Here is a 45,823-nt window from a genome sequence, read left to right on the forward strand (position 1 = left end):
ACGGGCGCAATAGCCGCCCATATATCCGGGCGCGTAAGACCGATCCAGAGCGTACCGCCGCCGCCCATCGACAGGCCAGTCAGATAAGTGCGGTCTTCATCGATTTTAAAGCGCTTTTTCACATCTGCCAGCACGTCGTAAACATCCTGTTCAGGAATTCCCTGATAACCGGCCGTTCCGCGTGCGTAGGGTGATGCCACAATGTATTCGACATTCTCCCATTTCGGGAAGTAGCGCGTGGCTTCCACGTCGGTTTCACCTTCTGCATTGCTTTTCCCAAACACGCGGCGCAATGCCAGGCGATGATTGGACCCGGCGCCGTGCAACATGATCACGAGCGGATACTTTTTGTTTTCGTCGAAATTTGCAGGGAGATAAAGGCCGTAGGGCTGCTCGGTATCGTCGGCGTCGGAGAAAAATGTGAGGACCTGAGGGCCAGAAGGTAATTTTTGTGCAGAAACGTCGGCATTAATGGCTGCAAGACTGAGCGTTAGGCCCAGCACAGCGTTTTTCCAGTTAGGTCCCATTAGTTATACGAATTTTCGATGGCTAAATATAAATAAAACAATTATGAATTGGGGGAATTCACCCACGCGCATGAAAGTCGTTTTAATTAGAGACCAATCTATTAAACGACATGGCAGTAGTAGAATTCCCCCAGCTCATAGCCCGAGGTTGTGGCCTGGATGTACACAAAGATACAGTAGTTGCTTCAATCAAAGGGACTGGAATCCAGGAAGAAACCCGGACCTTCGCCACCTTCACCAGAGATCTGGAAGATTTGGCGCATTGGCTTGAAGGCCATCAGATTACCCACATAGCTATGGAGAGTACGGGAGTTTATTGGCGACCGGTATATTATGTTTTGGAAGGCCGCTTCGAGATCATCCTGGTCAATGCCCGTCATATCAAGAATGTCCCCGGCCACAAAACCGATAAAAAGGATTCGGAATGGATCGCTAAACTGCTTTTAAGTGGGCTTCTCAGACATAGTTTTGTTCCCGAAGGCTGGGTGCGAGAATTAAGAACATTGCTGCGGCACCGTAAAAAACTGGTCAATGAGCGCAGCAGGGAAAAGAACCGGTTACAAAATATCTTAGAGTCGGACCGCCGATGCGGATGCCAACATCAAGCTGGGTAGCGTAGTCAGCGACGTTTTTTCTAAAACCGGTCAGGGGATTATAGATTTGTTATTGGACGGCGTTACCGATCCTGTTGTGTTATCAAACCAGGCCAGAGGTTCGCTGGTAAACAAAAAGCAGGTTTTACAACAGGCCCTTTACGGTCGGTTCTGTGAACGTCACCGCTTTATGTTGAAGTTGCTCACAGAGACGATGGACGCCTTGGACAAGCTAATCGACCAACTCGACCAGCAGATTGAACTTTGTCTGGCCGGTAAGCAGGATGAGCTCGCATTATTGCAAACCATTCCAGGTGTATCCAGGCAATCTGCCATTGGCATCGTTTCAGAAATCGGTCTGGATATGTCCCAATTTACTTCCGACAAACACCTTGCCTCCTGGGCCGGCGTCTGCCCCGGTAACAACGAAAGTGCAGGGAAAATAAGGTCGGCAAGAACAACGCATGGCAATACCTACTTGAAAACAACATTAATCGAAGCGTCCTGGGCGGCAAGCCATACGATGAATACCTACCTGTCATTCAAGTACCACAAACTCACCCAGAGACGGGGAAAGAAGAAAGCGGCAATGGCGATTGCACACCACATACTGACAGCATCATACCATATCCTCCGGGATAAATTACCTTACAAGGAACCAGCGCTGAGAGCGGAAATCCTAATTGAAAGAAGGAAAGCGGAAATCCAGCGGCTGGAAAACCGGGTAAGAAAATTGAAAATATTAGCGTCCCAATAGAAAGGTCGAGGCTTTTTTTGGTGGACTATACCCCGTAAATAAAACTGATAACAGACGCTAAGCACCCACAGCTGTTGCCAAGAGCACGTAGAAAAAATTTTTCTCTAAAAGGAAAATCGCTTAGATCGATCTGTGATCATGGGATTGCTGTGTGTATACGGGTTCACATGAGACTTTCAGAAAAAAAGGCAGGTCTTCCGACCTGCCTTTTAAGCTACTTGTGCTTTCGGAGCATTACAAATCTAGTTTGCGAGCTCTTCTTCCTTCTTGCGAACACTAATAACGAGTTGTTCACTCTTCTCTTCATGATCGGCTACCAGTACATCGCCTTCGCGCAGGTCGCCTTTCAGTATTTCTTCCGCTACGGGATCTTCCAGGTATTTCTGGATTGCCCGGTTCAAAGGACGAGCCCCGTATTGTGGATCGTAACCTTTATCGGACAGGAAGTCTTTCGCAGCGATAGTCAATTCGATTTCGTAGCCCAGACCTTTCACACGGCTGAACAGTTTGCCCAATGAAATGTCGATAATGCGGTGCAAATCTTCGCGTTGCAGCGAGTTGAACACGATCACATCGTCGAGACGGTTCAGGAACTCCGGAGAAAATGCTTTACGCAATGCGCTCTGGATGGTACCTTTCATAATGTCATCCTGGTTCTCGGCTCTTGCTTTGGTAGAGAAACCGATTCCTGTTCCGAAATCTTTCAAATCACGCGCCCCGATATTCGAAGTCATGATGATGATCGTGTTACGGAAATCGACTCTTCTGCCCAAACCGTCCGTCAGAATACCGTCGTCGAGTACTTGCAGCAGGATATTGAACACATCCGGGTGCGCTTTTTCGATCTCGTCGAGCAATACGACGCTGTATGGTTTGCGGCGGATCTTCTCGGTTAGCTGGCCACCTTCTTCGTACCCCACATATCCCGGAGGCGCTCCTACCAGACGCGATACGCTGAATTTCTCCATGTATTCGCTCATATCGATACGCACCAGCGAGTCATCTTTGTCAAACAGGTAAGTCGACAATACTTTCGCGAGCTCGGTTTTACCTACACCGGTTGGTCCAAGGAAAATGAATGAACCGATTGGTTTCTTAGGATCTTTCAAGCCCACACGTGTACGCTGAATCGCTTTCACGAGTTTCTCGATCGGCGGGTCCTGGCCGATCACTTTCGATTTCAGTTCGTCGGCCATATTTAGCAATTTCTTGCCTTCGTCCATCGATACGTTCGTCACAGGAATACCCGTCATCATCGCCACTACCTCAGCCACATTCTGTTCTGTGACGGTATAGCGTTTCTGCTTGGTTTCTTCTTCCCATGCCAGTTTAGCTCTTTCCAGCTGATCGATCAGTTTTTTCTCACGATCTCTCAATTGAGCAGCTTCTTCGTATTTCTGACTTTTTACTACCCGGTTTTTCTCCTGTTTGATATTCTCGATTTGCTCTTCAAGCATCAAAATATCCTCAGGAACCGTGATGTTGCTGATATGCACACGAGCACCTACTTCATCGAGCACGTCGATGGCCTTGTCCGGCAGGAAGCGATCGGTAATATATCTTTCCGACAGTTTCACCGCCGTGCTAATCGCCTCAGGCGTGTAGTTTACGTGGTGGTGATCTTCGTATTTGTCCTTGATGTTGGTCAGGATCTGGATCGTTTCTTCGATCGAAGTCGCGTCCACCATTACCATCTGGAAACGACGAGCTAATGCGCCGTCTTTCTCGATGTACTGGCGGTACTCGTCCAGCGTGGTAGCTCCGATACATTGGATTTCCCCGCGTGACAACGCCGGCTTGAACATGTTCGAAGCGTCCAGCGAGCCTGATGCACCGCCTGCGCCCACAATCGTGTGAAGCTCATCGATGAATAGGATCACATCCGGTGATTTTTCCAGCTCGTTCATGACCGCCTTCATTCTTTCTTCAAACTGGCCGCGGTATTTGGTACCAGCCACAAGCGAAGCAAGGTCAAGCGTCACGACGCGCTTGCCGAAAAGCACACGGGATACTTTTTTCTGAACAATCCGCAATGCGAGGCCCTCTGCGATGGCTGTTTTACCAACACCAGGCTCGCCGATCAGGATCGGGTTATTCTTTTTACGGCGGCTGAGGATCTGCGCCACACGCTCGATCTCTTTCTCACGTCCCACGATTGGGTCGAGCTTGCCTACTTCCGCCATTTTGGTTAAATCCCTTCCAAAGTTATCCAGGACAGGTGTACGGGACTTTTCAGCACCTTTGGATTCTTTACCGGAAGAAGAGCCACTACCACCTCCAAACATTCCGCCTCTGGCTTCATCATCCCCGTCTTCGGTCTCCGGCCCCATATGAGGTCTGGATCCGGATGATTGATATTCTAACATTTCCTTGATGACTTCGTAGTTAACATTGAACTTATGCAATATCTGGGTACCTACATTGTCTTCGTCACGCAATATCGAAAGAAGCAAATGCTCGGTGCCGATGAGCGTGCTTTTGAAAATCTTAGCTTCCAGATATGTAATCTTCAACACCTTCTCCGACTGCCTCGTCAGAGGGATATTTTGTAAATTTTTAACGTTGTTTGTGGCTGCACCTTTGGTTGCCTGCTCGATCGTCTGGCGGACGTCGTCCAGCGACACCCCGAGTTTTTTAAGCAACCCTATGGCTACACCATCACCCTCACGGATCATTCCTAATAACAAGTGTTCTGCACCAATGTAATCGTGACCCAGGCGGAGGGCTTCTTCCCGGCTCATTGAGATTACCTCTTTCACTCTATTCGAAAATTTTGCTTCCATTGTGTAGCAATAAAAAGTGTTTATGTATTCTAAACGCTACTTGATCTCCGTTTGTTCAAAGTAGCTTTTATTGAGACTTACAGGATCTTAACAAAACACTTTTTGCTTCCGGCCCCATATTAAACAGTAAATCAACAATACTTAAATTCCCCACAAAATCATTCCCGAAGGTCTGGTAATAAGGCGCAGGGTGGTAATATTTATGCAAATCAGGCTGTTTTCGGTTGTTAATGAGTGAAATAGCGTTTACAACCGCATTTTCATCCATTTTAACTCCTGACAAATTGTACTGAATGTCCTTTTTTACACCAGTCAATCTAAGACAAATTGTCAACAATTCATAGTTCAGATCGACGAGATATGCCAGCTTCCTTTCGTAAACACGCTTGAACTCGTGGGCGTAATACTCGTAAAAAGGAGACTTTCCGTAGGCTGACTGCAGGCAACCCAGATGGCGCCGTGTCCAATCCTGGTTATAGTCGATCAAAATATCTTTCGTGGAGCTCGCTGCCTTATATCCTTTCACAGGAATCGTCAGCGTATCTATTTTATTGGTAGTGAGTACATTGCAGCGATTTCTGTAAGTCTGCTTCACATACCTCTCCTCAACGTCAATGTAGACCCGGTCGTACTGTAATATACAAGTAAAATACTCTAAACAAGGCAGATACTGCAATTCAATCCGTACTTCCGTGGACTGATCCTCTTTAACTAAAAAATCCGACACTATCAAATATGGTAAAGGCTTATGATATTATCAAAAAATTTATAATAATTATTTTGCACAGTCAACAATGTTCAACAGCAACTTAAATCATTACAATTTTTGATCTCAAAGGAAGATACTTACGTCACCCAGGCCTTCCCGAATGATCTCAAAATCATCGCCATCCGCCTTCACAATGGTAGACGCCACGTTACCCCCGTACCCCCCATCGACCACCATATCTACCTGGTGCTGGAACTTCTCGAAAATCAGTTCGGGATCGGTCGAATACTCGATGATCTCGTCGTCGTCTCGGATGGAAGTCGTCACGATCGGGTTCCCTAACTCCTTTACTATCAAACGGGGAATAAGGTTGTCTGGCACCCTTATTCCGACCGTTTTTTTATTCGTATTCAAAAGCTTAGGGACATTGCTCGTCGCTTCGAGGATGAATGTGTACGGCCCGGGGAGCACCCTTTTCATGGTTTTGAAGGCAGTATTGCCCACTTTCGCAAAGTCGGAAATGTGGCTCAGGTCGTAGCAGATAAATGAAAAGTCGTTTTTCTGTGGCTTGATGCCTTTGATACGCGCTATTTTCTCGACTGCGCGGGTGTTGTAAATATCGCAGCCGAGTCCGTACACCGTATCGGTCGGGTAAATCACCAAACCTCCGTCACGAAGACAGTCCACTACCTGACGGATTCGACGCTCGTCAGGGTTTTGGGGATAAATTTTAACAAACTCAGCAGGCATAAGGGAAATTTTTACTTTTTGACCTAACAAAATCAAAATGCAAATCCTTCCTGCGGCGTCATTTTTTTTAAATTTTCGATGTAGAATCTGTAAGCGAAATTCACCGGCAAATGCAGCCTGCACATTAGTACGATCAGCTCTGTCTGCAAGCCCGGGTTCTCAATATAGTTCAATAACCGGCGAAAACGTACAGCGAGTTCAAACTCTTGCGCGTACAGACATTTACGGATAAATGTACGTATGCGCGCGGCTAAAAGATCGAACTCTTTCTGGTCGCGGTTCAGATCATATGCTTTGTTGCAAACCGCATAGTACGACTGCAGCATTCCACTTCCTTTTTTGTAAACACCAGTTGAAAGCGAAGTTTTGAGCACCCGCTTTTTGGTCAGGATTTCGTCGAGGTAGAAGTATTTAAAACGGACCGATGACCGCACCCAGAAATCGAAGTCCTCAAATGCCAGCGTTTCGTCATAGCCACCCAGGAGCTGCAATGTGGCTGTCCGCATCATCATCGTGGGCGTGCAAATGAAATACCGTTCCAGAATATTCTTGTAAACATCGCCCGACGGCACCTTGCAGGCCGCCTTCCCCCGGTTATCGGTTTCATAATGGTAATGCAGCTGCTGCCCGGACTTTCCGATGTACCGTGCGTTGGTAAACACGACGGCATAGTCCTCTGAAAGCGCTTCGAAAGTTTCCACCTGTTTTTCGATCCGGTCGGCGATCATTACGTCGTCCCCGGAGAGATCAATCACATATTTGCCTTGCGCGATGGTTAAGCCCTGGTTGAATGCCCTGCAAAGGCCCAGGTTATGGCGATTGCGGATTACCTGAAAGGCGGGCGCCTTCCCTTTGAAACTTTCGATCACACCCAGCGTATTGTCTTTGCTTGCATTGTCGATGACGATCAGCTGAATGTACGGATAAGTCTGGTAGAAAACGGAAGTCAAAGCTTCCTCAATGTACTTCTCCTGATTATAGGTCGTCAGGATAACTGTAACGAGTGGTTTTTCCAAGTTTGTCATGTCGTGCGCTCCAAGCGGTCCCTTCATTTACGGTGTGTATTCGGAGGGGATAAGGGCACCGCACCACAAAATTACCAACAACAAACCGGAGATGCCGATAATGTTATTATCCGGCAAATCACCGCTTTACCACGCGCTTGGAAGTCAGCCGACCGCGCGCCCGGTTAATACTCGCATTGATTTCAAAACCCAGAATAATCACAAATGCAAGCAGGTAAATCCAAATCATCAGCGCGATCATGGTGCCAATCGAACCATAGAGCTTGTTGTAGGAGCTGAAACGTGAAAGATAGAAGGAAAATCCATAGGTAGCCGCGAGGATAAGAACGGACGCAATCACCGAACCTGCGTTCACGAACGTAAACTGGCGCCCGTGCGAGGGCGCGAACCGGTAGATAATCGAAATCGTCAGCATCAGCGAGCCAAAGCTGATCAAATAACGCAGAATATTAAGCAAGGCAATGAGCCAGTTATCACGGATAATGTGCCAGTCGCCTATGATGTTCATCACGGCATCTCCCACGATCAGCAAAACCACCGAAAGAAAAAGCACCGCGATAAGCAGTAGCGTAAGCATCATAGCAATGGCACGAATGGCAAGAAAGCCGCGCGTTTCTGTATCATCATACACCATATCGAACGCCCGCATGAGCGACATCATGCCATTGGTGGAGGCGATCATCGCAAAGATGAAACCGAGCGAGAGTACACCGGACCGCGGCCGGCTCACAATGTCCAGGATCGTCTGATCAGCGGCTTCAAACGTGCCACGCGGCATATTGTCGCGAAGCAATGCGAAAATCATTTGATCAAAGTTCTTGATCGGGATGTAGGGAATGAGCGTAAAGAGGAAGATTATTCCCGGAAATGCAGCCAATGTGAGGCTATAAGCCACCGCCGAAGCACGCTGATCGATCTCGTGCTTCCTATTGCTGTTGATCAGGTTCAGGAGAATATCATACAACGACACTGTTCCCCGGAAGAGCGTCGTTTGCTGCAACCAGGTAATAATGCGCTTGATGTGGCGGTTTATCAGCAGTTTTTCAAGCATAACCGGCCGCGTGTTATCCCTTTGGTTCAAAATAGGGTTTCAGTTTTTCCAGCAGTTTATCGGGCGCCGGGCATAGTTTGCCGGTGTCCATTCGCTGGAAAACCAATGTGGTATCCCCGGTATTGAGCAAAACACGTTCCTGATTGCGGATTTCATAGGCGAACCGAATACGCACACCGGGCAATTCCTCAATTTTAACCAGAATATTCAGCTCGTCGTCATAGCGGGCTGGTTTCAGGTATTTGTAATGGCATTCATAAACCGGCATCATCACACCCGAATCTTCCATCGCCTTATAATGGAAATCCAGGCTGCGCAATGCCTCTACCCTGCCGATCTCATAATACCGGGCGTAATTTCCGTAATACACATATCCCATCTGGTCGGTGTCGGCGTACCGCACCCTGATGCCCTTAACTTCGTGAACAAACATCCTACTTCATGATTTTCAACCGGTTCAACTCAGCCTGATAAAGACGCGCATTGTTGAGGTGGTCAGCGTAATTCGTGGCAAAAGCGTGGTACCCCGAGAGGTCGGCCTTGGCACACATATAAGTGTAATCGTGCTTTTCGTAATTCAGAACCGCATCCAGCGAATTGAAATCCGCAACGCGGATCGGGCCCGGAGGCAGGCCCGTATTAATGTAGGTATTGTAAGGCGATTTGATCATCAACTGCTGATTGAGAATCCGCTTGATCGCAAAATCCTGCAATGCAAATTTGATGGTAGGATCAGCTTGTAATGGCATGTTGGCATGCAGACGATTGATATACAACCCAGCCACGCGCGCCCGCTCGTCTACTTTGCGCGCCTGCTCTTCCTCCACAATGGAAGCCAGAATCGAAACCTGAACGGGTGTCAATCCAATTTCTTTGGCTTTCGCGATCTTCTCGTCGGTCCAGAACTTCTTGTATTCGCTGTGCATACGATCGAGGAACTTCTCAGTACCGGTAGTCCAGTATATTTCGTAAGTGTTAGGCAGGAACATCGAAACGATCGTCAGGGTATCGAGGCCATATTTATTGCAAACCGCCGGGTCGTTCAGTGCTTTGCGGAAGTTGTCCTCTCCAAACTCGAACCGGGAACCGATGCGTTTGATCAAATCTTCTTTCAGACGGATATTGTTGAATGTCAGCTTCACCGCATCCTGGCTCCCTGACGAGAGTTTTTTGATTACCTCATAGTTGTTGCTCTCCGGCTTGATCACGTACCGGCCAGGCTTCACTTTCTCGGTGTATTTCAAAAATTTAGCCAGAAACTGGAAAGAAATATGGTCATTAATTACCTCATGACGATTCAATGAGTCCAGCACCGTTTTGTAAGTAGCATTTTGAGGGACGAGCAACACGAAGCTCGATTTTTTATCGACCTGCAAATTCGGCGTCCGGAAGATCTGCCAGAAATAGAAAGAGAAGGTGGTGACGAGGATCGCGATTGTAATGAACAACCCTATTCTAAAATTGCGCGACATATGTTTTAGCTGTCGGCCTTCGGCAGTCGGCCGTCGGCTTTTGTTTTTTCTTGTTTACAAATTGATTTCAAATGGTATGCCGAAGCGCTTCGCCAGCTCATCAAGTGACAAAACTACCGGTTCGAGCAGTTTGATACCGTTCACACTACGTTCAGCTTCCATTTCTCTTTCCGGATCACCGGGAATAAGCACCTTTTCGCCATCGACGGCCCGCGCATTACGGAATGCACCGATCCAATTGTCCATATCCGCTTTAAACTCGTCAGCCGGACGAAATCCGTCCACACGCATTGCGCCGAGAAAATGCCCGGTACCAAGCCCGACGCTCTGCTGCACGCCCATGAAACCTGCAGTAGCGAACGGCGGCACCCACGGCCCAAAGTTAGCACCTGAAAGCACTCCGGAAAAAATATCCACTATCGCACCCAGTCCGTAACCTTTGTGGCTGCCATGCTCGCGGTCGGAACCTAGCGGAAGCAAACCACCGCCGCTTTTTACGGCATTGGAATCGGTGGTAGGGTTACCATCCGCGTCCTGAGCCCAGCCTAGCGGCGCCGGAAGGCCTTTTCTTTGTAATATTTCAAATTTGCCGTAAGCCACGGCTGTCGACGCGAAGTCTGCCACAAAGGCAGGTTCTGTCAATGCGGGCACTGCTACCGCAATGGGATTTGTACCTAATAACTTATCCAATGAAAAGGTTGGAGTAACGAGCGGTGCCGCATTCGTCATGGTCCAGCCGATCATATCCTTTTGTAATGCAAGCATGGCGTGATAGCCCGCAATGCCGAAATGGTTTGAGTTTCTAACAGACACCCAACCGGAGCCCACTTTCTCTGCCTTTTCCATTGCAATTTCCATCGCTTGCGGCGCTACTACCAATCCCAATCCGCGATCCCCGTCCACCACAGCCGTGCTGGGAGTTTCATAAGCGATGGTGACATTTGGTTTCGGGTTCAAACGCCCGTGGTCGTAAAGTCTTACATACCCTGCCAAACGGGCGATCCCATGGGAATCCACGCCGCGCAAGTCCGCGCTGACCAATACTTCGGAGGCCAGCCGGGCCTCGTCCTGGGGACATCCTATTGCCAGAAAAACCTGCTCGGTAAAATGTTTTAAATAACTGGCCTGATACATATACGTCAAATAATGAACTTCTTGCTAATTTTGCCCTACCGCCAACCAGCGCACCTTGCGTGCCGCAACTAGCCGTTCGCAACTAGCCGTTCGCAACTAGCCGCCCGCAACTGGTCGTCCACGCCCGGCGTGCAAATATGGAAATTAAAAACGCATTCCTCAAACGCATCATCAGCTACTTCATCCGGGGGCTTGTGCTGGTGGCGCCACTCTACGCGACCGTCCTCATTATCTGGTCGGGCGTCGAATATCTTGACAATATCCTCCCCATTGAAATCCCGATCTCAAACCAGCAGATGGTATACCTGCCAGGCCTGGGCGTGCTGATCATCATTTTCGGCATTATCCTGCTCGGTTTCCTGTTCTCCACGATCGTCCCGCAGTCGTTTTTCAAGTTCACCGAAAGCATTATGCGCCGCATTCCGCTGGTGAGTTTGATATACTACTCTATCAAGGACCTCATTCTTGCATTTGTAGGAGATAAAAAGAAGTTCAACCAGCCTGTGCTGGTGACGATGTATAGGGATACTGATATTAAAAAGATCGGTTTCATCACCCAAACCGACCTCAGCCACCTCAAAATCGCTGACCATGTGGCGGTATACATGCCGCTCTCCTACTCGCTTTCAGGCGAACTTTTTATTGTGCCCACCGAGCATGTAACGCCCGTTGACGCCAAAGCGACGGATGTGATGAAGATGCTTGTATCCGGTGGTGTATCTGTAAAGGTTTCAAAGGAAGAAACGGCTGAGGACGATTAGTTTAACCCGTTTTTAATGAGCAACAATGCAACAGTTGTGCCCGTTTAAGAGAATGATTCCCTATATTTGAACCATTCTTTTAGTACTATGAGACAACTCCTTCCCATTGTCGTTTTGCTGTTCCTGGGGAATATCAAAGCATGGTCGCAAGACCATTATGACCCTAAAAAAACCCTTTCCAGTGAAGAACTCTTTCTGAAACAGGGCAGCAGCAGCCGGGTAATCGCCACGCCGGGACAAAAATATCTGGTACTCGACGCTTCACCTGTCATCGGCGGCTTTCACCGATACCGGTTCTTTCCGGGAGACAATATCAAATTCCGGATGAAGAACGAAACCATCCGCTTCAACGAAACGATCGCTTCGGTAGACGATTCCGCTTTCACGATCGGCGTAGTGAACGAGGCCGTGGGCCGGATGGACTATCAGCGCATATTGCTCGAAGACATTCGCCTGTTGAAGGTTTCCCGGAGAATACCCTTCGTTTCACAGGCCGCCCCATTGCTTCCGCTGGCCGGTTTGATCTTTATCGGAGCCGATTTCTTCAACAAAGGCGTCGACAACAAACGCTATACAACCGACACCTCCACGCTCGTCATCGGCGGTTCGCTCATGGCTGCGGGGTATATTTGTTATAAATTCACGTTCGCTTCCCTGAAAATCAATTCCAGGAATAAGCTGAAAGTGCTTGAAACCTATTAATTGCGAAACACCATATCTGAAAAGTGAAATCCATTCTCGTTCATCCCCCCCAACAACCCATACGTGCTGAAATACAGCTTGCCGCATCCAAAAGTGAATGTAACCGCGCTCTGATCATCAATGCGCTCACCGGTTTCCAGTCCGAGCTCACCAACATTTCCGAAGCCCGCGACTCGCAAACCATGCTCCGCCTGCTCAATTCAAACGACGCCGTGGCGGACGTGATCGACGCAGGTACCACCATGCGCTTTCTGACGGCCTATTTTTCGGTTACAGGCCAAAAGAAAACCATGACCGGCACGCCACGTATGTGCGAGCGCCCGATCGGGATACTGGTGGATGCGCTGCGCAAGCTCGGGGCGGATATTACGTATGAAAAAGTGGAAGGCTACCCGCCGCTACAATTGAATGGTTTCAATTACTCGGGAAACAATGAACTGACCATGCGCGGCGACGTGAGCAGCCAATACATTTCGGCATTGCTGATGATCGCGCCGCAATTACCTGCCGGTTTGAAAATCAAACTCGAAGGCGAGGTAGGTTCAAGACCGTACATTGAAATGACTTTGAACCAAATGGCGCATTTCGGTATCGAATACATCGCCGACTGGGAACATAATACCCTGACTATCCCGCCATTCAAATACCAGCCCAAACCTTATGCAATCGAATCCGACTGGTCGGGTGCGAGCTACTGGTACAGCATTGTGGCATTAGCTGAAGATGCGGAAGTGGAATTGCTGGGATTGAAGAAAAACTCGCTGCAAGGCGATAGCGCCATTGTCGACATTATGCGCCACCTGGGTGTGGAAAGCGTGTTCACCGACCGCGGTGTGCTTTTGACCAAAATTCCCGCGAAAGCATCGCTGGGCTGGGATTTCACCAACTGTCCTGACTTGGCCCAGACCGTAGCCGTCGTGTGCGCGATCAAAAAGATACGTCTGTCGCTAACCGGCGTAGAAAGCCTTAAAATCAAAGAAACCGACCGCATTTTTGCATTACAGCAAGAACTTAAAAAGCTGGGCGCAGAACTGAATGAGGTTGAAAAAGACTATTTATACGAGGTAACGACCCTTTCCGACATCCCAACCGATCCGGTACCGTCCATTCACACCTACGACGACCACCGTATGGCAATGGCGTTCGCGCCCGTAGGCATGGTGAGCGAAATCCTTATCGAGGAACCGGGCGTGGTCGTAAAGTCCTACCCCGGTTACTGGAAAGACCTCGCAAAGGTTACCACCTGGGAAGAAGTTTAGAATTTTACCATTTGGAATTGTTTATGGAAACTGTCTGGTCGTTCCTGGCATCGGTGCCTGTCTGGCTTTATATTATCCTGGCCATCGCCATTATTATCGCCCTCAGGGATGTGTTACAGAAAAGGCATACCATTCAGCATAACTTTCCATTGGTAGGGCATTTCCGGTATATGATCGAGACGATCGGGCCGGAGCTGCGCCAATATATTGTAGCCAACAACCGGGAGGAGCTGCCGTTCAATCGCAGGCAGCGCTCCTGGATTTATGCTTCTTCTAAAAAAGAAAACAACTACCAGGGTTTCGGCACCGACCAGAATATGCAGGAAGCGGGTTATGTGCTCATTAAGCCCGCCATGCTTCCTTTCCGTGTGGATTCCACCCACAGCCACCACGTCAAAAACGGCAACGATCCGCACCATTACACCATTCCGAGTGCCAAAGTCATTGGCGCGTACCACCAACGCAAGCGCCCGTACCGCCCGCGTTCGGTTGTGAACGTGAGCGCTATGAGCTACGGCTCGCTTTCTGCCCGTGCGATTGAATCTTTAAATAAAGGTTCTTTCAAATTCGGCAACTACCATAATACCGGCGAAGGCGGACTTTCCCCTTATCACAAATATGGCGCGGATGTGGTTTTCAATATGGGGACCTCGTATTTCGGCGTGCGCGACGATGACGGTAACTTTGTAATGGAGAAGCTCGTGAAGCTGATGCAGAACAACCCGAGTGTGCGGATGATCGAGCTGAAACTATCGCAAGGCGCCAAGCCGGGCAAGGGTGGCGTGCTGCCGGCAAGCAAAATCACGGCCGAAATCGCTGAAATCCGCGGGGTACCGATCGGAAAGGACGTTGTTTCGCCTCCCTACCACAGCGCATTCTCGAATGTGCGTGAAATGATCGACTTCATCGAAGCGATGGCCGCTCAAACCGGCTTACCCGTCGGTATTAAATCCGCCGTGGGCAAAACGGAAATGTGGGAAGAGCTGGCCGACCTTATGGTCGAAACTGGTAAAGGACCCGACTTCATTACCATCGATGGCGGCGAAGGAGGTACCGGAGCAGCACCTCCGTCATTTGCAGACCACGTGTCGCTGCCGCTCGTGTTCGCATTCAGCACGGTTTACAAAATTTTCCAGAAACATAACCTGAACGATAAGATCACCTTCATCGCCTCGGGCAAACTTGGCTTGCCTGCGCAAGCCGTAATGGCATTCGCTATGGGGGCCGATATTATCAATGTGGCGCGCGAGGCCATGCTTTCCATCGGCTGCATTCAGGCGCAGAGCTGCCATACCAACCGCTGTCCTACCGGCATTGCTACCAACAACAAATGGTTGGAATCGGGCATCGACCCGGCATTGAAAAGCGAGCGGTTCAACAACTACATGAAAACCCTGGCGAAGGAGATCATCGAAATCACCCACGCTTCGGGCTACGAGCATCCCTGCCAGTTCGGGATGGCCGATATCGACATTTCGATGGGCGATAACAACCGCACCATTACATTGGCCGATAATTATGGTTATCTCAAAACCGTCGTACCTTTCCCCGGCATCAAAGCATTGCTCGAATGCGACCACCTCGGCGGTCGCGATATACCGGGCGAAAAAGTAGCCTAGCCACAGGATAACCGCCACAATTTTGCCTTTGGAGAAGTATATGGAAACAGGAGCGGCGAACGTTGCTTTCAAAAAAACGCGTCCATGAAAAAAACTTTACTGCTTACCGCATTCTCATTACTGCTTGCCCAAGCCACTGCTTTCGCTCAGAGCAATCCGAGATATCTCGTGCTATTTAAGGACAAAGCCAATAGCACCTATTCCGTCGATAAGCCAACTGAATTTCTATCCCAAAGATCCGTCGATCGCCGTAAAAAACAGAACATCGCCATTACTGCAAACGATCTTCCCGTCAATCCAGGCTACCTGACGGCCATCCGGCAAACAGGGGCGAAGGTCATTTACCCTACCCGCTGGTTCAATGGTGCATTGGTGGAAGCTTCCGACGCGCAGCTTACGCAAATCAAGGCGTTGGCATTCTACAAAGGTATTGAGCTGAACCTGCCCGTTGCCAATATTACTTCCAAATCACCCGGCATTGCCCGTACCGCAGCAACGCACCAAAAACTAGGTACAACCGCCGATATCGATTACGGCAAAATGAATACGCAGCTTGCCCTCATGGAAGTGGCTGACATGCACAAAAAAGGTTTCCAGGGTGAAAACATGCTTATTGCTATTCTCGACAACGGCTTTGCCAAGGGTGACGAAGTGCCTTATTTTAAACAGGTGCGCGATGAAAACCGCATTATCGACACCCATGATTTCGTGGCCCGCGACGGCAATATCTATAACGACGGCTTCCATGGGCTGAGTGTGATGTCGACCATCGCAGGTTACCTGCCCGGCACATTGGTAGGAACCGCCTTTAAAGCCTCTTTTGCATTGTATGTGACAGAAAACAATGCAGGCGAATCTCCTTACGAAGAAATCACCTGGCTTATGGCGGCCGAGCGTGCCGACAGCCTCGGCGTGGACGTGATCAATTCTTCGCTCGGCTACACGACATTCGAGGACGAGTTCGACTCCCCCGCCTACAACCACACCTATAAGGATATGGACGGTAAAACGACGATCGTGAGCCGCGCCGCACGTTACGCCACGCGCAAGGGTATCCTGGTTGTGAATTCGGCAGGTAATGATGGAAACAACAGTTGGCATTACATAGGTGCACCCGCCGATGTGGATTCGGTACTGACCGTCGGGGCGACGAACGCCGATCGCAGCTACGCCTCGTTAAGTTCGACAGGGCCCAATTCCGCAGGCGTTCAGAAACCCGACGTTTCGGCCGTCGGCGCCGGCGCCACTATCGGAGACCTGACAGGCGGCGCCTCCAGCGGTTACGGCACTTCATTTTCAGCTCCGCAAATTGCCGGTGTCGCCGCGATTTTCTGGCAGGCATTTCCAAACCTGACAGCGCAGCAGGTTATTTATGTATTAAAGAAATCGGGGCACCTGGCCGCAACACCAAACAATATGCTGGGTTATGGCGTCCCCAACCTGATTAAAGCACAAGAAATCGCCCAAAACGAATTTTTCCCGCTAGGTACCGAAAGCGAGCTTCTGAGCTCCGTCATTCTTTCACCCAATCCGGCACAGGATGAAGTGACGCTGACCATTCCGCAAACGTTGATCGGTAAAACGGCGAATGTGAGCGTGTATGCAGCAAGCGGAGCAACCATGCTTGCAGCCGCCACGCGCCTGACCGGCAAACACACCATTGCCACCGCCCGGTTCGCATCCGGCCTCTACCTGGTCCGGCTCAAAGTCGACAACCAGGAAAGAACATTGAAATTTATAAAGCGCTAGTCTTCCTTACCATCCGCATAATCGACTCGGAGTCGTTGGAATGCTGTACTTGTGAAACAGGTACCCATTGCACGTCTTTGGATTCGCTATTCAATACTATTTCCTGCCCTGCGGCTGCCTTGAATGCGAAACGGATATCGTAGTGGTAATGCTCCGGGACGTCTTTATTGGCAGGAATTAAATGCACATCGACGTCGAAAATCCCGTCTTTCAATGCTTGGAGGTCGGTGATACCGGTTTCTTCCATTACCTCTTTCATAGCCACCTCCCTTACATCGGGGTCGCCGTCACAATGGCCTCCGGGCTGGAACCAGCGGTCGAGCTTGCGGTGGTGCATCAGCAACACCGCATCCTTTCCCGGCGAAAGCACCCAGCCGGAAGCCGTAATGTGCCCGATCAGCAGACTGCGGTCGAAACATTCGGGATGTTGTTTCACAAAATCAACCGTATCACTGTGCATTTCAGCCTCTAAGCCCGGCTCCGGTTCGTACGATGCAAGCAATGCGAGCAAACTGTCCCTGTTCATTTAGACTATCTGGGTTTTTCGTTCTAATTTCACCACAAGTTTAACAACTGAAAGCAATAAACCACCTTATTCAAAAATGAAAAAGTATCTATTATCCATGTCCCTCGCTGCCCTCATGGCGACCAGCGTAATGGCGCAGCGTGTGCCTGCCCCCAGCCCCGCAGCCACAGTAATGCAAACCGTAGGTGTAACCGATTTCACTGTCAAATATTCGCGTCCGTTCATTAAAGGCCGCAAAGTATTCGCCGATGGCTCTGCGCTTGCTCCGTATGATCAGATCTGGCGCACAGGTGCCAACATGGCGACGACCTTCGAATCCAGCACCGAGTTTACATTCGGCGACAAGAAGGTACCTGCGGGGAAATATGCATTGTTTTCAATCCCTAATGGTACAGCCTGGACGGTTATTCTGAATAAAAACTATGAGCAGGGCGGTACCGACAACTATAAAGAATCGGAGGACGTTGCACGTATCATGGTCGTGCCTACCTCAAATGAATACAACGAAGCATTCAAAATCGAAATCGAGCCGGTAACCGACAGCACGGCGTTCCTGAACCTGTCGTGGTCATCTGTAAATATCCCTGTTCCCCTAGCTGTAAATACCGAGTCTCTGACCATGACTGCGCTGAACAAAGCCGTAGCAGAGAAGCCTGAAGACGTAGCCACGTTGCAGAGTACCGCCGCTTATATGCTTTCAAAAGGCAAAGATTTGCAGGTTGCACTGTCACTAGCCGATAAAGCGATTGGTTTGAAAGAATCATTCGGTGCGTTGTGGACCAAAGCGCAGATTTTGAACAAACTGGGCAAGACCACCGAGGCAATTCCCGTAGCGCAAAAAGCATTGACGGTGGGCGCAGCCGCTCCGGATGGCGCTTACAACTTCTACAAGCCGCAAGTTGAAAAAGCGATCGCCGAAATGCAGGCCAAGGCCGCGCCCGTGAAAGAAGCTGTTTCCACGGTTAAAAAGAAGAAGAAATAATATGTCATGTCACGCTGAGCGCAGTCGAAGCGCGGTATAGTGCCTCGCTTCGAATGCGCTCAGCGTGACATTTAACTACATCTGACACTCCATTTTCTATCATCTGAAAAAGCGGGGGACGCTCCATCCATTGCGTACCGCCAGGATGCGTAGCACGATGATTACAAGTGCCGAAACGATGAATGTCGTGTTCCGCTCTATGCCCAGCCCATCGAGGATCAGGTACACGCACGCGCCGGTAAAACAAGCCGTAGCGTAGACTTCCTTCCGGTAAATGATCGGGATTTCGTTTGTCATCATGTCGCGGATCACCCCACCCATAGTGGCGGTGAAGACGCCCATAATCACGGCTATCTCCGGCCGTACGCCCAAATGCAAGGCTTTTTCAGTCCCTACCAAGGTAAACAGCGCAATCCCGAAAGTATCGAACAAGAACAGCGTTTTCCTGAGCCTGAGCAGGAATTTGTAAAAAATGAATGTGACGAGAATGCCCAGCATAATGGCGTGGATGATCGTGATATCGCTGATCCACACCAGCGGGTAACTGTCCAGCAGCACGTCGCGCAGGGTACCACCGCCGATGGAAGAAATAAAGGCTGTGAAGCTCGCACCAAACCAATCCTGGTGCTTCTGATCCTTCACAGCCAATGCGCCGGAAATCGCGAATGCGAATGTTCCGACGATCTCTAATATGTATTGAATGCTCATTCCGCGACGACTATTACACCGCTACCGGGGCCTTGATACCCGGCCACGGGTTGTAGTTCCGCAGTTCGAAATCCTCGAAACGGAAATCCAGCACATTCTTCACTTCCGGATTCAGTATCATTTGAGGCAGTTCGCGCGGTTCGCGGCTCAGCTGCGTTTCTACCTGTTCCAAATGGTTGAGGTAAATGTGCGTATCGCCGCCGGTCCACACGAAATCGCCCAGGTCGAGGTCACATTCGCGGGCGATCATCATCGTAAGCAATGCATAGCTCGCGATGTTGAATGGCACGCCGAGGAACACATCCGCGCTGCGCTGGTACAACTGACACGAGAGCTTGCCTTTCGTTTCACCGGCCTCGGTATCGGGCGGCGCCACGTAAAACTGGAACAATGCATGGCACGGATGCAGCTTCATTTGCGGCAACTCGGCCGGGTTCCAGGCCGAAACGATAATGCGCCGTGAGTCGGGCGAGTTTTTGAGTTGTTTCAATACCTCCTGCAACTGGTCCACTGATTTCCCGTTCGGACCTTCCCAGCTCCGCCATTGCTTGCCGTAAACTGGGCCGAGATCGCCGTTTTCGTCGGCCCACTCGTCCCATATCGACACGCCGTGCTCTTTCAGGTAACCGATATTGGTATCGCCCTGTAAAAACCACAACAGCTCGTGGATGATCGATTTGGTATGCACCTTCTTGGTCGTCACCAGCGGAAAACCTTTTTTAAGGTCAAAACGCATCTGGTAGCCGAACACGCTGATCGTGCCCGTGCCGGTCCGGTCGGTTTTTCTAACGCCCTCTTTCAGAATATGGCGCAGCAGGTCGTGGTATTGTTGCATGTTTATTTAAGCTGAGGCGATTTCAACGTCATAAGTAATGGTCGCCAGCGCTTCCAGCTGAGCGGTTGCGGAGCAATATTTCTCCATCGAAAGTCCGATCGCACGCTGGATCTTGGCCTCATCGAGGTTAACGCCCGCGAATTTGAATGTCAAATGGATTTTCCGGAACGGTTTGCGCTGGGTATCTGGCTCCTGCTCGCGATCGCCATCGGCTACAATGCGAAAATCGGTGATTTCCTGACGCTGCTTTTTGAGGATCAGCACCACGTCGATAGCGCTGCAACTCGCGAGCCCCATCAGCAATAACTCCATCGGCCTCACGCCGAGGTTCTGGCCGCCGATTTCAGGCGAGCCGTCGGTATGTACTTTTACTTCGGAGGAACCGGTGCCTTCGAAATGGAAGGCGTCATCTACGCGGACTAGTTCTACTTTCATAATGTTTGCCTGCTGTTTCGCTGGCTGTCGTTAATTAATCAATATGGCGCGAAGCTCCTGCCTCGTGCCGACTATTCGGAGGCCTCTGGCCGACATGCCCACCGGCACGTATAATCTCTAAAGCTTTTAACCGGGGTCAAAGTTCAAATATACTCGATCGGTCTTGAAAGGGCTAAGCCAGCGTGTAATTTCACGAAGAATAGCCTTATATTCGGGTGCAGAAATCCAGCCTGCCGTCGGCAATGCGGCAAGCCCTGGCATAAGTATTTTGGCAAGACCAACTCAACAAAACACCGAAAACCATGTGGCAGGAAGAAGATAACAAACTCAAAAAGAGCTTTTCATTCAAGGATTTCCGGGCGGCTTTCGCCTTTATGAACAAAGTGGCCGATGTTGTCAACGAAATGGACCATCATCCCTACTGGACGAATATGTACAACAAGGTCCATATTGAACTGAATACCCACGATGCCGGTGACACCGTAACCGAAAAAGACCACAAGCTTGCTGCGGCGATCGACCGGATTTATAACGCATGAAACTTTACATAGTACCCACGCCGATCGGCAACCTCGAAGACATTACATTAAGGGCTATCAACGTACTGAAAAGCGTTGACGCGGTCCTGGCCGAAGATACCCGTACATCCGGGAACCTGCTCAAACACCTGGGCATTTCGAAGCCTTTACAAAGCTATCACATTCATAACGAACACCAGACCGTCGCTCGCGTCGTGGAGCGTATCCGCAAGGGCGAGACGCTTGCGCTCGTATCCGACGCCGGTACACCCGCCGTTTCAGACCCGGGCTTCCTGCTCGTGCGCGCTTGCATCCGTGAGGGCCTGCCTGTGGAATGCCTGCCCGGGCCTACCGCATTCGTGCCGGCGCTGGTTAATTCCGGCCTGCCAAGCGACCGGTTTACGTTCGAGGGTTTCCTTCCTCATAAAAAAGGAAGGCAAACCCGGCTGCAAAACCTAGCCAATGAAGAGCGCACAATGATTTTCTACGAATCGCCCCACCGGCTCGTAAAAGCATTGCAGCAGTTTGCCGAGCATTTCGGTACCGACAGGCAGGTTTGTGTTTCGAGGGAATTAAGTAAAATGTTTGAAGAAAACGTGCGCGGGACCGTAACAGAGGTCATCGCGCATTTTGGCGACAAACCGGTAAAAGGCGAAATCGTGATTGTAGTGGCTGGCAAAGCCGATGAAAAGAGAAAATCGAACGACGAAGATGAGGATTAAAAATTTAAGATTAGCCCTATTAATCTGCCTTGTCTGGCTTGCCATGCCGGTTGTCTCCCGGGCGCAGTTTGGCATTTTGAGTCCTTCGGCCAAAATCAGCCTGGTTACGGTGGCCCCGGGCCAGGAGCTCTACTCCGGCTTCGGGCATAGTGTGCTTTGGGTATACGACCCTATGACGGGCGTCGACCGCGCATTCAACTATGGTACATTCAGTTTTCAGGAAGGTAATTTTTATATCAAATTCCTGAGGGGAACATTGCCTTACAGCCTTTCTGTTTCGCCGCTCTCCTATCAGATCGCACATTATCAGGAAGAAAACCGCTCCATTTCAGAGCAGGTGTTAAATCTCTCAATTCCCCAAAAACAAAGGCTTTATAACTTTCTCGAAAACAATTACCTGCCCGAGAATCGCGAGTATCAGTACAAGTTCTTTTACGACAACTGCGCCACCCGCATGACTGTCGCATTGAAGGCAGCCGTGGGCGATAGCCTGATTTACAACGGCTATACCAAAGAAAAACGGAGCTTCCGCCAGTGGATCGATCTGTACGCATTCAAACAAAATCCCTGGGCTGATTTCGGGATGGATCTGGCCATTGGTGCCCCTTCGGACGAAATCGCGACACCCGAGCAAGCCACTTTCCTGCCCGATAATCTAGCCGCAGCTTTTGCGGATGCGAAGGTGAAAACCGCTACCGGCACGGCACCATTGGTTTCGGAAACACGGGAGATTTTCAAAGCAGCGCCATTCCCGCCCCCTGGCCCACTTACGCCTACCGTCGTTTTCTGGTCGCTCGCAATCCTGACGCTCGCATTTACCTATTGGCAAATCCGCACCGAGCGGGTCAATTTTGTGTTCGACAAAGTGCTTTTCGGCATTGCGGGCCTTGCTGGATGGATTCTTTTATTGCTTTGGTTCGGGACAAACCACGGTGTTACCAGCTGGAATTACGATGTGTTATGGGCATTTCCACTGTGGATGCCGCTCATTTTTTCGCTTTCAAAAAAGCATAAACCGGGGTGGTTTCAATTTCTGTTGATTTTTTATGCATTCCTCTTACTTTGCGCAACGGGTAACCTCGCAAAGCATAATCTGGTGTTAATTCCCATCCTGGCGATGCTGATCATCAGGGTTTATTATATTAACAATTCACTCTCTAAAATTCCTCAAAAGGAAATTGCGTATGGATCTGGAGTTGCTGACACAAAAAACCATTGAAATAGTAAGGCAGGCGTCCTCATTTATTCAGCAGGAAGCTGCCCTTTTTTCTCGTGACAAAATCGAGTACAAAGACCTCAACAACCTCGTTTCCTATGTCGACAAGGAGGCAGAAAAGCTACTTGTGGCCGGTTTGAAAGAAGTTCTGCCGGAAGCCAGTTTCATTACCGAGGAAGGCACTACGGGCCTGGAACCTGACCCGGACGCATTGAACTGGATCATCGACCCGCTCGACGGCACCACCAACTTCATCCACGGCATTCCCGTGTATTGCGTGAGCGTGGGCCTCGCACGCGGAAAGGAACTGCTGATCGGTGTAATCCACGAACCGGGCCTGAACGAGATGTTCTATGGCTGGCAAGGTGGAGGCGCATGGCTCAACGGAAAAAGCCTCAAAATATCGACCGTGCCGCAACTGGCCGATGCGCTCATCGCGACCGGCTTCCCCTACTACCGATTCGAGAAACAAAAACGCTACATGTACATTCTCGAATTGCTCATGCAAAGAACGCACGGCATCCGCAGAATGGGTGCGGCGGCGGTAGATCTGGCCTATGTCGCAGCTGGCCGTTTCGATGGCTTTTACGAATACAACCTGAACTCCTGGGACATGGCCGCAGGAACGCTGCTCATTAAGGAAGCAGGTGGCATTGTAACGGATTTCAGTGGTGGCGACAACTACCTTTTCGGAGGAGACATCATCGCAGCCGCGCCCGGCGCCCATCCGGAACTCGTTCAAGTCATCAGCGAAAATTTCTGAACGATCAAAAGTCAGGAAGTCAAGAATTGTCATTTATAGTCATTTGTAGTCATGATTAGTATTCAAATTGAAACCCAAACCCGACTATAAATGACTACCTCTGACCATAAATGACTACACTGACTATAAATACCCTACCAATCATTCACTCATCGCACCGGCGACCCGGTCATAATTAATACCGCACCATGGACTTACACGAACTTAAATACCCCATCGGCGAATTTCAATCACAGGAAAGCTACACACCTTCCGAGATCAAATCCAATATTCAGATTATCAGCGCATTGCCTTCTAAGTTTATCAACCTACTGGGCAATTGGGACGATCATCGCCTGGATACCCCCTACCGCCCCGACGGCTGGACCGTGCGCCAGTTGATCCACCACGTGGCCGATAGCCATATCAATGCCTACACCCGCTGCAGGCTGGCATTGACGGAGGACAATCCGACGATCAAACCCTATGAGGAACACTTGTGGGCCGAGCTGCCGGATGCCAAAACAGCGCAGGTCGAATTATCGCTGCAACTGCTGCGTTACGTACATTTGCGTTGGGTACTGCTCCTGAATTCGCTGGATGAAAACGACCTGGCCCGGACCTATTTCCATCCAGGTTCGCAAAAGTCGTTCCGCCTTGACGAGGTGATTGCAAACTACGCGTGGCACAGCGAGCATCATTATCAGCATGCATTCAGGCTGGCACAGCGGAACAATTGGCCGTGATTTTAGGTTAACAAACTATGGAGCAGCAAATCATTATTTGGGCATTATTCCTGATCGCGGCGGGCTACATGAGCTGGCGGATCTGGAAGTCATTCGACCGGCGCAACAGCGGCGGTTGTGCCAAAGGTTGTGGCTGCGCTGCCGATAAAGTGAGTTCGGTTAAAATCAAATAGATTCTCGTTCAGAGAAAATGCAAAAGGCCCCGATCGGGGCCTTTTGACTTATATGTACATCCAAATCTTACAACGCACCTGACTTGATCTCGTCCACAACCGCAGGATCGAGCAATGTGGAGGTATCTCCCAGGTTACTCACGTCTCCTTCCGAAATCTTTCTCAGGATCCGGCGCATGATCTTGCCTGAACGCGTTTTAGGCAAACCTGATACGAATTGTACCTTATCCGGCTTCGCGATCGGGCCGATAATGCGGGAAACAGTGGCAGAAATGTCTTTACGGAACATTTCGGGATCCTCAGGCGTATGCTCGGTGATTACATAGGCATAAATACCCTGACCTTTGATGTCATGCGGGTAACCCACTACCGCCGATTCTACTACGCCCAAGTGCATATTGATCGCATTTTCCACCTCCGCGGTTCCGATACGGTGGCCGGAAACGTTCAGTACGTCGTCGACACGGCCGGTAATGCGGTAATAGCCATCCTCATCACGCAAACAGCCGTCGCCGGTGAAGTACTTTCCCGGATAAGTAGAAAAGTAGGTCTGGCGGCAACGCTCGTGATCGCCGTACGTAGTGCGGATAATACCCGGCCACGGGAATTTGATACAAAGATTGCCGCTCACACCGTTCCCTTCGATTTCATTGCCGCTTTCATCCACCAATACCGGTTGGATACCCGGCAATGGCAATGTCGCGAATGTCGGTTTCTCGGGTGTGACGCCAGCCAGCGGGGAGATCATAATACCGCCGTTTTCAGTCTGCCACCAGGTGTCGACCAGCGGGCAGTGATCGCCACCGATATTGGTTTTGTACCAGTGCCATGCTTCTTCGTTGATAGGCTCCCCTACCGAACCCAGTTTTTTCAATGAAGAGAAATCATGTCCTTTTACATAGTCCAGCCCAAAGCCCATCAGCGAGCGGATCGCCGTCGGCGCAGTGTAAAGGATATTCACTTTATGTCTTTCAACGATTTTCCAGAAACGGCTTGCATCCGGGTAAGTAGGAACTCCTTCGAATACCACAGAAGTAGCGCCATAGCAAAGCGGGCCGTACACGATGTAGCTGTGACCGGTGATCCAGCCGATGTCGGCAGTACAGAAATGCACCTCTCCGGGCTCATACTGGAATACATTCGCAAAGGTGTAGGTCGCGTAAACCATGTAACCGCCACAGGTGTGCACTACCCCTTTGGGCTTGCCCGTCGAACCCGACGTGTAGAGAATGAACAGCATATCCTCGGCATCCATCGGTTCAGCAGGACACACGGAGTTTACCTGTTTTACCTCGTCTTCCCACCACAGGTCGCGGCCTTTCAGCATATGCACCGGGGTGCGGGTACGGGTTAGCACGATCACCTTTTTCACAGTCGAGCACTGCACCAATGCCTCATCGACGGTATCTTTCATCGGGATCACTTTGGATCCACGGAAAGCGCCGTCGGAAGTGATCACCATCGAACATTCGGCGTCATTAATGCGGTCGGCGATGGATTTCGCAGAAAAACCACCGAAAACCACCGAATGCACTGCACCGATACGTGCACAAGCGAGCACGGCAATCGCCAGCTCAGGTACCATCGGCAAGTATATACAAACGCGGTCGCCCTTCTTCACGCCGTGCTTTTTGAGCACGTTGGCGAAACGGCAAACCTGTTCAAACAAAACATGGTAAGTTAATGTCACCGCCTGATCTTCGGGATTGTTAGGCTCCCAGATAATCGCAGGCTGATCGCCTCGTTCGGCCAGGTGACGGTCGAGAGCGTTCTCAGTGATGTTCATCACACCGCCTTCGAACCATTTTGTACGCGCTTCCTGAAAGTCCCAGCTAAGCACTTTCTTCCACGGTTTACGCCATTGAAATTGTTGGGCTACTTCCGCCCAGAAACCTTCGGGATCGTCTACACTTTGTTGGTAAGCAACCTTGTACTCTTCAAAGGTCTTAATTCTCATGATAAATAAAGGTTTTAACAGGAAATTTAGGATTTGGCTGTGAAGTTATAATTTTCATTTGGTTAGTCCTACTTGCATAGAAACAGTATTAAGGATACTTGAAGGCCATTTTATTGATAATCAACCGATAACGAAAGACCAGTAATTGTTATCATTCTAATAATATTTCAAAATCGCTCCTCCGGACGCGGCTGTTACCGCCGCTGGGTAAAAAGATGTACTTTCGGGCTACGAATTAATTGAACAAATGAGCAACTGGCAAGAAATGGCTGCGGAAAGCAGTGCACACAATGGATTAACGGAAGCAGAGATCGCATTTATCCGCGAACATTTGTACGACAATCCGGGCGAGCTGATCCTGAAAGCCAGCAAGTTCAGGGGATTGGACGTGAAGAAGCTCGCGGGCCAGATTCAGTCGCGGCAGAAGGCGTTGAAAAAACTGCCGGAATGGTCGGCCAATGAAAACCTGATATTTCCGCCCGCCCTATCGGTGGAACAATGCTCATCGGAAGCCACGGCGCATTACAAGGCCGGTATTGTTTCCGGAAAAACGCTGATCGACATCACCGGCGGCATGGGTATCGACTGCTACTACATGAGTCGCAGCTTTGCCCAAACTCATTATTTCGAGCAACAACTCCAAGTCGCATCCACGGCCGAGTACAACTTCACACAGCTGGGCGCCACACGCATACATGTACACGCCGGGGAATCCCTGACCGCATTACGGAACGGTCTCACCGCCGACTGGCTCTACGCCGACCCCGCCCGCCGCGATGCCAACAAGGAAAAAGTAGTGCGCCTGGCCGATTGCACGCCCGACGTGGCCGGAAATGCAGCGGTGCTATTAAATGCAGCCCCCAACATTTTAATCAAAACCTCCCCGTTGCTTGATATCGACCTGGCTTCGAAAGAACTTCAAAAGCTGAAAGAAGTTCATGTGATGGGTTACGAGCAAGAATGCAAGGAGCTACTCTTTATCCTCGACCGCGAAATGCGGGAGCCTGATTTCAAAATCAAAGTCCGTATTATCGACGCAGCAGGCCAACCCATTCACGAGCTCGATTTCGACCGGGAAGAAGAGCGGAATGCATTAGTGGATTATTCCAGGCCGTCGGGCTATTTATATGAACCGCACGCGGCAGTGTTGAAAGCGGGGGCATTCAAAACGCTTTGTGCGCGGTTCAATGTTCGGAAACTGGCCATGCACAGCCAGCTGTATACTTCGGAAGATTATGGCACCGCGTTCCCCGGCCGTTGTTTCAGGATCGTGGCCGTTTGCAAGCCCGATATCCGGGAGATTTTACAGCACATTCCAGGCGATAAAGCGAACATCACCACCCGCAATTTTCCCGCCAAACCCGAAGAATTAAGGAAGAAATGGAAAATCAAAGATGGCGGCGACCATTACCTGTTCGCCACCACCCTTGCCGATCAATCGAAAGTCGTGATCGTTTGTGTGAAACCTATTTGAGGTAGGTCTCTTCGTATATTTTTTCGTTGTAGCCCAGCGTCAGCGCTTTGCCGTTTTCGTCTTCGATTACCGGGCGCTTAATGGCCGTCGGGTTTGATGACAACAGTTTTGCCGCAGATTTCGCGTCGGTCACTTTCGCTTTTTCTTCTTCGCTAAGCTCTTTCCAGGTCGTCGAAGCCTTGTTCAGGACCTTATCCCACGGAAATTCGCTGAACCAGCTGCTTACTTTCTCGGGACTGATTCCGTCTTTTCTGTAATCGTAAAACTGATACGCCACCTTGTTTTTGTCGAGCCAGGTGCGGGCTTTCTTAATGGTATCGCAATTCGGGATTCCGTAAAGGGTCAACATAAAAATTTACTCTGAAAATAACTGGATTAAACTTCGGTAGCTTCGGCTTCCTCCACAACTTTGTCTGAATTGTGCATTTTCTCATCATCGAGCTCGCCTTCCCAACGGGCAATAACAGCGGTTGCCAGACAGTTACCCGTCACATTCACCGAAGTACGTGCCATATCCATCAGTTCATCGATCCCCATGATGAGCAATACAGGCCATTCGGGCATACCAAAGTTAGCGATCGCGCCCAACAATATCACCAAAGTAGCCCGGGGGATACCGGCCACGCCTTTACTGGTAAGCATTAATAGCAATACCATTGTGAATTGCTGCCCGATCGACATTTCGGTGCCGGTCGCTTGCGCCACGAACACCGTCGCGAGCGCGAGGTACAAGGTTGAACCATCAAGGTTAAAGCTGTAACCCGTTGGCATCACGAACGATACGATCTGGCGCGGGACACCGAATTTCTCCATTTTCTCCATCGCCTTCGGCAATGCCGATTCCGAACTGGTTGTTGCAAATGCAATAGATACCGGCTCGAAAATAGCTTTCGCGAATTTGATCACCGGGATTTTCGCGATCATCGCCACCGGTACGAATACCACCAGGATGAACACGATCAATGCACAATACAATGTAGCAAGGAGCAACGCCAGGTTTTTCAAAACATCGATTCCCATGTGGCCAACCGTTTCGGCAATGGCCGCTCCCACCCCGATCGGCGCGAAGTACATGATGATTTTGGTAAACTTAAACATCACCTCCGCCAGCAGCTCCACGCCATGCACAAATTTCTCTTTCTTCGCAGAAGGCAGCAATGCGAGGCTAATGCCAAAAAGCACACTGAAAACGACGATTTGCAGCACTTCACCATGGTAAATGGACTTGGCAATGTTCTCCGGGAACGAATGAAGTACGATTTCCTGCCAGGTTTGCTGGTTTACTTTGGGTAATGTCGCGTTCAGGCTTTCAGGCGGTACAATACCCACACCCGGTTTGAACCAGTTGGCAAACACGAGCCCGATGATCAATGCGAATGTGGTGACGACCTCGAAATACAACAGCGATTTCCAGCCCATACGGCCCACCTGTTTCAGATCGGAATGGCCGGCAATACCGGTTACGAGCGTGGCGAAAAGCAGCGGCGCGATGACCGTTTTGATCATTTGAAGGAATATCTGCCGCAGGAAGTGCAGCTCGGTACCCATCTTCGGGAAATCGTAACCGATCTCCGTTCCTACGAGCATCGAGATCAGGATCGAGGTAGTGAGGTTCTTTTTCAGGATCGCATACACGATCAGGCCCGCCAGCGCAAGCCAGCGCAGGCCGATGAGCACACTATCAGATAACGGCAGGAGACCGTAAGCACTTAAAACGGAGGCTATCGCGGCAATGGTAACCAGCACGATATTGATAATGGTAATCTTGCTCTTCATAAAGGGAATTTGGTATCCTAGATTAGTTTGTAACGGTAAACTTATAAAAAATCAAATTAATGATTGTCAACGCAACCAATGCATTTTAGCCAAAACGCAGAATTTAATTTATGTTTTGAACAATAAGAGTGAATGTTTGTACTAAACAGAAGAGAAAAAATAAAATAACCAATCGTTTACTTCAAAACCATAAACCTATTGGACAAATGCAAAATATACTGAGAATCGCCCATACGGGACAGGCTGATAGCGGCTAATCAGCATACAATTTGGCACAAAATTTGAAACCTCCAAGATTACCCCCGCATTAAATCTCTCCTGCAACGCATTGGGACACCGCCTCAGATACAGTAGAGACCCTGCCGCGGCCAAAAGATGACAAAAATCCTTGATTCAGGTCACTAAAATCGATATGTTAGGACAATCCATACCCAAAACATAACCCAACCCGACATGAGAAGTATCCTGATTGCCATTGATTTTTCGGAGAATGCCGAGCGTGCATTGGCCGCAGCAAAACTGATTGCCGAAAAAGAAGCGACCGAATTGCTGGTCCTGCACGCCTATCAGCCTTATATAGCCGACGTAAACGTAACACCCGGTAACGTGATGCCGGGCGTCGGTGGTGCCGATTTTCTGGCAATGACCTCTGAGCTGGAAGGAGAGTTTCATAAACGGCTTGATGAATATGTCGCAAATCTCGTTACAGAAGGCTACAATGCGAAGGCAATATGGACGCTCGGAAGCGTGCAGTCGGCCATTGAAGAGGCAATTAACGATCATGTACCGGATATGATCGTGATCGGGCGGACAGGTACCGGCGGCTTCCTCGATAAGCTGATCGGCAGTTCGGCAACGCATATTGCGCTCAACTCGCCTTGTCCGGTGCTGGTAGTACCTCCTCAAACGGAGCCTACGAAATTCAAGAAAGTGGTTTATGCCACCCAGTTCGAATACGAGGAAAACAATATCCTCCGCGAAGTGTTCGTGCTGATGAACCACCTCGGTGCCGACCTTACCTTACTGAAAATCAACTCCGACACACAACCGGACATTCAGCCTGACAACCAGTATATTGCCGAAATCAAATCGCATTTCACGATCCGCGAAGGCCAGATTGTGATCCGGGAAGCGAAGCACGTGCTCGACGGTATTGAAGCGTATTGCGATGAAGTACGGGCCGATCTGCTGATCATGTCTACCCGCGAGCGATCATTTATTGAAGAATATCTGATCAATCCAAGCATTACACGCAAGCTCGTTGTGGATACACACGTACCTTTGCTGGTGTTTCACCTCAAATAGCAAATTGGTTTGAACGGCACAGAGCACGAAAAACCTGCCGGAACCGGCCCCCATAACACCCGGAACGGCGGTAGAAAATCCAGAAAGTACCGTAAGCGTGGCCTGCTCACTTCGCCGGGCACGCTTACCTATATCGGTCCGGATATTGGTCTGAAGACCAAAATCCGCAGGATCAGGTACAGCGAGCACATGTATAAGGAAGAGACCGTGAAATCGCTTGATGAATGCAGGTCTGCCGAAAATGGTGAAAATTTTACGACCTGGCTGAATATCGACGGCATTCACGAAATCCCGCTTATCGAGAAACTGGGGAAATTATACCATTTGCACCCGCTGCTGCTCGAAGACGTCGTGAATACCGAGCACAAGCCCAAGCTGGAATTGTACGACACCGGGCATTTGTTCCTGACCTTGAAAATGCTGCACGTCGATTCCGAATCACCGATCAGCATTTCCTCCGAGCACGTAAGTTTTGTGTTAGGTAAAAATTTCGTACTGTCGTTTCAGGAAGAGCTCACCTCCGACATATTTACGACCGTCGAAAACCGGCTGGAAGCGTCCGTCGGCAAAACCCGCCGAAACGGGCCCGATTACCTGCTGTTTGCATTGATGGACGTGGTAGTCGACAACTATTTTATCGTGCTGGAAAAACTCGGGGATGCCCTCGACGCTACTGAAGACCAGGTGATCCGGGGCGTGCAGGAGCTTTCGCTCAAAGATATGTACGCATTAAAACGCGAGCTTACCCTTGCCCGCAGGCAGATATGGCCTCTCCGTGATATGGTGAACCAGCTCATCCGGGAGGATAATATGCAGATCAGCAAGGAGGCAATCCCCTATTACCGTGACCTTTACGACCACATCATGCAGGTACTCGACACCATCGATTCCTACCGGGAACTCGTGGCGAGTTTGGTGGACGTCCATTTATCTACAATCAGCAACCGCATGAACCAGGTCATGAAAACGCTCACCATTTTTTCGGCTGTTTTCATGCCGCTAACGTTTATTGTGGGCGTTTACGGGATGAATTTCGAGTTTATGCCAGAACTGAAAGATCCCAATGGCTACTACTATGTATGGGGATTGATGGTCGCCGTCACGATAGGGATGATATTTTATTTCAAAACTAAAAAATGGATGTAGATTGATACCTTTGTGCTCTGATTAACGAGCATTGGAATGAGTCTTACCGTCAATACATCCCCCATTGTAACCACACAAGCCCAGTACATCCTGACCGACAGCCGTCAGGTTTCTTTCCCAGGCCAGAGTATCTTTTTTGCCATTAAAGGTGAGCGCCACGATGGCCACCGCTTCCTGCCCGAGCTCTATGCCGCGGGTGTGCGGGAGTTTGTGGTGGAAGAAGCGGCATTTACCGGCGAGCTGCGAGAAACCGCTGCCACATGGGATGACGCGCAAATCTGGGTGGTAGCATCGAGCATCCGTGCATTGCAGCAACTGGTGGCTTCCAAAAGAAAGCAATTCGACATTCCGGTGGTGGGCATTGCGGGAAGTAATGGCAAGACGATCGTCAAAGAATGGCTCGTGCAGCTGCTGTCGCCAGGCCGGAGCATTGTCGCCAGCCCCAAGAGCTACAATTCGCAGATCGGCGTGCCGCTTTCGGTATGGAACCTGAGCAAAGAGCATTCGCTGGCGATCTTTGAGGCGGGTATTTCCAAAGCGCATGAAATGGAGTATTTGCAGCCGGTCATGCAGCCCACGATCGGCATTTTCACCAATATCGGCCCTGCACACGACGACGGTTTCCGAAGCCGCAAACAGAAGATTACCGAAAAGCTGCGCCTTTTTACTAAGGTCAAAAAGCTTATTTACAGAAAAGACTATCATGAGATCGACGAGGAAATCAGCCTGATCCTGAAACCGGTGAATGCATTCCTTGAAACGCTGAGCTGGGGAAGCAACTATTCAGGCTCGCACGTGCAGGTGACATACACTCCGCAAAAAGACAAAACCGTAATTTCCCTTACCGGGAAGCTCGGCAGTCATACTTTCGAGACCGGTTTCCGCGACGACGCTTCGCTCGAAAACCTGACGCATTGCATTGTTTTCCTGCTCGATTTCGGACTTGAACCAGCAGTGATCCAGGAGAGAATACTGTTGCTCAAACCGGTTTCCATGCGTTTGGAGCTCAAAGAGGGTATTAACCACTCCTATATTATCGACGACGCCTATAATAACGACTTGCAAGGTCTGTCGATGGCATTGAACTTTCTAGCACAGCAAGAGCAGCGAAACCGCAAGACTGTTATCCTCTCGGATGTGCTCCAAACCGGCCAGACGCCTACTGAACTGTACAAGATGGTTTCACGCCTGCTGAGCGAGAAAAGCATCGACCGCCTGATCGGCATCGGCAGGCAGATCAGCAGCCAGGCGTCGTTGTTCGATATTCCCGAGCAGGAGTTTTACGACGATACCGATACTTTCCTTAAAACATTTGCTTTCCACACCCTCGCGGACACGCTCGTGCTCGTAAAGGGCGCGCGACCTTTTTCGTTTGAGAAAATCGTGCACCGCATTCAGCAAAAAGCGCATGGTACCGTGCTCGAAATCAACCTCGATGCATTGGTACACAACCTGAACTACTACCGCGCAAAAGCCGGACAGGGCACCAAAGTCATGGCCATGGTGAAGGCATTCGCCTACGGTAGCGGCAGTTCGGAAGTAGCCGCATTGCTGCAATACCACCGCGTAGATTACCTCGGCGTAGCCTACACCGACGAAGGTGTGATGCTGCGCCAAAGCGGTATTACATTACCTATTATGGTCATGAATGCGACGCTGCCTACTTTCGACTTGCTGTGGCAGTACAAACTGGAACCGGAAATTTACAGCCGCCGCATCCTCACCGACTGGCTCGAATACATTTCCAGAAAAAGTGAGCCGGCCAATACGCCATCGGTGCATTTGAAACTCGATACGGGCATGCACCGCCTCGGTTTCGTGAAGGATGATTATGAATGGCTGGTAGCTCAGCTTCGCGCGAACCCTGCATTGAAGGTAGCGAGCATTTTCACCCATTTGGTTGGCGCCGATGAAGGTGTGCACAATGAGTTTTCGAGAAAGCAATATGCGCAGTTCATCGAAGGTGCGGAGCTGATCGAGCAGACTTTGGGCTACAAAACCATTAAACACATCCTGAACTCGGCCGGAATCGTCCGTTTCCCCGAATACCACCTCGATATGGTGCGGCTGGGCATCGGATTATATGGCGTGGAAGCTACCGGGCAAGACCAGCGCTCGCTGCAATCGGTGGGCACGTTGAAAACCATTGTCTCACAGGTTAAATACCTCACTTCGGGCGAAACGGTGGGATACAGCCGCAAAGGTGTTGTCGACCACGATTCGGCCATTGCCACACTGGCGATCGGCTATGCCGACGGTTACGACCGCGGCCTGGGCAATGGCGTAGGTAAAGTATGGGTAAATGGCACATTGTGCCCTACGATCGGCAATGTGTGCATGGACATGACCATGATCGACGTCACGCATGCCCAGGTAGAAGAAGGGGATGAAGTGATTGTTTTCGGCAAGGAAGTTCCTATTACAGAACTAGCGAAAACCATCCACACCATCCCCTATGAGATCCTGACGGGTATTGGGGACCGCGTCAAGCGTGTATTTTTCAAAGAATAAAACCTTACTGGCCGGCTTCGGCTTGCTGCGCTACTTCAGCATCTGCACCGTCAGATTCGGGAGTAGCGCTTTTTTCTTTCTCCTTGTTTTCGACCCGGAGATCCTCTTCCTCGAACAAATGCGTAGCCATTACCTGATCCAGCGTAACATCATAGAATGCCTGATGCACGTTCAACGGTTCGCTGCCTTCTTCAATCTCGCATTTCATGTAATTGCCGTCCTCTTGCAGTTCGTAGGCATTCACGTTGTCTTTCAGACTGTAATACAAAATATGGATCGCTTCCTGGCGCACACGCGGGTCGACGAGCTTGAAAAGCGACTCGATGCGTTTGTCGAAGCTGCGCACCATCGCATCCGCGCTGCCTCCATACACCAGCGGGTTACCGTTCTGATGGAAGTAGAAAATACGGGAATGTTCCAAAAAGTCACCTACCAGCGAGCGGACGGTGATATTTTCACTTAATCCCTTCCGCTGCGGCCGCAGGCAGCACATGCCGCGGACGATCAGCTTAATGGGTACACCTGCCTCGGAAGCCTTATACAGCTCATAAATGGTGTCGCGGTCTTCGAGGGAATTTATTTTAATACAAATACCACTCTTTAACCCCGCTTTTGCATTCTCCGCTTCCTGCTGGATGAGCTCGATCAGCTTCGCACGCATGTAGCGTGGGGCGGTGATCAGGTTTTGATATTCCGACGGGATCGAATGCCCGGTAATGACATTGAAGAACTCCGAAATGTCGTGAGTATATTCCTCATTGGACGTCAAAAGCCCGGTATCCGTGTACAAACGGGAGGTATCCTCGTTATAGTTACCGCTCGACAAATGCGCGTAACGCAATACCCGGTTGCCCTCGTTGCGAACAATAAGCAGCAGTTTGGTGTGAGTTTTAAGCAAACCAATACCGTAAATCACGAAACAACCCGCCTTTTGCAGACGCTGCGCTTCCTTGATATTGTTTTCTTCGTCAAATCGCGCCTTCACCTCGAACAGCACCGCTACGTGCTTGCCATTTTCGGCTGCGTGCAGGAGCGCTTCCGTCACGCGTGAGTTCTTAGCGAGGCGGTAAATCGTCAGTTTAATGGACAACACCTTCGGGTCTTCCGCCGCTTGTTCCAGCAGCTGCAATACCGGCTCGAAGTTGTTGTAAGGATGGTGCAGCAGGATATCCCGCTCCCGCATTACCTCGAAAATATCAGGAATACGCTCACGTTCGAGCCCCAGCGGCGGCACAGGCGGGCGGGTCGGCGGAATCTGGTCTTTGAATTCCGGGTGCCGGATAATACCCCAGAGCGCGGTGTAGTCGATCAGGGCATCGGTCATGAACACGTTATGATCGTCGATCTCCCAACGCTTTTTGATAAGGTTCAGCAGGTCCGGGTTCACATCAGGCTCGATCGAAACCTGCACTACCCTTCCTAAACGGCGGCTTTTGATTTTTTGCTTGATTTCGTCGATAAAATCTGCCTCTATATCATCACTTTCTTCCAGGGTAAAGTCCCCGTTGCGGATAATGCGGAACAGGTTCGCCGATACGATATCGACATTCCTGTACAACTTGTTGATATGCGCCTTGGCAATATTTTCAATAGGCAGGAATAACAGCTCGTCCTCTCGCTCGATTACATAGAAACGCGGCAAGTTGGGCGGAAGCTGCACAAATGAGAGTTTTCTGTCTTCTTCGGAAGTGGTGCCTTTCACCTGCGTGATCACACCCAGGATAAGTACTTTCGCGAGCAGGACAGGGAACGCGTGTGTATAATCGAAGAGCATCGGCGTCAGCATGGGGTACACCGTACGATCGAAGTACTCTTCTACGGCAATGTGCTCATCGCGGGTAACCTCATCCATCCCGATAATGCGGAAACCATGGCTCGCAAAAAGCGGCATCAGCTGGTTCTTGTAGCATTCGTTCTGCCGGCGCACAAAGTCATGTACTTCCCTCATCAATACCTTGCGGAAAGGGATCTCGCGCAAACCCGAGTAATCGAGGCGCTCCTTGCCGAAATCGAGGTAATTGTAAAGGCTACCTACTCGTATCGTAAAAAATTCATCGAGGTTGGACGACGTAATAGCGAGGAATTTGAGTCGGTCGAACAGGTTACGTTCATCGTTGGTCGCCTGATCGAGCACACGGTCATTGAATTTCATCCAGCTGAGGTCCCTGCTGATCAGGTCGCTTTGCTGCATTTGGGTATTGGCTTTTTCCGACGAACTGACTGCCTTGGCGTCCTCTGCCGCCGCCGGTTCCTTCGGACTTTTGAACAATGCGAACAAATTAGTCAGCTTACTTCGTTTTTCATTGCTATATATATTGTCGGATGAGCCAGACATAACGTTATGCTATTAAAAAGGTGTATCAGGATGGCAATAAAAATTCAACGAATCTAAACAATCTATTGTTTTCGGTCCGATGAAGTTTGTGTTAAATTTTCGTTCCAAAAAGAAACGGATGGCCGTGTTTCACAGCCATCCGTTCCAATATTGCGGTTTAAGCTAATGACTACACGTCGACGCGGGCATATTTCGCGTTTTTCTCGATGAAATCGCGGCGGGGAGCTACCTCGTCGCCCATCAGCATCGAGAACAGGTGATCCGCTTCGGCAGCTGATTCCACAGAAACCTGTTTCAAACTTCTGCGCTCAGGGTTCATCGTCGTTTCCCACAGCTGCTCGGCATTCATTTCACCAAGACCTTTATAACGCTGTACGTTCACCGAATCTTCCTTACCGCCACCAATCTCACGTACCGCCTCTTCGCGTTGTTGTTCGGTCCAGCAGTAACGCTCTTCCTTGCCTTTTTTCACGAGGTACAATGGCGGCTGAGCGATGTAGATATAACCATTATCGATCAGGATCTTCATATAGCGGAAGAAGAACGTCAGGATCAGCGTACGGATGTGGCTACCATCGATATCGGCATCGGTCATGATGACGATCTTGTGGTAACGCAGCTTGTCGATATTCAATGCACGCTCGTCGCCGTCTTTCCCTATCTGCACACCCATGGCAGTGAACATGTTCTTGATCTCTTCGTTTTCGTAGATCTTGTATTCTTGTGCTTTTTCCACGTTCAGGATCTTACCACGTAATGGCAGGATCGCCTGGAATGCACGGTTACGGCCTTGCTTGGCAGTTCCACCCGCAGAGTCCCCTTCCACGAGGTATAGTTCGCAGACATTCGGGTCGGTTTCGGAACAGTCGGAAAGCTTTCCGGGCAAGCCGGTTCCGGTGAGTACGTTCTTGCGCTGCACCATTTCGCGTGCTTTTTTCGCTGCGATACGGGCTTTGGCGGCAAGGATCACCTTGTCGATGATCACGCGGGCTTCTTTCGGGTGCTCTTCGAGGTAGCTTTCGAGCATTTCGGCCACTACCTGGCTCACCGCGCCGGTTACTTCGCTATTGCCCAGTTTGGTTTTGGTCTGACCTTCGAATTGCGGTTCGGCCACTTTAATGGAAATAACGGCAGTAAGTCCTTCACGGAAGTCGTCCCCGCTGATCTCCACTTTTTCCTTCGCCAGGATACCTGACTTTTCAGCGTAGTTTTTCAAAGTACGCGTCAATGCGGCACGGAAACCGGATACGTGGGTACCACCTTCGATCGTGTTGATGTTGTTCACATACGAGAACACGTTCTCGCTATACGACGTGTTGTACATCATCGCCACTTCTACGGGAATAGCTCCCTTGTCGCTTTCCATGTGGATCGGCTCGGGGATCAAAGGCTGGCGGGTAGCATCCAGGTAGGTCACGAATTCGTTCAAACCTACTTCGGAGTAAAACTCTTCGCCGCGGAATTTGCCGTTTTCGTCCTCTTCACGTTTATCTTCCAGCGTAATGCGGATACCCTTGTTCAGATAAGAGAGCTCGCGCAAGCGGGTTGCGATGGTTTCGTATTTGTATTCCGTTACGGAGAATATCGTAGCATCGGGCAGGAAGTGGATAATCGTTCCGGTATCCTCAGCTTCACCGATCACACGGGTCGGGTAAAGCGGCTTACCTTCGCTGAACTCCTGCTCGAATATTTTGCCCTCCCGGTGTACTTCCGCGCGCAGGTGCGTGGAAAGCGCGTTCACGCAGGATACCCCTACCCCGTGCAAACCACCCGAAACCTTATAAGTGTCTTTATCGAATTTACCACCGGCGTGCAATACCGTCAATACCACCTCCAAAGCAGACTTTTTCTCCTTGGGGTGCATTCCGGTGGGGATACCGCGACCGTTATCTTTTACAGTGATTGAGTTATTGGGCTCTACGGTGACGTTGATCGTATCACAATAACCCGCCATCGCCTCGTCGATAGAGTTATCGACAACCTCCCAAATCAAATGGTGAACTCCTTTGAAGCCAGTGTCACCGATATACATGGCCGGTCGTTTACGAACGGCCTCTAAACCTTCAAGAACCTGGATATTTTCAGCCGAATAGCTGTTTACTTCTAGCACTGCTTCGTTTGACATATAGTTTGTTTTACACTTGGATAAAAAGAACCATTATCTGGCTTTTTAAGCACGTAAAGATACGAATTTTTTATGGTTTTACCTAGCAAAACGTATGGCAAACCTGCCATCCGACGCGCCCTTCGAACCGAACACCGGCTGGCGGGCGAGAGACGCAGAAATATGATATTTCTATGTTGGGGAATAACAGCGTAAGCCTGTCAATACCTATTCTCCAGTGTCTCAGCCGGATGAACATCCGGCCCTCCGGAATTAGCGCAGCGAGTACCCGTCGCCGGTGCAGATGAGGTTCCTGTCGAGACGGTAAAAAGTCTTCCTGCCATCCCCGGATACGTCCAGGATGCCGAGCTCGTAGGTTCCGGGGCCGAGATCGTTCTCGCGCAGCATGGTATTGAAACCGCTCTTATAGTAGTGCCCCTTTGTGATGATGTTCTTGCGTGCCTCTATTTTGGGATTTGCACTGATCAGGTAAGTCGAGTCCGTAGCAGTGCTTTTTATCGCCAGGAACCGGTCGTCCCAAAAATGCTTCCGTTGTGGTGAAACATTGCTGGATACAAAATAGTGGGTCAGTTCTTCTACTCTTTCCCGTGCTACCCGATGGACTTTCCAGGTCTCAAGGTACAGCTCATTATCCTTTACCGCCCCCTTTTTAGCAAACATTGCATCCAGTTCTTTTTTTTCTATCACCGGTTCGGGAAGCCGGAAGAACCCTTTTTCATATCCGGGAATCAAATAAAAACTTCCATAATTGACAATGGATTTCTCGACGGAGAACATACTCCGGTTGTTTTGCCAATTGTAAACATCTGCGAGTAGCGCAGTTCTCTGTCGCGCTACGTTCCCAGTGAACCGGTAGTAACAATAAGCCCAATAAAAAACACTGAAACCGAGAACGGTCGCAAAAACCCATTTTGTGCGCAACCAATTGGTATAAAACAACAGGAGAATATAAAAAACAGCCGTAGAAAGAGCCGCATACATCTGGAAGCGGCTGGCAAGTGTGCTACCCGCCCAGGACCGGAATAGCGCAACAACCATGCTTGAGATAAAAATGAATGCAAAAAACGAAAGCAATTCGATTGTACCGGGTTTGACCGGCATGGACTTCTTAAAATAAACACTGGCTACACGGATCGTAACCAGTACCATACACACGATGATCAGGAAACCCCAGATCGCCGAGAACAGCTCCGGCATCGCCCACAGCGACATCGAAGCACCCACAAAGCCGAAAAGCGATGAGAAGAACTGCAATCCGTTTTTAGGCAGATTCACCGCCTGGCCGGACTCATAACCCGACATATAGATCCAGAGACAAGCAAACATGAAAACGCCTGTCAGAATCGCGTTACGGAAGTCTTTGTGACATAGATAAAAGAAAATGATCGCAGGAAAGCTCAGAATCCCGTTACCATGTGTAAAAGTCGCCAGAAAACAGCACAGAATAGCCCCATAAAAGGCAGGTTTTGTCCCCCGGGAAACAAGCAGGATGGCAGCGGCAAGAAAGGCTGTCAGGAAAGGGTGCTGCAAACTTGTAAGTGCCCAGTTCGAAACCTCATAGTACATGGGTTGGAAGAGCACAAGCGGAACGGGAATAAAATAATAGAGCGGCAACCCTGCTTTACGAAAGTTGACGTAAAGAAAATAGCAAATGTAAGTCACGGCTAATGTCCCAAGAGCAATGTAAAACCGGAAATGCAAATGCCCTGTAAGTTCATAATCAATTAAAGAAATGAATCTTGGAACCGCCGCTTTATGGTCATTGAAAGTGCGGAACATTTCCTCAATCACTTTGCTGAAACTCGTATTGTCGCCTGTAATTGCTTCAATGAACTGAATAAACAAAAAATCGTCCTGATAGGGAAAATCGACCGAAAAATGGAGATTATAAAGAAAAAATAACAGAATAACTGTGAGGATGGCGACAATTGATAAAAATCGAAGCATAGTAAAGCCGTAACGTGTGTTATATGATAGATTCGGATGAGTTATAAGCAAATCTAAATCTTTATCGCCTCGATTCGTAAGATAGTTTGCTTTTCTTAGTAACCGAAAATCGACGAATAAATTGCGATAAAAACAGAGAGAGCGGAGAAAAAATCTCCGCTCTCAAAAAGTATAGCAATTATCGTACCAGCCGCATTACTTCTCCATCGGATGATCCTTCAAAAGTTGTTCAGGTGAATAAAAGTCTTTTTTAGCTTCAGTAGCAGCGCGTACCTGCTTCACTTTTTCGGGAGAGATAGCCGGCCCTTTGTTTCCAAATGAATTGCGGACATAGGTTAACACCGCCGCTACTTCATCGTCTTTCAGCAACCCTGCGAAAGGTGTCATAGGAACCTGGCCAGGGTACTTTTTGCCATTCACTTCAATCGGCCCGAGCAGCCCCTTCAATGCGATCTTGATCAATCGTTCGTCGCTTCCGGTAACCCATGGGCCCGAAAGTGGTGGGAAACCGGATGCTTCGAGGCCCTTACCGTCTGGTTGGTGACAAGTGCCGCAATAACCCTCTTTTGCGTAAATCTGTCGTCCCTGGTTGAACAGGACCAGGTCATTCCCTTTCAGACTGGTAGTAGCCACATTCTTCTTTTCCTGTTTCACATTTTCGCCTTTGAGGTGTGCCTCCGCAGCTTCCTGTGCGTGGATCATCCAGTCGTCGAGCGGCTTTTTCCTAGCCTCAGCCAGAATCGGCAGGCCTTTTTCTTTACCGATCCACGACGCTGCTACGATGCCCATCAGGCGTACACGGCTGTTCTCGTCACGGACCGCTTGCATAAGCAAATCCGCCTGGTCGGGTACCTGGTGGCCCGTGTAGCGCACCACCTGCACGGCTGCTGCGCGGGCATGATAGTCTTTTGCTTTCAATACCTGCTTCAAAAGCTTCTGATCCACTTTGTCCAGACCCCAGCTTACCCACAGAGCTTCCAGCAAATGATGCTCGTAACGCGGGTCCTTTTTGTCCAGGTTAGCCACCCAGGTATTCAGTTTGGCCAAAACCTGAGAAGCATCACGGCCGCGCAGCTCACGACGGGTGCGGTAGCGTGTCCGGTATTCGGGTAATTTGAGGTTATCGAGCAATTCTTCAATGCTTGCTCCGTCCACTTTCGCAGGCGTTACCAGCGGGCGTGAGGGATACGTAATGCGGTAAATACGGCCGTGCGAGTGGTCACGCAACGGGTCACGTGCATTGTGCTGCATATGCCCGATGAGGATATTATGCCAGTCGATCACATATAATGAGCCATCCGGAGCAAACTCCATATCCACCGGACGGAAGTTGCGGTCTTCACTCACGACGAGGTCCTGACGATGGTGGCTCTTATAGCCGGTGCCGTCGTCGGTCAGCGTGTGCTCTTTGGTTCCCAGGAAACCAATGGTATTGTTGATCAGAAAATCACCCTGAATATCATCCGGAAAATGCCGGCTCGATACAAATTCCAGACCGGACGTCGGGCGTACGCGATGCTTGTCTTCCACCAGCTGCACCGATTTGTGGGTAGCTTCACCGTAACGCGGCAAAACGCTGCCAGGGAGCATCCAGCGCACATCGGGGCTCGATGTCTCTGCAAAAAACGGCTGGCCCCAATCATCAAATGCGATACCCCATGGGTTCGGGATCGAAAGCTGGGCCGTACGTTCCAGTTTTTTCAACTGAGGAGCATAACGGTAAAAACCGCCGTTGGTAGCACGCACCGGGCCATACGACGTTTCCACGTTGGTATGCAGAAATACCCCTTCACCGGAATAAATAGCGCCGGACGGATCCACCGTAAATGCGTGGCTGTTATGGTGGGTATCGTGGTCGTCGAAGCCGCTCAATAGAATCTCTTCTTTATCTGCCTTGCCATCGCCATTCGTATCGGTCAGCAATTTCAGGTTGGTACCCTGCGAAACGTACACACCTTCTTTAGCAATTTCAAAACCCAACGGCAAATGCAGGCCATCTGCAAAAACGCTTTGCTTGTCGGCCTTTCCGTCGTTATCGGTGTCTTCAAAAATAATGATCTTGTCGTTCGGCTTCGAGTCGCCCGGCTTGTAATGCGGATAACTCGGCATTGTCGCTACCCAGAGGCGTCCTTTGTTGTCGAAAGACATCTGCATTGGTTTTGCCAGATCGGGGAATTCCTGCTCGGAGGCAAAAAGCTCAATTTTATAGCCAGCAGGCACTTTCAGTTTCGCTAATGCATCATTGCCGTACAGATACGTAAGGCTACCATTTTTATCTGGATTGAAATTAGTTTTTACCTGCGGCAATGTGCGGGTATTTTTGTCAGCCGCGGCCAGATCCATCTTCTCCCCCTTCGAAGCTGCCAGCCATATCGCCTGGTCACGAATATCGGTCAACTGGCGGATCTTCTCGATCTCCGCGGGATAGTTATCCGGACCAAAAGGATTGTAACGACGGCCATAGACGTGTACCCCGTTCGGGATTTTGAAATCGTTATGCCACATCCAGTTCTTTTCGTTGACAGCCGCATGTACCAACTCCCTGTTTTTAGCTTTTTCCGGGGCCTTTCCGAAAATTTTGTCTACCAGTAGGACGCCCAGTTTTTTATAACCTTCCGCATTCAATTGCGATCCGTCGATCGTCAGGTCTTCTTTCGTTTCGGCATACCACTTTTGAGATGGGGTGAAGGCGTCGACAAAGAGTACTTTGTTCTGATCAGCTACTTCTTTCATCGCTTTGGTGTACAACAGGAGATTTTCATTCTCCTTCTTGCCGTTCGGCAGGTCATACTTAGCCGAAAGGTCTTCAAAAGCGATCGGTGAAACGATTACCAGCTGCGGCGCAGAAGTACCGTTGTATTTCTGCTGTAATGTCCATTTGATGAACGCATCGAGTTCCGCCTTGTAGTTAGCCAGACCTGCCTTACCTTCAAACGACTCATTGTAACCGAAAAAAGAAACAATTACATCGGTTTTCAAGCGAGTGAGCCATTGATCGGGCGTTTCGAAATGTCCTTCGCTTTCGGAAGGATTGGCCAGCTCTGTCTGGAACTTCTCGGCTCCCGGGAACGCCCACGGCGTATTGCGGCTTGCATGCGGGCGGAAGCCGGGCGTGTCACCACCATCGCACATGTTACGGATAATAAGGTTCTCGTCCGGATAACGCATATACAACTCCGTTTCGAAGTTGTCGTAATTCATCATCCTGGAACCCAGATTATTACCGATTAGTGAAATATGCGTCCCCTTGCCGATTTTCACCGGCGCTGGCTGGTTCAGCTGGAACGCGCTGAATGCAATAACTGCCAGTCCAAAGGCAATGAGCGAAGAATAAACGCTGATTTTTTTGGGTTTAGACATTTGAAAACGTTTTAGGTTGGGTTTTGAGGTAGCGTTATGTAAAACTATTTGGCCTCTCGGTAAGGCACCTGAATATCCATTTTGCCCTTCCATTCCTTCGGGATTTTCAGCCCCAACTCATAATGGATCGCATTGATAACAAGTCGCTGGAAAGGTTCCAGCCGGAAATCTTCGGGGTGGCCAAGGGTCGTCATGAACACTTTTCCGCCGAATGAGTTGGTACCTGTCCAGGCCACGGGGTTCTCGATTGCCTCCTTATCGGGGTTCACCGATTTACCCATCAGCAGCCAGGTAGAGCCTTTGGTAGGATAATCAGGCAGCACGCGGTACAGCCACGAGCGGACATGAAACGGGCCCTTCACGCCGGTCAGGATCGGATTTTTGGCTTGCTCGGGAATGACTGTGACATCGGTACTGCTGTTATGGCCGTAATGCGTGTGCTTCGCCGCGCCGCCCCATCCCGGAGGCGCATTCAATGCAAACTCCCCGAAAGCATTCCATTTTTCGCTTTCATGCCCTTTGGGAAAATTGAATGCGTGCGTCGTGGTGCGAAAGCCCATTACCGGCTTACCGGTTTTCAGATATGCTTCAATTAATGCCAGCTGGTCGGGCGGTAACTGACGCCAGCGCAGGTAGAAAACCGCCAGATCCGCGTCCTTCAATGCTTCCAGACCGGGGATATTTTTCTCACTATTGTGATCAGGATAGGCTTTGAGAACGATGGTACGCATGCCGTAGTTTTTTTCGAGTTCCGCGGCAACAATCGGTAATGTTTCTTCGCCGCTGTACTCATGATCACCCGTTACGAAAACAACAAGGGGTTTCTTTTTAGAGGATTGCGCGGACGCTACGTGCACACCGGCCACCACTGCAAATGCCGCAAAAATGAAGCACATGCAGAACTGTTTCAATTTCATGATGAATGGATTAAGGTTCAAGCTTTGTGAGTAAAGGGGTATATGAGGAAGACTGTTTAATGCAATTTTTCCCCTAGTTAATTATAAACGAAATATAATGCATCCTGTGTTATCCTGTTTTGGGAGTATCGGCGGGGTGTTAGGTATAATTAACGAATAGATTCTATTTGCACAAATGCTGTTTCAATTCTTCTTTCAGTGCATACTAATACCTCAATTTATGCGCAACAATATCCTTCTCCGTAATTCGCGGCCAGGTATTGCGCGGCGGATCATAGTCGCCTCCGATCACCGTGATCTGAATCCTGTCCCCAGGTTGTAACGCTGCTTTTAACCGGTCCACATGCACGTCGTCAACGCTATTAAGCCCACTTATTGTAATGTTGAGTTCCTCTTCGGGACTATCTTTCCGACGCGTGGCATCTAAAATACAGATTATGATGTAGTTATCTACACCCAAACCGACCCGGATTGGC

General features: G+C 49.9%; 39 protein-coding genes and 1 pseudogene (1 of these 40 running past the window's edge). 18 read left to right on the top strand and 22 right to left on the bottom strand.

Translation table 11 applies throughout. The annotated features are described in order from the left end of the window. Positions 1 to 527: the beginning of a carboxylesterase family protein gene (locus AC2YIT_RS18910; protein WP_487280172.1), read on the bottom strand. The gene continues 1,165 nt to the left of window position 1, outside the view; only the first 527 of its 1,692 coding nucleotides appear in the window; its start codon is at positions 525 to 527; its stop codon lies off the left edge, out of view. A 110-nt stretch (positions 528 to 637) separates the two neighbouring features. On the opposite strand from AC2YIT_RS18910, the gene AC2YIT_RS18915 reads away from it, so the two are divergent. Then, positions 638 to 1,141, top strand: a complete 504-nt coding sequence (locus AC2YIT_RS18915; RefSeq protein WP_487280173.1) for an IS110 family RNA-guided transposase — start codon at positions 638 to 640, stop codon at positions 1,139 to 1,141. Positions 1,142 to 1,310: 169 nt separating this feature from the next. Next, a complete protein-coding gene (locus AC2YIT_RS18920) occupies positions 1,311 to 1,877 on the top strand; it encodes a transposase (protein WP_487280174.1) in 567 nt (188 codons plus the stop codon). A 242-nt stretch (positions 1,878 to 2,119) separates the two neighbouring features. Here AC2YIT_RS18920 and AC2YIT_RS18925 read toward each other — a convergent pair whose 3' ends face one another. From AC2YIT_RS18925 to AC2YIT_RS18960, 8 genes are all read right to left on the bottom strand, one after another. Beyond that, on the bottom strand, positions 2,120 to 4,660 hold the full coding sequence (locus AC2YIT_RS18925; RefSeq protein WP_430845269.1) for an ATP-dependent Clp protease ATP-binding subunit: 2,541 nt from the start codon (positions 4,658 to 4,660) through the stop codon (positions 2,120 to 2,122). A 67-nt stretch (positions 4,661 to 4,727) separates the two neighbouring features. Continuing rightward, positions 4,728 to 5,387: a WbqC family protein gene (locus AC2YIT_RS18930; protein WP_487280175.1), complete on the bottom strand. Its 660-nt coding sequence runs from the start codon at positions 5,385 to 5,387 to the stop codon at positions 4,728 to 4,730. Between the two features lie 105 nt (positions 5,388 to 5,492). Continuing rightward, complete coding sequence (locus AC2YIT_RS18935) at positions 5,493 to 6,119, bottom strand: L-threonylcarbamoyladenylate synthase (RefSeq protein WP_106596006.1); 627 nt, start codon at positions 6,117 to 6,119, stop codon at positions 5,493 to 5,495. A 32-nt stretch (positions 6,120 to 6,151) separates the two neighbouring features. Next, positions 6,152 to 7,144 (bottom strand): glycosyltransferase family 2 protein, encoded by a 993-nt coding sequence (locus tag AC2YIT_RS18940; RefSeq protein ID WP_487280195.1) that lies wholly within the window; start codon positions 7,142 to 7,144, stop codon positions 6,152 to 6,154. Positions 7,145 to 7,262: 118 nt separating this feature from the next. Then, entirely contained in the window at positions 7,263 to 8,195 is a 933-nt protein-coding gene (locus AC2YIT_RS18945; RefSeq protein ID WP_430845265.1) for a YihY/virulence factor BrkB family protein, read from the bottom strand. A 13-nt stretch (positions 8,196 to 8,208) separates the two neighbouring features. Continuing rightward, positions 8,209 to 8,628, bottom strand: coding sequence for an acyl-CoA thioesterase (locus AC2YIT_RS18950; RefSeq protein WP_090373563.1), 420 nt, complete (start codon positions 8,626 to 8,628; stop codon positions 8,209 to 8,211). Position 8,629: 1 nt separating this feature from the next. After that, positions 8,630 to 9,667, bottom strand: a complete 1,038-nt coding sequence (gene mltG, locus AC2YIT_RS18955) for an endolytic transglycosylase MltG (protein ID WP_487280176.1) — start codon at positions 9,665 to 9,667, stop codon at positions 8,630 to 8,632. A 54-nt stretch (positions 9,668 to 9,721) separates the two neighbouring features. Continuing rightward, positions 9,722 to 10,801: an Ldh family oxidoreductase gene (locus tag AC2YIT_RS18960; protein ID WP_487280177.1), complete on the bottom strand. Its 1,080-nt coding sequence runs from the start codon at positions 10,799 to 10,801 to the stop codon at positions 9,722 to 9,724. A gap of 137 nt (positions 10,802 to 10,938) precedes the next feature. Between AC2YIT_RS18960 and AC2YIT_RS18965 the strand changes: the two genes are divergently transcribed. The 5 genes from AC2YIT_RS18965 to AC2YIT_RS18985 all read left to right on the top strand — a co-directional run bounded on the left by AC2YIT_RS18965 (position 10,939) and on the right by AC2YIT_RS18985 (position 16,891). Continuing rightward, the gene (locus AC2YIT_RS18965; RefSeq protein ID WP_487280178.1) at positions 10,939 to 11,562 is read left to right on the top strand and encodes a DUF502 domain-containing protein; all 624 of its coding nucleotides are present in this window, start codon (positions 10,939 to 10,941) and stop codon (positions 11,560 to 11,562) included. Positions 11,563 to 11,649: 87 nt separating this feature from the next. After that, positions 11,650 to 12,264: a hypothetical protein gene (locus AC2YIT_RS18970; protein ID WP_430845257.1), complete on the top strand. Its 615-nt coding sequence runs from the start codon at positions 11,650 to 11,652 to the stop codon at positions 12,262 to 12,264. Positions 12,265 to 12,287: 23 nt separating this feature from the next. Then, positions 12,288 to 13,523, top strand: a complete 1,236-nt coding sequence (locus tag AC2YIT_RS18975; protein WP_487280179.1) for a 3-phosphoshikimate 1-carboxyvinyltransferase — start codon at positions 12,288 to 12,290, stop codon at positions 13,521 to 13,523. Positions 13,524 to 13,546: 23 nt separating this feature from the next. Then, positions 13,547 to 15,142: an FMN-binding glutamate synthase family protein gene (locus tag AC2YIT_RS18980; protein WP_430845254.1), complete on the top strand. Its 1,596-nt coding sequence runs from the start codon at positions 13,547 to 13,549 to the stop codon at positions 15,140 to 15,142. Between the two features lie 84 nt (positions 15,143 to 15,226). Further along, on the top strand, positions 15,227 to 16,891 hold the full coding sequence (locus AC2YIT_RS18985) for a S8 family peptidase (RefSeq protein WP_430845252.1): 1,665 nt from the start codon (positions 15,227 to 15,229) through the stop codon (positions 16,889 to 16,891). Here AC2YIT_RS18985 and AC2YIT_RS18990 read toward each other — a convergent pair. After that, a complete protein-coding gene (locus AC2YIT_RS18990) occupies positions 16,878 to 17,417 on the bottom strand; it encodes an NUDIX hydrolase (RefSeq protein ID WP_487280180.1) in 540 nt (179 codons plus the stop codon). The genes AC2YIT_RS18985 and AC2YIT_RS18990 overlap by 14 nt on opposite strands. Positions 17,418 to 17,493: 76 nt before the next feature. On the opposite strand from AC2YIT_RS18990, the gene AC2YIT_RS18995 reads away from it, so the two are divergent. Further along, positions 17,494 to 18,399, top strand: coding sequence for a DUF2911 domain-containing protein (locus tag AC2YIT_RS18995; RefSeq protein ID WP_487280181.1), 906 nt, complete (start codon positions 17,494 to 17,496; stop codon positions 18,397 to 18,399). Between the two features lie 99 nt (positions 18,400 to 18,498). Here the strand turns inward: AC2YIT_RS18995 and AC2YIT_RS19000 are convergent, their stop codons facing one another. The 3 genes from AC2YIT_RS19000 to AC2YIT_RS19010 are packed head-to-tail and all read right to left on the bottom strand — an operon-like array spanning position 18,499 to position 20,377. Next, entirely contained in the window at positions 18,499 to 19,107 is a 609-nt protein-coding gene (locus AC2YIT_RS19000) for a trimeric intracellular cation channel family protein (protein WP_487280182.1), read from the bottom strand. A 13-nt stretch (positions 19,108 to 19,120) separates the two neighbouring features. Next, positions 19,121 to 19,942, bottom strand: a complete 822-nt coding sequence (locus tag AC2YIT_RS19005) for a thymidylate synthase (protein WP_487280183.1) — start codon at positions 19,940 to 19,942, stop codon at positions 19,121 to 19,123. Between the two features lie 6 nt (positions 19,943 to 19,948). Then, on the bottom strand, positions 19,949 to 20,377 hold the full coding sequence (locus AC2YIT_RS19010) for an OsmC family protein (RefSeq protein ID WP_291199239.1): 429 nt from the start codon (positions 20,375 to 20,377) through the stop codon (positions 19,949 to 19,951). Between the two features lie 290 nt (positions 20,378 to 20,667). On the opposite strand from AC2YIT_RS19010, the pseudogene AC2YIT_RS19015 reads away from it, so the two are divergent. From AC2YIT_RS19015 to AC2YIT_RS19040, 6 genes and pseudogenes are all read left to right on the top strand, one after another. Continuing rightward, positions 20,668 to 20,916, top strand: a pseudogene (locus tag AC2YIT_RS19015) (4a-hydroxytetrahydrobiopterin dehydratase); the annotation flags it as partial. Then, complete coding sequence (rsmI, locus tag AC2YIT_RS19020) at positions 20,913 to 21,617, top strand: 16S rRNA (cytidine(1402)-2'-O)-methyltransferase (protein WP_430845243.1); 705 nt, start codon at positions 20,913 to 20,915, stop codon at positions 21,615 to 21,617. The pseudogene AC2YIT_RS19015 and the gene rsmI, both read left to right, overlap by 4 nt. Then, positions 21,607 to 22,836, top strand: a complete 1,230-nt coding sequence (locus AC2YIT_RS19025; RefSeq protein WP_430845242.1) for a lipoprotein N-acyltransferase Lnb domain-containing protein — start codon at positions 21,607 to 21,609, stop codon at positions 22,834 to 22,836. The genes rsmI and AC2YIT_RS19025 overlap by 11 nt, the downstream gene beginning before the upstream one ends. Next, positions 22,802 to 23,596, top strand: coding sequence for an inositol monophosphatase family protein (locus AC2YIT_RS19030; RefSeq protein WP_430845240.1), 795 nt, complete (start codon positions 22,802 to 22,804; stop codon positions 23,594 to 23,596). Before AC2YIT_RS19025 ends, AC2YIT_RS19030 begins: the two co-directional genes overlap by 35 nt. Positions 23,597 to 23,784: 188 nt before the next feature. After that, positions 23,785 to 24,321 (top strand): YfiT family bacillithiol transferase, encoded by a 537-nt coding sequence (locus AC2YIT_RS19035; protein ID WP_487280184.1) that lies wholly within the window; start codon positions 23,785 to 23,787, stop codon positions 24,319 to 24,321. A 17-nt stretch (positions 24,322 to 24,338) separates the two neighbouring features. Next, positions 24,339 to 24,494: a FeoB-associated Cys-rich membrane protein gene (locus tag AC2YIT_RS19040; protein WP_430845237.1), complete on the top strand. Its 156-nt coding sequence runs from the start codon at positions 24,339 to 24,341 to the stop codon at positions 24,492 to 24,494. Between the two features lie 67 nt (positions 24,495 to 24,561). Here the strand turns inward: AC2YIT_RS19040 and acs are convergent, their stop codons facing one another. Then, on the bottom strand, positions 24,562 to 26,451 hold the full coding sequence (gene acs, locus AC2YIT_RS19045) for an acetate--CoA ligase (protein ID WP_430845235.1): 1,890 nt from the start codon (positions 26,449 to 26,451) through the stop codon (positions 24,562 to 24,564). Between the two features lie 247 nt (positions 26,452 to 26,698). On the opposite strand from acs, the gene AC2YIT_RS19050 reads away from it, so the two are divergent. Then, positions 26,699 to 27,925: a THUMP-like domain-containing protein gene (locus tag AC2YIT_RS19050; RefSeq protein WP_487280185.1), complete on the top strand. Its 1,227-nt coding sequence runs from the start codon at positions 26,699 to 26,701 to the stop codon at positions 27,923 to 27,925. On the opposite strand, the gene AC2YIT_RS19055 is transcribed toward AC2YIT_RS19050, so the two are convergent. Then, the gene (locus tag AC2YIT_RS19055) at positions 27,918 to 28,274 is read right to left on the bottom strand and encodes an ArsC family reductase (protein WP_430845232.1); all 357 of its coding nucleotides are present in this window, start codon (positions 28,272 to 28,274) and stop codon (positions 27,918 to 27,920) included. The two genes, AC2YIT_RS19050 and AC2YIT_RS19055, sit on opposite strands and share 8 nt — an antisense overlap. Before the next feature lie 26 nt (positions 28,275 to 28,300). Beyond that, the gene (locus AC2YIT_RS19060; RefSeq protein ID WP_487280186.1) at positions 28,301 to 29,701 is read right to left on the bottom strand and encodes a dicarboxylate/amino acid:cation symporter; all 1,401 of its coding nucleotides are present in this window, start codon (positions 29,699 to 29,701) and stop codon (positions 28,301 to 28,303) included. A gap of 453 nt (positions 29,702 to 30,154) precedes the next feature. On the opposite strand from AC2YIT_RS19060, the gene AC2YIT_RS19065 reads away from it, so the two are divergent. From AC2YIT_RS19065 to AC2YIT_RS19075, 3 genes are read left to right on the top strand one after another with little or no spacing between them, the layout of a single operon-like run. Further along, positions 30,155 to 31,006, top strand: a complete 852-nt coding sequence (locus AC2YIT_RS19065; protein WP_430845229.1) for a universal stress protein — start codon at positions 30,155 to 30,157, stop codon at positions 31,004 to 31,006. A 9-nt stretch (positions 31,007 to 31,015) separates the two neighbouring features. Beyond that, a complete protein-coding gene (corA, locus tag AC2YIT_RS19070) occupies positions 31,016 to 32,152 on the top strand; it encodes a magnesium/cobalt transporter CorA (RefSeq protein ID WP_487280187.1) in 1,137 nt (378 codons plus the stop codon). Between the two features lie 36 nt (positions 32,153 to 32,188). After that, a complete protein-coding gene (locus AC2YIT_RS19075) occupies positions 32,189 to 34,663 on the top strand; it encodes a bifunctional UDP-N-acetylmuramoyl-tripeptide:D-alanyl-D-alanine ligase/alanine racemase (protein ID WP_487280188.1) in 2,475 nt (824 codons plus the stop codon). A 4-nt stretch (positions 34,664 to 34,667) separates the two neighbouring features. Here the strand turns inward: AC2YIT_RS19075 and ppk1 are convergent, their stop codons facing one another. The 6 genes from ppk1 to AC2YIT_RS19105 form a co-directional block, all read right to left on the bottom strand. Further along, positions 34,668 to 36,998, bottom strand: coding sequence for a polyphosphate kinase 1 (gene ppk1 / locus AC2YIT_RS19080; protein ID WP_487280189.1), 2,331 nt, complete (start codon positions 36,996 to 36,998; stop codon positions 34,668 to 34,670). Positions 36,999 to 37,167: 169 nt separating this feature from the next. Further along, on the bottom strand, positions 37,168 to 39,123 hold the full coding sequence (gene gyrB / locus AC2YIT_RS19085; protein WP_430845222.1) for a DNA topoisomerase (ATP-hydrolyzing) subunit B: 1,956 nt from the start codon (positions 39,121 to 39,123) through the stop codon (positions 37,168 to 37,170). Positions 39,124 to 39,375: 252 nt separating this feature from the next. Further along, positions 39,376 to 41,070, bottom strand: coding sequence for a hypothetical protein (locus tag AC2YIT_RS19090; protein WP_487280190.1), 1,695 nt, complete (start codon positions 41,068 to 41,070; stop codon positions 39,376 to 39,378). A 195-nt stretch (positions 41,071 to 41,265) separates the two neighbouring features. Further along, on the bottom strand, positions 41,266 to 44,430 hold the full coding sequence (locus AC2YIT_RS19095) for a PVC-type heme-binding CxxCH protein (RefSeq protein ID WP_430845219.1): 3,165 nt from the start codon (positions 44,428 to 44,430) through the stop codon (positions 41,266 to 41,268). Positions 44,431 to 44,474: 44 nt separating this feature from the next. Continuing rightward, positions 44,475 to 45,347 (bottom strand): ThuA domain-containing protein, encoded by an 873-nt coding sequence (locus tag AC2YIT_RS19100; protein ID WP_430845217.1) that lies wholly within the window; start codon positions 45,345 to 45,347, stop codon positions 44,475 to 44,477. A gap of 205 nt (positions 45,348 to 45,552) precedes the next feature. Beyond that, a partial coding sequence (locus tag AC2YIT_RS19105) for a hypothetical protein (RefSeq protein WP_487280191.1) occupies positions 45,553 to 45,823 on the bottom strand: 271 nt, incomplete at its 5' end.

The organism is Dyadobacter sp. SRI_021 (genome assembly GCF_057586235.1).

Excerpts from the sequence above, each read along its gene's own strand:
- AC2YIT_RS18915 (WP_487280173.1), top strand. The coding sequence starts at position 638 with ATGGCAGTAGTAGAATTCCCCCAGCTCATAGCCCGAGGTTGTGGCCTG.
- AC2YIT_RS18920 (WP_487280174.1), top strand. The coding sequence starts at position 1,311 with ATGTTGAAGTTGCTCACAGAGACGATGGACGCCTTGGACAAGCTAATC.
- AC2YIT_RS18925 (WP_430845269.1), bottom strand. The coding sequence starts at position 4,660 with ATGGAAGCAAAATTTTCGAATAGAGTGAAAGAGGTAATCTCAATGAGC.
- AC2YIT_RS18935 (WP_106596006.1), bottom strand. The coding sequence starts at position 6,119 with ATGCCTGCTGAGTTTGTTAAAATTTATCCCCAAAACCCTGACGAGCGT.
- AC2YIT_RS18940 (WP_487280195.1), bottom strand. The coding sequence starts at position 7,144 with ATGACAAACTTGGAAAAACCACTCGTTACAGTTATCCTGACGACCTAT.
- AC2YIT_RS18945 (WP_430845265.1), bottom strand. The coding sequence starts at position 8,195 with ATGCTTGAAAAACTGCTGATAAACCGCCACATCAAGCGCATTATTACC.
- AC2YIT_RS18950 (WP_090373563.1), bottom strand. The coding sequence starts at position 8,628 with ATGTTTGTTCACGAAGTTAAGGGCATCAGGGTGCGGTACGCCGACACC.
- mltG (WP_487280176.1), bottom strand. The coding sequence starts at position 9,667 with ATGTCGCGCAATTTTAGAATAGGGTTGTTCATTACAATCGCGATCCTC.
- AC2YIT_RS18960 (WP_487280177.1), bottom strand. The coding sequence starts at position 10,801 with ATGTATCAGGCCAGTTATTTAAAACATTTTACCGAGCAGGTTTTTCTG.
- AC2YIT_RS18965 (WP_487280178.1), top strand. The coding sequence starts at position 10,939 with ATGGAAATTAAAAACGCATTCCTCAAACGCATCATCAGCTACTTCATC.
- AC2YIT_RS18970 (WP_430845257.1), top strand. The coding sequence starts at position 11,650 with ATGAGACAACTCCTTCCCATTGTCGTTTTGCTGTTCCTGGGGAATATC.
- AC2YIT_RS18980 (WP_430845254.1), top strand. The coding sequence starts at position 13,547 with ATGGAAACTGTCTGGTCGTTCCTGGCATCGGTGCCTGTCTGGCTTTAT.
- AC2YIT_RS18985 (WP_430845252.1), top strand. The coding sequence starts at position 15,227 with ATGAAAAAAACTTTACTGCTTACCGCATTCTCATTACTGCTTGCCCAA.
- AC2YIT_RS18990 (WP_487280180.1), bottom strand. The coding sequence starts at position 17,417 with ATGAACAGGGACAGTTTGCTCGCATTGCTTGCATCGTACGAACCGGAG.
- AC2YIT_RS18995 (WP_487280181.1), top strand. The coding sequence starts at position 17,494 with ATGAAAAAGTATCTATTATCCATGTCCCTCGCTGCCCTCATGGCGACC.
- AC2YIT_RS19000 (WP_487280182.1), bottom strand. The coding sequence starts at position 19,107 with ATGAGCATTCAATACATATTAGAGATCGTCGGAACATTCGCATTCGCG.
- AC2YIT_RS19005 (WP_487280183.1), bottom strand. The coding sequence starts at position 19,942 with ATGCAACAATACCACGACCTGCTGCGCCATATTCTGAAAGAGGGCGTT.
- AC2YIT_RS19010 (WP_291199239.1), bottom strand. The coding sequence starts at position 20,377 with ATGAAAGTAGAACTAGTCCGCGTAGATGACGCCTTCCATTTCGAAGGC.
- rsmI (WP_430845243.1), top strand. The coding sequence starts at position 20,913 with ATGAAACTTTACATAGTACCCACGCCGATCGGCAACCTCGAAGACATT.
- AC2YIT_RS19025 (WP_430845242.1), top strand. The coding sequence starts at position 21,607 with ATGAGGATTAAAAATTTAAGATTAGCCCTATTAATCTGCCTTGTCTGG.
- AC2YIT_RS19030 (WP_430845240.1), top strand. The coding sequence starts at position 22,802 with ATGGATCTGGAGTTGCTGACACAAAAAACCATTGAAATAGTAAGGCAG.
- AC2YIT_RS19035 (WP_487280184.1), top strand. The coding sequence starts at position 23,785 with ATGGACTTACACGAACTTAAATACCCCATCGGCGAATTTCAATCACAG.
- AC2YIT_RS19040 (WP_430845237.1), top strand. The coding sequence starts at position 24,339 with ATGGAGCAGCAAATCATTATTTGGGCATTATTCCTGATCGCGGCGGGC.
- acs (WP_430845235.1), bottom strand. The coding sequence starts at position 26,451 with ATGAGAATTAAGACCTTTGAAGAGTACAAGGTTGCTTACCAACAAAGT.
- AC2YIT_RS19050 (WP_487280185.1), top strand. The coding sequence starts at position 26,699 with ATGAGCAACTGGCAAGAAATGGCTGCGGAAAGCAGTGCACACAATGGA.
- AC2YIT_RS19055 (WP_430845232.1), bottom strand. The coding sequence starts at position 28,274 with ATGTTGACCCTTTACGGAATCCCGAATTGCGATACCATTAAGAAAGCC.
- AC2YIT_RS19060 (WP_487280186.1), bottom strand. The coding sequence starts at position 29,701 with ATGAAGAGCAAGATTACCATTATCAATATCGTGCTGGTTACCATTGCC.
- AC2YIT_RS19065 (WP_430845229.1), top strand. The coding sequence starts at position 30,155 with ATGAGAAGTATCCTGATTGCCATTGATTTTTCGGAGAATGCCGAGCGT.
- AC2YIT_RS19075 (WP_487280188.1), top strand. The coding sequence starts at position 32,189 with ATGAGTCTTACCGTCAATACATCCCCCATTGTAACCACACAAGCCCAG.
- ppk1 (WP_487280189.1), bottom strand. The coding sequence starts at position 36,998 with ATGTCTGGCTCATCCGACAATATATATAGCAATGAAAAACGAAGTAAG.
- gyrB (WP_430845222.1), bottom strand. The coding sequence starts at position 39,123 with ATGTCAAACGAAGCAGTGCTAGAAGTAAACAGCTATTCGGCTGAAAAT.
- AC2YIT_RS19090 (WP_487280190.1), bottom strand. The coding sequence starts at position 41,070 with ATGCTTCGATTTTTATCAATTGTCGCCATCCTCACAGTTATTCTGTTA.
- AC2YIT_RS19095 (WP_430845219.1), bottom strand. The coding sequence starts at position 44,430 with ATGTCTAAACCCAAAAAAATCAGCGTTTATTCTTCGCTCATTGCCTTT.
- AC2YIT_RS19100 (WP_430845217.1), bottom strand. The coding sequence starts at position 45,347 with ATGAAATTGAAACAGTTCTGCATGTGCTTCATTTTTGCGGCATTTGCA.